General features: G+C 63.1%; 53 protein-coding genes (1 of these 53 running past the window's edge). 27 read left to right on the plus strand and 26 right to left on the minus strand.

Going from position 1 to position 57,671, the window contains the following annotated elements; genetic code table 11:
- From F4Y38_03745 to F4Y38_03770, 6 genes are all read left to right on the plus strand, one after another.
- Positions 1-1,760 (plus strand): ABC transporter ATP-binding protein (locus F4Y38_03745; protein MXY48396.1); only part of this gene is annotated, 1,760 nt, incomplete at its 5' end.
- A 14-nt stretch (positions 1,761-1,774) separates the two neighbouring features.
- A complete protein-coding gene (locus F4Y38_03750; GenBank protein MXY48397.1) occupies positions 1,775-2,323 on the plus strand; it encodes a DUF1854 domain-containing protein in 549 nt (182 codons plus the stop codon).
- Between the two features lie 181 nt (positions 2,324-2,504).
- Positions 2,505-5,813 carry a hypothetical protein gene (locus F4Y38_03755; protein ID MXY48398.1) on the plus strand — a complete coding sequence of 1,103 codons (3,309 nt, stop codon included), beginning with the start codon at positions 2,505-2,507 and terminating at the stop codon, positions 5,811-5,813.
- A 17-nt stretch (positions 5,814-5,830) separates the two neighbouring features.
- Positions 5,831-7,441 carry a glycoside hydrolase family 32 protein gene (locus tag F4Y38_03760; protein ID MXY48399.1) on the plus strand — a complete coding sequence of 537 codons (1,611 nt, stop codon included), beginning with the start codon at positions 5,831-5,833 and terminating at the stop codon, positions 7,439-7,441.
- A gap of 19 nt (positions 7,442-7,460) precedes the next feature.
- The gene (locus F4Y38_03765; GenBank protein ID MXY48400.1) at positions 7,461-8,516 is read left to right on the plus strand and encodes a D-cysteine desulfhydrase family protein; all 1,056 of its coding nucleotides are present in this window, start codon (positions 7,461-7,463) and stop codon (positions 8,514-8,516) included.
- Positions 8,517-8,611: 95 nt separating this feature from the next.
- Positions 8,612-8,737: a hypothetical protein gene (locus F4Y38_03770; protein MXY48401.1), complete on the plus strand. Its 126-nt coding sequence runs from the start codon at positions 8,612-8,614 to the stop codon at positions 8,735-8,737.
- 230 nt (positions 8,738-8,967) lie between these two features.
- On the opposite strand, the gene F4Y38_03775 is transcribed toward F4Y38_03770, so the two are convergent.
- The 4 genes from F4Y38_03775 to F4Y38_03790 form a co-directional block, all read right to left on the minus strand.
- Positions 8,968-9,747 (minus strand): phytanoyl-CoA dioxygenase family protein, encoded by a 780-nt coding sequence (locus F4Y38_03775; protein ID MXY48402.1) that lies wholly within the window; start codon positions 9,745-9,747, stop codon positions 8,968-8,970.
- Positions 9,748-9,841: 94 nt separating this feature from the next.
- Positions 9,842-10,939, minus strand: coding sequence for an aminotransferase class I/II-fold pyridoxal phosphate-dependent enzyme (locus F4Y38_03780; GenBank protein MXY48403.1), 1,098 nt, complete (start codon positions 10,937-10,939; stop codon positions 9,842-9,844).
- A gap of 70 nt (positions 10,940-11,009) precedes the next feature.
- Positions 11,010-12,035: a fructose-bisphosphate aldolase class I gene (locus tag F4Y38_03785; protein MXY48404.1), complete on the minus strand. Its 1,026-nt coding sequence runs from the start codon at positions 12,033-12,035 to the stop codon at positions 11,010-11,012.
- Positions 12,036-12,051: 16 nt separating this feature from the next.
- Positions 12,052-12,291 (minus strand): hypothetical protein, encoded by a 240-nt coding sequence (locus tag F4Y38_03790; protein MXY48405.1) that lies wholly within the window; start codon positions 12,289-12,291, stop codon positions 12,052-12,054.
- Positions 12,292-12,296: 5 nt separating this feature from the next.
- On the opposite strand from F4Y38_03790, the gene F4Y38_03795 reads away from it, so the two are divergent.
- Together F4Y38_03795 and tkt are read left to right on the plus strand one after the other, a co-directional pair.
- The gene (locus F4Y38_03795; GenBank protein ID MXY48406.1) at positions 12,297-13,829 is read left to right on the plus strand and encodes a gluconokinase; all 1,533 of its coding nucleotides are present in this window, start codon (positions 12,297-12,299) and stop codon (positions 13,827-13,829) included.
- Positions 13,830-13,934: 105 nt separating this feature from the next.
- The gene (tkt, locus tag F4Y38_03800) at positions 13,935-16,001 is read left to right on the plus strand and encodes a transketolase (GenBank protein ID MXY48407.1); all 2,067 of its coding nucleotides are present in this window, start codon (positions 13,935-13,937) and stop codon (positions 15,999-16,001) included.
- 72 nt (positions 16,002-16,073) lie between these two features.
- Here tkt and F4Y38_03805 read toward each other — a convergent pair whose 3' ends face one another.
- Entirely contained in the window at positions 16,074-17,078 is a 1,005-nt protein-coding gene (locus tag F4Y38_03805) for a GNAT family N-acetyltransferase (GenBank protein MXY48408.1), read from the minus strand.
- Positions 17,079-17,310: 232 nt separating this feature from the next.
- On the opposite strand from F4Y38_03805, the gene F4Y38_03810 reads away from it, so the two are divergent.
- Both F4Y38_03810 and F4Y38_03815 read left to right on the plus strand, forming a co-directional pair.
- Positions 17,311-18,198: a Fic family protein gene (locus tag F4Y38_03810; GenBank protein ID MXY48409.1), complete on the plus strand. Its 888-nt coding sequence runs from the start codon at positions 17,311-17,313 to the stop codon at positions 18,196-18,198.
- A 42-nt stretch (positions 18,199-18,240) separates the two neighbouring features.
- Positions 18,241-19,539 (plus strand): beta-lactamase family protein, encoded by a 1,299-nt coding sequence (locus F4Y38_03815; GenBank protein MXY48410.1) that lies wholly within the window; start codon positions 18,241-18,243, stop codon positions 19,537-19,539.
- A 7-nt stretch (positions 19,540-19,546) separates the two neighbouring features.
- On the opposite strand, the gene F4Y38_03820 is transcribed toward F4Y38_03815, so the two are convergent.
- From F4Y38_03820 to F4Y38_03835, 4 genes are all read right to left on the minus strand, one after another.
- On the minus strand, positions 19,547-20,686 hold the full coding sequence (locus F4Y38_03820) for an aminopeptidase P family protein (protein MXY48411.1): 1,140 nt from the start codon (positions 20,684-20,686) through the stop codon (positions 19,547-19,549).
- Positions 20,687-20,724: 38 nt separating this feature from the next.
- Positions 20,725-21,576: a 3-hydroxybutyryl-CoA dehydrogenase gene (locus F4Y38_03825; GenBank protein ID MXY48412.1), complete on the minus strand. Its 852-nt coding sequence runs from the start codon at positions 21,574-21,576 to the stop codon at positions 20,725-20,727.
- 77 nt (positions 21,577-21,653) lie between these two features.
- Entirely contained in the window at positions 21,654-23,333 is a 1,680-nt protein-coding gene (gene murD / locus F4Y38_03830) for a UDP-N-acetylmuramoyl-L-alanine--D-glutamate ligase (protein ID MXY48413.1), read from the minus strand.
- A 42-nt stretch (positions 23,334-23,375) separates the two neighbouring features.
- Positions 23,376-24,233, minus strand: coding sequence for a DUF2064 domain-containing protein (locus F4Y38_03835; GenBank protein MXY48414.1), 858 nt, complete (start codon positions 24,231-24,233; stop codon positions 23,376-23,378).
- On the opposite strand from F4Y38_03835, the gene F4Y38_03840 reads away from it, so the two are divergent.
- From F4Y38_03840 to F4Y38_03870, 7 genes are all read left to right on the plus strand, one after another.
- Entirely contained in the window at positions 23,964-25,163 is a 1,200-nt protein-coding gene (locus F4Y38_03840; protein ID MXY48415.1) for a phosphotransferase, read from the plus strand. The two genes, F4Y38_03835 and F4Y38_03840, sit on opposite strands and share 270 nt — an antisense overlap.
- 89 nt (positions 25,164-25,252) lie before the next feature.
- On the plus strand, positions 25,253-28,165 hold the full coding sequence (locus F4Y38_03845; GenBank protein ID MXY48416.1) for a UPF0182 family protein: 2,913 nt from the start codon (positions 25,253-25,255) through the stop codon (positions 28,163-28,165).
- 39 nt (positions 28,166-28,204) lie between these two features.
- The gene (locus F4Y38_03850) at positions 28,205-29,428 is read left to right on the plus strand and encodes an OsmC family protein (protein ID MXY48417.1); all 1,224 of its coding nucleotides are present in this window, start codon (positions 28,205-28,207) and stop codon (positions 29,426-29,428) included.
- 19 nt (positions 29,429-29,447) lie between these two features.
- Positions 29,448-30,164, plus strand: a complete 717-nt coding sequence (locus F4Y38_03855) for a DUF479 domain-containing protein (protein MXY48418.1) — start codon at positions 29,448-29,450, stop codon at positions 30,162-30,164.
- On the plus strand, positions 30,161-31,297 hold the full coding sequence (gene solA / locus F4Y38_03860) for an N-methyl-L-tryptophan oxidase (protein ID MXY48419.1): 1,137 nt from the start codon (positions 30,161-30,163) through the stop codon (positions 31,295-31,297). The genes F4Y38_03855 and solA overlap by 4 nt, the downstream gene beginning before the upstream one ends.
- 111 nt (positions 31,298-31,408) lie before the next feature.
- Positions 31,409-32,200: a phytanoyl-CoA dioxygenase family protein gene (locus F4Y38_03865; GenBank protein ID MXY48420.1), complete on the plus strand. Its 792-nt coding sequence runs from the start codon at positions 31,409-31,411 to the stop codon at positions 32,198-32,200.
- Positions 32,201-32,334: 134 nt separating this feature from the next.
- Complete coding sequence (locus F4Y38_03870; GenBank protein ID MXY48421.1) at positions 32,335-33,123, plus strand: transporter substrate-binding domain-containing protein; 789 nt, start codon at positions 32,335-32,337, stop codon at positions 33,121-33,123.
- A gap of 53 nt (positions 33,124-33,176) precedes the next feature.
- Here the strand turns inward: F4Y38_03870 and F4Y38_03875 are convergent, their stop codons facing one another.
- A complete protein-coding gene (locus F4Y38_03875; protein MXY48422.1) occupies positions 33,177-33,503 on the minus strand; it encodes an XRE family transcriptional regulator in 327 nt (108 codons plus the stop codon).
- A 323-nt stretch (positions 33,504-33,826) separates the two neighbouring features.
- Here F4Y38_03875 and F4Y38_03880 point away from each other — a divergent pair, with 323 nt between their 5' ends.
- Together F4Y38_03880 and F4Y38_03885 are read left to right on the plus strand one after the other, a co-directional pair.
- The gene (locus F4Y38_03880; GenBank protein ID MXY48423.1) at positions 33,827-35,227 is read left to right on the plus strand and encodes a cysteine--tRNA ligase; all 1,401 of its coding nucleotides are present in this window, start codon (positions 33,827-33,829) and stop codon (positions 35,225-35,227) included.
- Positions 35,228-35,241: 14 nt separating this feature from the next.
- On the plus strand, positions 35,242-35,994 hold the full coding sequence (locus F4Y38_03885; protein ID MXY48424.1) for an NAD(P)-dependent oxidoreductase: 753 nt from the start codon (positions 35,242-35,244) through the stop codon (positions 35,992-35,994).
- A 372-nt stretch (positions 35,995-36,366) separates the two neighbouring features.
- Here F4Y38_03885 and F4Y38_03890 read toward each other — a convergent pair whose 3' ends face one another.
- From F4Y38_03890 to F4Y38_03955, 14 genes are all read right to left on the minus strand, one after another.
- Complete coding sequence (locus F4Y38_03890) at positions 36,367-36,831, minus strand: hypothetical protein (GenBank protein MXY48425.1); 465 nt, start codon at positions 36,829-36,831, stop codon at positions 36,367-36,369.
- 100 nt (positions 36,832-36,931) lie between these two features.
- The gene (locus F4Y38_03895) at positions 36,932-37,651 is read right to left on the minus strand and encodes a methyltransferase domain-containing protein (protein ID MXY48426.1); all 720 of its coding nucleotides are present in this window, start codon (positions 37,649-37,651) and stop codon (positions 36,932-36,934) included.
- Positions 37,652-37,763: 112 nt separating this feature from the next.
- The gene (locus F4Y38_03900) at positions 37,764-39,116 is read right to left on the minus strand and encodes a hypothetical protein (GenBank protein ID MXY48427.1); all 1,353 of its coding nucleotides are present in this window, start codon (positions 39,114-39,116) and stop codon (positions 37,764-37,766) included.
- A 12-nt stretch (positions 39,117-39,128) separates the two neighbouring features.
- Positions 39,129-40,238, minus strand: a complete 1,110-nt coding sequence (locus F4Y38_03905; protein ID MXY48428.1) for a hypothetical protein — start codon at positions 40,236-40,238, stop codon at positions 39,129-39,131.
- Between the two features lie 94 nt (positions 40,239-40,332).
- Positions 40,333-40,809 carry a hypothetical protein gene (locus tag F4Y38_03910; protein MXY48429.1) on the minus strand — a complete coding sequence of 159 codons (477 nt, stop codon included), beginning with the start codon at positions 40,807-40,809 and terminating at the stop codon, positions 40,333-40,335.
- Positions 40,796-41,011 carry a hypothetical protein gene (locus F4Y38_03915; protein ID MXY48430.1) on the minus strand — a complete coding sequence of 72 codons (216 nt, stop codon included), beginning with the start codon at positions 41,009-41,011 and terminating at the stop codon, positions 40,796-40,798. Before F4Y38_03915 ends, F4Y38_03910 begins: the two co-directional genes overlap by 14 nt.
- Positions 41,008-41,835: a phosphoadenylyl-sulfate reductase gene (locus tag F4Y38_03920; GenBank protein MXY48431.1), complete on the minus strand. Its 828-nt coding sequence runs from the start codon at positions 41,833-41,835 to the stop codon at positions 41,008-41,010. The genes F4Y38_03915 and F4Y38_03920 overlap by 4 nt, the downstream gene beginning before the upstream one ends.
- A gap of 5 nt (positions 41,836-41,840) precedes the next feature.
- Entirely contained in the window at positions 41,841-43,496 is a 1,656-nt protein-coding gene (locus tag F4Y38_03925) for a nitrite/sulfite reductase (GenBank protein ID MXY48432.1), read from the minus strand.
- Between the two features lie 532 nt (positions 43,497-44,028).
- A complete protein-coding gene (locus F4Y38_03930) occupies positions 44,029-45,441 on the minus strand; it encodes an amino acid permease (protein MXY48433.1) in 1,413 nt (470 codons plus the stop codon).
- Between the two features lie 128 nt (positions 45,442-45,569).
- Entirely contained in the window at positions 45,570-46,466 is an 897-nt protein-coding gene (locus F4Y38_03935) for an amidohydrolase family protein (protein ID MXY48434.1), read from the minus strand.
- A gap of 14 nt (positions 46,467-46,480) precedes the next feature.
- On the minus strand, positions 46,481-46,852 hold the full coding sequence (locus F4Y38_03940; GenBank protein MXY48435.1) for a clan AA aspartic protease: 372 nt from the start codon (positions 46,850-46,852) through the stop codon (positions 46,481-46,483).
- A gap of 33 nt (positions 46,853-46,885) precedes the next feature.
- A complete protein-coding gene (locus tag F4Y38_03945; GenBank protein MXY48436.1) occupies positions 46,886-47,731 on the minus strand; it encodes an amidohydrolase in 846 nt (281 codons plus the stop codon).
- Positions 47,732-47,758: 27 nt separating this feature from the next.
- On the minus strand, positions 47,759-48,520 hold the full coding sequence (locus F4Y38_03950) for a TIM barrel protein (GenBank protein MXY48437.1): 762 nt from the start codon (positions 48,518-48,520) through the stop codon (positions 47,759-47,761).
- A 28-nt stretch (positions 48,521-48,548) separates the two neighbouring features.
- Entirely contained in the window at positions 48,549-49,352 is an 804-nt protein-coding gene (locus F4Y38_03955; GenBank protein MXY48438.1) for a phytanoyl-CoA dioxygenase family protein, read from the minus strand.
- A gap of 248 nt (positions 49,353-49,600) precedes the next feature.
- Here F4Y38_03955 and F4Y38_03960 point away from each other — a divergent pair, with 248 nt between their 5' ends.
- The 4 genes from F4Y38_03960 to F4Y38_03975 all read left to right on the plus strand — a co-directional run bounded on the left by F4Y38_03960 (position 49,601) and on the right by F4Y38_03975 (position 52,302).
- Complete coding sequence (locus tag F4Y38_03960; protein MXY48439.1) at positions 49,601-49,885, plus strand: DUF2442 domain-containing protein; 285 nt, start codon at positions 49,601-49,603, stop codon at positions 49,883-49,885.
- A 304-nt stretch (positions 49,886-50,189) separates the two neighbouring features.
- A complete protein-coding gene (locus F4Y38_03965) occupies positions 50,190-50,504 on the plus strand; it encodes a type II toxin-antitoxin system Phd/YefM family antitoxin (protein ID MXY48440.1) in 315 nt (104 codons plus the stop codon).
- A 3-nt stretch (positions 50,505-50,507) separates the two neighbouring features.
- Entirely contained in the window at positions 50,508-50,927 is a 420-nt protein-coding gene (locus tag F4Y38_03970) for a type II toxin-antitoxin system VapC family toxin (GenBank protein MXY48441.1), read from the plus strand.
- Positions 50,920-52,302, plus strand: coding sequence for a hypothetical protein (locus F4Y38_03975; protein MXY48442.1), 1,383 nt, complete (start codon positions 50,920-50,922; stop codon positions 52,300-52,302). The genes F4Y38_03970 and F4Y38_03975 overlap by 8 nt, the downstream gene beginning before the upstream one ends.
- An 84-nt stretch (positions 52,303-52,386) precedes the next feature.
- Here F4Y38_03975 and F4Y38_03980 read toward each other — a convergent pair whose 3' ends face one another.
- Positions 52,387-53,616 (minus strand): MFS transporter, encoded by a 1,230-nt coding sequence (locus tag F4Y38_03980; protein ID MXY48443.1) that lies wholly within the window; start codon positions 53,614-53,616, stop codon positions 52,387-52,389.
- A 224-nt stretch (positions 53,617-53,840) separates the two neighbouring features.
- Here F4Y38_03980 and F4Y38_03985 point away from each other — a divergent pair, with 224 nt between their 5' ends.
- From F4Y38_03985 to F4Y38_04000, 4 genes are read left to right on the plus strand one after another with little or no spacing between them, the layout of a single operon-like run.
- Positions 53,841-54,701: a hypothetical protein gene (locus tag F4Y38_03985; GenBank protein ID MXY48444.1), complete on the plus strand. Its 861-nt coding sequence runs from the start codon at positions 53,841-53,843 to the stop codon at positions 54,699-54,701.
- A 43-nt stretch (positions 54,702-54,744) separates the two neighbouring features.
- Positions 54,745-55,065, plus strand: coding sequence for an L-rhamnose mutarotase (locus F4Y38_03990; protein ID MXY48445.1), 321 nt, complete (start codon positions 54,745-54,747; stop codon positions 55,063-55,065).
- A gap of 51 nt (positions 55,066-55,116) precedes the next feature.
- The gene (locus tag F4Y38_03995) at positions 55,117-56,175 is read left to right on the plus strand and encodes a hypothetical protein (GenBank protein ID MXY48446.1); all 1,059 of its coding nucleotides are present in this window, start codon (positions 55,117-55,119) and stop codon (positions 56,173-56,175) included.
- Entirely contained in the window at positions 56,172-57,008 is an 837-nt protein-coding gene (locus F4Y38_04000; protein ID MXY48447.1) for a sugar phosphate isomerase/epimerase, read from the plus strand. The genes F4Y38_03995 and F4Y38_04000 overlap by 4 nt, the downstream gene beginning before the upstream one ends.
- Here F4Y38_04000 and F4Y38_04005 read toward each other — a convergent pair.
- Positions 56,972-57,671, minus strand: the 3' portion of a protein-coding gene (locus F4Y38_04005; protein MXY48448.1) for a site-specific DNA-methyltransferase. 71 nt of this gene lie beyond the right edge of the window; only the last 700 of its 771 coding nucleotides appear in the window; its start codon lies off the right edge, out of view — the gene reads right to left on this strand; it ends in the stop codon at positions 56,972-56,974. The genes F4Y38_04000 and F4Y38_04005 overlap by 37 nt on opposite strands.

Below are 57,671 nucleotides of genomic sequence, written 5' to 3' on the forward strand. Positions count from 1 at the left end.
CCCCCCCCCTCACACTCACGAGTTCTTGCCCCCCCCCCCCCCTTTTTTTTACCCCCCCCCCCCCCCCCGCCGGGGGGGGGGGGGGCGGGGCGGCCCCCCCGCCCGCCCCCCCCGCCGGGGACCCGTTCGCGTTCCTCTATCTGCTCGTCGGCGCCTACGCGGTCATCCGCCTGGTATCCTTCGTCCTGGAGATCTTCAAGGACCGGCTTTCCGTCTGGCTCGGCGGCCGCGTGATCGTGTCCGTCCGCGAGGACCTGTACGAGAACCTCTCCCGGCTGAGCATGAAGTTCTACAACAAGCGGCAGGTGGGTTCCCTGATCTCGAGGGTATCCAACGACACGGAAAGCATGATGTGGTTCCTGGTCGATGGCGTGCCCTATATCCTGACCAATCTCCTGCTCCTGGTGGGCATCCTGGTCCTGCTTTTCCTGACCAGCTGGCAACTGACGCTCCTGGTGCTCATCCCCATACCCTTGCTCGTCACCGGCGGGTGGTACTTCTGGATCCGGCTGATCCGGGCTTTCCGGACGAAATACTACCGCTGGGGCAAGCTGGTGGGCATGGCGGGCGAGATGCTCTCCTCGGTACGCGTCGTAAAGACCTTCGTCCAGGAAAAACGGGAGATGCGCCGGTTCAGAAGCAGCAATGAAGGGGTCTTCCGGGGCGATTTCGAGAGCGAGAAGGAAGCGGCCGTCTTCTTCAGCACGGTCAGCATGCTTACGACTTCCGGGCTGATCCTGGTCTGGTATTACGGGGGAACCGCCCGCATCGACGGTACCTTCACCACCGGCTCCCTCATCATGTTCATCGCCTACCTCTGGATGCTGTACGAACCCCTTCGGTGGTTCGGCGAGCTGAACACCTGGTCGAGCCGGGCCATGAGCGGCGCAGAGAAGGTCTTCGAAATCGTCGACACCCCGGCGGAAACCGAGGACCGGGACGACCCGGTCGAGATGAAGGACATGAAGGGCGAGGTGGAGTTCGAAGGCGTGACCTTCGCCTACGAGGCGGGCAAGCCCGTCCTCCACGACATCGGCCTCCACGTGCAGCCCGGCGAGATGATCGGACTGGTGGGCAAGTCCGGATCGGGCAAGACGACGATGACCAACCTGCTGTGCCGGTTCTACGATATCGACGAAGGCAGCCTGATGATCGACGGCGTGCCGATCCGGGACATCGGCCTGAAGGACCTGCGAAGGCAGATCGGCGTCGTGCTGCAGGACTCCTATTTCTTCAGCGGCTCCATCGCGGAGAACATCCGGTACAGCAGTCCGGACGCCTCGTTCGAGCAGATCATGCGGGCGGCCCGGACCGCGAACGCCCACGATTTCATCTGCGCGAAGCCCGACGGTTACGACACGCAGATCGGCGAGAACGGCAAGGAACTTTCGGGGGGAGAAAAGCAGCGGATCGCCATCGCGCGGGCCATCATTCACGACCCCCGCATCCTGGTCCTGGACGAGGCCACCTCGTCGGTGGACACCCACACGGAGAAGCTCATCCAGGAGGCCATCGCCAATCTCGTGAAGGGCCGGACGACCTTCGCCATCGCCCACCGGCTTTCGACCCTGCGGCGGGCGGACCGGCTGGTGGTGCTGGACGCGGGACGGATCGTGGAGACGGGCACCCATGAGGAACTGCTGGACATGAAGGGCCACTTCTACCGCATGGTCGAAACCCAGCGGGCGATCACCGAGGTCATGGCCGTGGGCGGAGGCAAGGCCGACCCGAACCGCGGCGCCAACGGACATACAAACTGAGCGGGGAGATCGAGATGCCGGATGAACCTGGCGTAGAAGCGCCGGACACCTTTGAATTCGAAACGGGGATCGAGAACGCCCCCGTCGAACCCTACAAGGCCCACGAGATCCGGGTCTTCCGGGCGCCGAAGAACACGGTGCGCATGACGGTCCGTGACGAGCGGTCCTACATCCGCGTCCGGCCGGTCAACGCCTCCCCGATGGCCCACTCGGACCGGTACGTGTCGCTCCTGGACATCAAGAACGAAGAAGTGGCCTTCATCAAGGACCTGAACGACCTGGACGAAGATTCCCGCAAGGTCATCGAGGAAGAGCTGGCCCACCGGTACCTGCGGGCGACGATCGAACGGGTGAACTCCATACAGATGGAATACGGCGTCACCTACTGGGACGTCATGACCGACCGGGGCAAGCGCGAGTTCGTCATCCGCGGCCACGAGAATACCCACTGGGCGTCGGATACGCGGCTTTTGCTCACCGACGTCGACGGCAACCGGTTCGAGGTCATCGACTACACGCAGCTGGACGTGCAAAGCGTGCGGCTGATCGAGACCAACGTGTGATCTCATTCGGACCATCCCTCCCTTTCCGCCCTGCCGTAGTATCTGACTTGATTTAATTTTTTAAAATTTATATATTGATCTACGGGAATATCCCGGCCGCCGCCAGTAGCGTCATGTGGCCCGTAAGCGGTTTTGTCCGTTAAATCAGTCCTGTCAATTCCAGAATCCGATTGGGATTCCAGTGAACAGAACGATTTTCAAGCGCCATGCTGTGCCATTCATTGCCGTTGCCTTCGTGCTCACGGCCTTTCTGGCCCTGGCCACCTGCGGCAAAGACAGTCCGACCCGGCCGCCGCCCTCCCAACCGGTGCCGCCCGCTCAACCTCAGCCGCCCGCTCAACCTCAGCCGCCCGTGCAGCCTCAGCCGCCCGTGCAGCCTCAGCCGCCCGTGCAGCCTCAGCCGCCCGCTCAACCGTTGCCTTCGCGCATTACGATCACGCCCACTGTGGTTAATCTGACCGCCCTAGGCGCGACGACGCAGTTGACAGCCTCGGTGTTCGACCAGAACGGCCAGGCGCTGTCCGGCACGGAAGTCGCGTGGTCGAGCAATAACACGGGGGTCGCGACGGTAAGCGGCCAGGGACTGGTCACCGCCGTCGGCAACGGCACGGCGACGATCGCGGCAAGATCCGGAGATATCTCGGCCGAAGCGGTGGTCACGGTCATGGTTATGGAACCCAATCCGGACCGTATGGTACTGGAAGCATTCTACAACGCAACAGACGGTCCAAACTGGACTCGTAATGATAACTGGCTGAGTGCCAAGCCGCTGAACGAATGGTTCGGCGTGAGCACGGATGCCGCAGGACGTGTGACAGACCTGATGTTTTTCCCCAACGGGTTGACGGGATCGATTCCCGCGGAACTCGGTCAACTCGAGCACCTCAGAACACTGTTCATTTTCAGTAACCCGATGACGGGATCGATTCCCGCGGAACTCGGTCAACTTGAGCACCTTGGAGAACTGACACTCTACGGCAACCAGTTGACGGGGTCGATTCCCCCTGAACTCGGTCAACTCGAGCACCTTACGATACTGGACCTTGGCTACAACCAGTTGACGGGGTCGATACCCCCGGAACTCGGTCGACTCGAGCACCTCGAAGAACTAAATCTCAGCCAGAACCGGTTGGCCTCGATTCCCCCTGAACTCGCTCAACTTAGAAATCTCAGAACACTGGACCTTGACAACAACCGGCTGACGGGGTCGATCCCCCCGGAACTGGGACAACTTGAGCGCCTGGAAATCCTGGACCTCAGCTGGAACCGGTTGACCGGGGCACTCCCTCCTGAACTCGGTCGTCTCAAAAACCTGGTGTCCATGGACTTTCAGGTCACCGAGTTGTCAGGGTCAATCCCTCCTGAACTGGGTCAACTCGAGAACCTTGAGAAACTGGAACTCAGCTTAAACTTAATAGCGGGATCGATCCCCCCGGAACTGGGACAACTCAAGAACCTCAGAATTTTGAGTATCATATCCTATTTTGACTATCGATTTACGGGACCGCTGCCTCCCGAACTCGGTCAACTCGAGAACCTGGTCATCCTGGACCTTGACAACAACGATTTGACGGGACCGCTGCCTCCCGAACTCGGTCAACTCGAGAACCTTGAAGCACTGAGGCTCAAACACAACAAGTTGTCCGGATCGATCCCCCCGGAACTCGGCCGTCTCGCAAAACTCACGGAGCTGGATCTTTACTATAACCAGATGGCCGGGACCATACCGCCCGAACTCGGTCAACTCGAAAACCTCATAAGACTGGACCTCAGATCCAACCGGCTGTCGGGGAACATTCCGGAGACCTTTGGCGATCTTGTCAATCTGAGAACGCTTTTCCTTTCGGACAACGCCGACATGGCCGGCTCATTGCCCCTTGCACTCAGCGATTTGAGCCTCGAAAGCCTGTTGCTCAGCGGCACGGACCTGTGCGCGCCGCCTGAACCGGTATTCCGGGAATGGTTGCGGGCGATTCCCGTCAGCCTGGTTGCCCGTTGCGACGCGGGCGCCGGCGGATTGACCGCCTATCTCACACAGGCGACGCAGTCGTTTCAGAATCCCGTACCCCTGGTGGCCGGGGAGGACGCGCTGCTGCGCGTTTTTTTTGCCGGCGACTCGGAAGCGGAAGACACCATGCCGGCCGTGCGGGCCACCTTCTTTCAGGACGGCGCCGAGATCCACGTGGCGAACATACCCGCCCGTCCAGAGACCACGATCCCATCGGCTATAGACGAGGGAGACCTTTCGGCATCGGTTAACGCAAGGGTGCCCGGATCGATTTTGGCGCCCGGATTGGAGATGGTCGTCGAAATCGATCCAGACGGTGACGGCGGACTCCCCGCCGGCATGGCCGGCCGCCTGCCGCTGGAGGGACGAAGGGCCGTGAACGTGCGGGACATGCCTCCCCTGGACCTTACGCTGGTACCCTTGTTGTGGACGGAGAATCCGGACCGTTCGATCCTGTCCCGCACGGAAAGCCTGACCGCCGAATCCGACCTGTTCCGGTTCACCCGGGACCTCCTCCCGGTAGGCGAGTTCACGCTGAACGTACGCGAGCCCCTGTGGACTTCGCTGGATCCTACCAATGCAAACAAAGGCTCTTTCGTGGTGGAAGTTGCGGCAATTCATGCATTGGACGGCGCATCCGGGCACTACATGGGCGTTTTGCGCGAAGAAAGCGGTGGAATTGCCGACAGTCCTGGAAAGATCCTGGTGTCAGGGCTTGATGAAGCCACGATTGCCCATGAATTAGGCCATAACATGACATTGCTGCATGCCCCGTGCGGCGCCGCGTTTCAACTGGATCCTCTTTATCCTTACGGAGACGGGGGCACAGGGTCCTGGGGCTACGATCTTCTTGAAGAGACACTGTTAGACCCCGCCGTCTATGTCGATATCATGAGCTACTGCCTGCCCGATTGGATCAGCGATTACCATTTCAACAAGGCCATGTCCTATCGCCTGTCCGAGTCCGCCGGGTCCGCCCAATCCATGGCCGCGTTTGCCCCCTCCCGGAAGGGACTGCTGCTCTGGGGCGGCGTGACCGACGACGGCGAGCTCTATCTCGAACCGGCCTTCGCGGTTGACGCGCCGCCTTCCGAGCTCCGGCTGGACGGTCCCTACCGGATCACAGGAGAGGACCTGGACGGCGGCGTCCTGTTCAGCTTCTCGCTGGGTATGGCCGAGCTCGTGTGCGAGGAGTACGGTGGCCGTTCATTCGCATTCGTACTCCCGATGCGTCTGGACGTTGCCTATCGCATGGCGCGCATCACCCTCTCCGGTCCCGAGGGCGTCGCGACGCTGGAAGGCCAGGACGAATCCGGCGCCGTACTCCTGACAGACCGTTACACCGGCCAGGCGAGAGGCATCCTGAGGGATTGGCTGGAACCGGGCGCGTCGGCAGCGGCTGTTCGCCGAATCTTGCCGGAACCGGGGCTGGACGTCGCCACCAGCCATGGCGTTCCGCGGCCGGCCGACTGGGACAGGTAGCCTGGTTCGCGTAGCAAATGCAAGTCTCGGCTGTATCGGAAGCGTCATCCGGCTTGATCTTCCATGCAGTTGCCTGCATTTTTTTATTTACTGCTTCAGGCCATCCGGCCTACCAACCGTCGCCGGGCGAAGCGGACGTTCCGATCCGCTTGCCGCCCGCTCGTAGACATAGCCCTGGAAAAGTCGCGATGACCAACGACACCCTCTACCGCGAGTCTCTCCGCCCCCAATTCCACTTCACGGCGAAGAAACACTGGATCAACGATCCCAACGGACTGGTGTATTACGACGGAGAGTACCACCTCTACTTCCAGCATACGCCGGGCAGCATGGTGCACGGCCGGACGACCTGGGGACACGCGGTCAGCACGGACCTGGTGCACTGGCGGCAGCTCCACACCGCCGCGCTGGACGTGGACGAAACTGGATGGATGTGGTCGGGGTCCGCGGCGGTGGATCATCATGACACCGGCGGGTTCCGGGACGGAGACGCGCCGCCGCTCATCGCCTTCTACACGGCGGGCGGAGAAAGGATGTTCCCCGGTAAACGGTGTATACAATGTATAGCCTTCAGCAACGACCGCGGCCGTTCCTGGACGAAATACACGGGCAATCCGGTCGTAGGACACATCCGGGCGGAAAACCGGGATCCCAAGGTGGTCTGGCACGCCCCGACCAGGCAATGGATCATGACCCTGTTCATGGACGATAACGACTATGCCCTGTTCTCGTCTCCGAACCTCAGGTCGTGGAAGCACCTGCAGGACCTGACCCTGCCCGGCGTGTCTGAATGTCCCGATTTTTTCGAACTGCCGGTAGACGGTGATCCTTCGAATACGCGGTGGGTATTCTGGGGTGCAAGCGGGGGCTACCTGCTCGGACGTTTCGATGGGAATGCGTACGAGCCCGAGACGGAAGTCCTGCAGGCGGAACTCGGCGCCAACGGATACGCCGCCCAGACCTGGAGCGACATCCCCGCGGAGGACGGCCGATGCATCCAGATCTCCTGGATGCGGAACGGACGGTATCCGGCCATGCCCTTCAACCAGCAGATGACCTTTCCCGTGGAACTGACGCTCAGGACGCTGCCGGAAGGAATCAGGCTATGCAGGGAACCGGTCGGAGAGATCGAACTGCTCCACGAGAAGACGCACATCTGGCCCACGGGAGATCTGGCGGACAAGGCGGCCGCTCAGTTTCATCCGCGGTTCGAATCGGGCGCGATCAGCAGCTACGCGGTCACGGACCTGCGCGAGGCCGAAAGACGGCTCGTCCTGGCAGACGGGGGCGACCTCTTCGACGTTCGCATGGAGATCGAGGTTGACGAGGGGAAGGGGTTTGCCATTGAAGTGCGGGGCCACGACATCGAATACGACGCGGCCATGCAATCCCTGTCCTGTTTCGGAAGAAGCGCGGACCTCCGTTCGCTTAGCGGGCGGGTGAAGCTCCAGCTCCTGGTCGACCGCACCTCCCTGGAGATCTTCGGCAACCACGGCGAGCTGTCCATGTCCTCCTGCTTCCTGCCTGCCGCCGCAAACCACAGCCTGGCGCTTCGAGCGGATGACGGCGGTGTGCGCATTGTCGCACTGACCGTACACGAACTCAGGTCTGCCTGGGATGTCGGGTAAATCCAAGGCAATTCTTAACATGACCAGCCCGCCGACCAATGCCATCGAGAAGTTTCCCCGGGTCCGCCTCGGCCACGCGCCTACGCCGCTGGACGCCGCACCGCGCCTCGGTACGACCATCGGCATAGAGTTGTGGATCAAGCGCGAAGACTGCACCGGGCTGGCGATGGGCGGCAACAAGGTCCGCCAGCTCGAATTCCCCCTGGGCGAGGCGCAGTCCCGGGATGCCGACACCCTGTTGATCACCAGCGCGGTACAGTCGAACTACGTCCGCGTGGCCGCCGCCGCCGGACGCCAACTCGGCATGGAAACCCACATCCAGTTGGAAGAGCGCGTGCCGGACATGGACGCCCTCTACCGTTCATCAGGCAACGTGCTGCTCGACCGGCTTTTCGGCGCGACGCTCCACTCCTTCCCGGTCGGTGACGACGAACCCGCGGCGGACGCGTCGCTGGACCTGCTTGCCCAATCGCTCGCCGAGGAAGGCCGCAGGCCCTACGTGATCCACCTCGCCCCCGCCCATCCGCCGCTCGGAGCGCTCGGATACGTGATCGCGGCCGGGGAAACCCTGGCCCAGGCCCGGGACCTCGGCCTGGAGTTCGACGCCGTGGTCTGCCCCACGGGAAGCGCCCTGACCCACGCGGGGCTCCTGGTGGGCTTTCGGGCGCTGGGCAAGGCGGTGCCGGTGTACGGCATCTGCGTGCGGCGCGACGCCGGCGGCCAGGTGGCGCGTGTGAGCAAGGTGGCGGAGGATCTCGCCGGGATGATCGAACGGCCGGAGGTGTTCGACGCGGGCGACGTCATGGCGTTTGACGGCGTTCTGGCGCCCGGCTATGGCAGGCTCAATGACACCGTGCGCGAGGCGATCGCCCTGGCGGCCAGGCAGGAGGGGTTGCTCCTCGACCCGGTCTACACCGGCAAGACGATGGCGGGGCTGATCGAACACGTGCGATCGGGCGTAATCCCGGCCGGCAGCCGCGTGCTGTTCGTCCATACGGGTGGACTGCCGGCCCTGTTTGCCTACGGAGACCGCCTGGGCCCGTGGTTGTCGGATGTGCCTTGGGCGGAAGGATAGGATTTCCAACTCAAGTTTCCGGTCTTATTTTAACTGCGTTTCAGCCGTATATACAGTAACCAGGAAGGTTAAACTTCAATCTGATCCGCGAGAACATGGACGAACTGGGTTGGAACGTGACCGAGACGGCCACTCGGCTCGGTTGCGAGCGAGGGACACTGTCGCGCCTTTCACTGAATGCGGTTACAGGCGAGCTACGAACTTGCGCAGGCGCGCCGTGATCGAGCATCTGCCCAACGGCGCGCGGGTGCGATACACATATGATTGATGCTTTGCTTGTGTTATATTCGTCGGTCCGAAGATTTATGACTGCACGTTTTCAGCTTTTTTCTATATGAATGTATAATCCCGGCAGGTTTGAAAACAGCACGTCCCCCCGATTTTACGCTTCGTAACGACTTCTCGACCACCTCGCTGGTCATGTTGGACAGACTAGCGGCGTTATACCGACTCATCCGAACGCCTCGGCGAACTTCCGCGAACGCGTGTTGAGCAGGCTGTAGAAGCCGCGCACTTCCGGGTCGGGGTGGTCGCGCCAGAGACCGGTGGGTATGGTGGTGTACTGGCTGAGGACGGGTCCGTCGCGATGGCCGTAGTAGACCTGGACGGTCTTGCGTTCGTGGGGGGTCTTACGTACGGTGGCGGCGTGTACCACGGACAGGTTGAAGAGGATGACCGTGCCGGCCGGACCGTGGAGGTGGACCACACCGCGCTTTTCGACCTGTGCCTCGATGTCCAGTATGGGGCCGTCGGTGGGTTCCGGCGAAATGGAAAAGCAGTGGGTTTCCTCGCTCACGTCGGACAGGTAGAGCATCATCTGGAGGTAGCCGCAGCGGTGGGGCCGGTCGGTCATGTGGCTCCGGTCCCGGTGCCATACCTCCACCGGGTCGCCCGCGTGCGGCGCCATGTGGCGCAAGCAGGCCTCCGCGAGGCAACCGGGTCCTTCGAAGATAGTCTCGATCGGGTCGATGAGCACGGGGTGGCGGATCAGCCCGTCGAATTCCGGGGAGGATATGAGCGGCTCGCAGTTCACGCTCTGATGGCCGTCGAAGGCGATGGGCCGCCAGAAATACCCCGTCTCCGACCGGTCACGGTCATACAGTTCGACGAAGCGGCCGACCTCTTCCGGGGTAAAGGGCTGTCCGAGACTTACGTAACCGTTTTGCTCGAAGAATTCGAGATCGACCACCGTTGGAGCGACCTCCCCCGCCTGCCACATCCCGCCCGCCACATCCCGCCTGCCACGTCCCGCCTGCCTCGGTTCGCCCGCTCCGACCCATCTTTCTCGGTCTGCGATCTTCGGCGCACCCGCCCTGGTCCGCAGCTTACGCTCCGTTCATGACGTCCCGGAACATCTCCGAGAAGACGGCCCGGTCTCCTGGCGTGCCCACCGTGACCCGGACGAGGCGGTCCAGTCCCGGCACGGCGGGTTTTCTCAGGAACACGCCCTGTTCGATGAGGGCGTTCATCACGGCGCCGGCTCGTTCGCCCGTACCGAAATCGAAGGCGACGAAATTGGTCTGGGAAGGTAGCGAGGATATCCCCGCGTCCGCGGCCAGTTCACGGTAGTCTTCCCTTCCCGCTTCCACGGCTTTCACCACGCTCGCCACGAATTCCGGGTCGCGCAGGGAGGCCAGCGCGCCGGCCTGCGCCACAAGGCTCACGCCGAAATGCAGGCGGACTTTGTCGAAGGTCCGGATGACGTCCCGGTGGGCGATGGCGAAACCGACCCGGGCGCCGGCCATTCCGTGGGCTTTGGAGAAAGTGCGCACTCGGATCAGCCGGGGGTCGTCCACGTCGATGGGGAGAATAGTGTCCGGCGGCACGAAGTCGAGGTAGGCCTCGTCGAGAATGAAGAGGCAATCCGGCGGCAGGCGATCCAGTAGATCGGAGATGGCGTTGCTGCCGTAGTAAGAACCTGTCGGGTTGTCCGGATTGGACAGGTAGAGGATGGAGGCCTTCTGTTTCGCGGCCAGGTCCGTCAGCGCCGTCAAATCGTTGCGGTCGTTGCGGTAGGGCACCGTTTCCAGCCTGCCGCCGAAACCGTCGACGTGATAGACGAAGGTGGGGTAGCAACCGAGGGATGCGGCGACCGCGTCGCCCGGGTCCATGTACATGCGGACGATCAGCCCCAGCAGGTCGTCGATCCCGGCGCCGAGGGTCACGTTCCCGATGTCCACGCCGTGCATCGCGGCCAGTTCGGCCCGCAGCTCATAGCCTTCCGGGTCGCAGTACCAGGCGACGCCTCGCGCGGCTTCGCTCATGGCCGCCTCGGCCCGGGGCGATACGCCGAAGGCACTTTCGTTGGCGCCGATGCGCACCCGGAACGGTTTCCCCTGCTGCCGTTCGATGGTCTCGGGACCCACGAAGGGGGTCACGGAAGGCAGGTTCTCGACGATTTCGGAGTAAGGGGGTCTGGACATCGGATCCGGCGCGGTCAGGTTGGCCATGCCGGCCAGGTTATGCCATGCTGGCCGGGCTATGCTTGTCGGGTTATGCCGCGGTTTCCATGTCGGCGCTGTACGTGCCGGTCCGGGCGGCGCTGTTGCACATGGCACGGTGGTAAAAGGCTTCTTGCCCCGCCTGGAATCTGGCGGGATCTCCACCCCATGCCCGCAACGGGGCCGCCTGCAAGGCGCGGCCGTAGGAGAAACTGAGTTCCCACGGAAGCTCGCCGAACATGCGGTTCATGGCGTTCAGATGCGCCGTGGCGGTCTCGGAGGACTGCCCGCCCGAAAGGAAGGCGACGCCGGGTACCTCACGCGGGACGTTGCGCAGGAAGTTGTTCACCGTGCGGCGCGCGACATCGTCCACGGAAGCCTGCTCAGGACATTCCGATCCCGATATGACCATACTGGGTTTCAGGACGATCCCATCCAGCTTCACCCCCTGCACGGCCAGGGCCTCGAACACTTGCCGCAGCGTAACGCCGGTAACCTCGTCGCACCGATAGATGTTATGGTCGCCGTCCATCAGCACTTCGGGTTCGACGATCGGTACGATGCCGCATTCCTGGCACAGGGCGGCGTAGCGCGCGAGGGCGTGGGCGTTGGCGTCAATACAGACGTCTGTGGGAATGCCTTTCCCGACGGTAATGACCGCCCGCCACTTGGCGAATTGGGCGCCCAGCTTCCTGTACCTCTTCAGGCGAGCCCGCAGGCCGTCGAGCCCCTCGGTGACTTTCTCCCCCGGGAAACCGGCCAGGTCATGAATGCCGGTATCCACTTTGATCCCCGGAATCACGCCTTTGTCGGACAACAGTTTGGGAAACGGCGTTTCGGCCTCGTCCGGGGCCTTCTGGCGCAGGGTCTCTTCGTAGAGGATGACGCCGCTTATGAACGCCTCCATGCCTTCGGTGGTGAACAGCATGTGCCGGTAGGCGCGGCGGTTCTCCTTCGTCGATGGCAGTCCGATGGCATTGAACCGTTGCCTTATGGTGCCGCTGCTTTCGTCCGCGGCCAGGATCCCCTTGTCCGGGGCGACCATGGCACGGGCGACATCATTCAATTTGGAAGACATCTTCTGCGACAACTCCTCACAGGATTGTTACCGGTATTACCGGATTTTCAATTGTTTCGTAGACCGTTAGAAATAACGCGCCCGAAGCCCGCCTGTCAATCCTTTCTTGGCCGGTTGCTTTTGGCTTGAAACGCGGTTCGTCCATCGATATAATACCGCCTGAAGCCTTTTCCGCTCCCCAATCCGCGTCCGATGACCACGGCAGGTCCGCACGGCGCCAGGACGCGGCATCGTCATCGATCCGGATGTCAGGCATCGTCCATGCCCCGCGACACGATTGAGCCGCCCCGCGACACGATTGAGCCGCCCCGCGACACGATTGAGCCGCCCCGCGTTCTGGCCATCGACATCGGCACGTCGTCCGTGCGGGCGATCCTCTTCGACCGTGCGGCCCGCATCGCATCCCCCGCCTTTCAAAAAACCTACGACATGGAGACCACCCCGGACGGCGGTGTCCATATCGACGCGGACCGCCTGGCGGCGGTTGTGGCTTCGGTACTCGACGACTTCTGCGCCTGGGGCGGGCATCCCGCGGGTGGCCGTCCCGCCATCGACGGAGTGGCCATGACCACGTTCTGGCACAACGTCGTGGGCGTGGAGGGAGACCGCGCCGTGACCCCGCTGATCAGCTGGGCCGACACGCGGCCGGGGACGGTCATCGCCGAACTGGCTGAGCGTCTCGACGCCGCCTCCGCCCACGGACGCACCGGTTGCGTGCTCCACGCATCCTATCTCCCCGCCAAGATATGCTGGTTCGCCCGGAACGATCCCGATACGTTCGCCAGGGTGGAACGCTGGATGTCTATCGGCGAATACCTCTTCCTCAGGTTGTTCGGCGCGCCGGCCTGCAGCGTGTCCATGGCTTCCGGTACCGGATTGTTCAACGCCCACCGATGCGACTGGGACGACGAGACGCTGGCCGCGTTGCCGCTGGAACGGGACCAGCTGACGCCCTTAAGCGACGTGGACGAGCCGGTACGGGGTCTGACGGGTGAATACGCTTCCCGCTGGCCCGTCCTGGCTGGAGCGTCCTGGTATCCCGCCATCGGCGACGGCGCCTGCAACAACATCGGCAGCGGTTGCGTGGACGAGGACCGCATCGCCCTGATGGTGGGCACATCCGGCGCCATGCGGATCATGCGGCGTGCCGCGGAGTTCTCGATCCCGGAGGGCCTGTGGTGTTACCGGTCGGACCGCCGCAGGATCCTCATGGGCGGCGCCCTGAGCAATGGCGGGAACGTCTACGGTTGGATGCACGACACGCTGCGCCTGGCCGGCGAACAGCGGGTCGAACGGGACCTGGGCGGGATGGCGCCGGACAGCCATGGCCTTACGGTGCTGCCCTTCTGGGCGGGCGAACGCAGTCCGGGCTGGCACGACGCCGCCCGGGCGGCCATTACCGGCATGACGCTGCACACCACGCCGCTGGACGTCATGCGGGCCAGCCTGGAGGCCACGGCTTACTGTTTCGCGAATATCCATGACCGGTTGCGGTCCATCTGGGGAGATACCGGCGAGATCGTCGCATCGGGGGCCGGCCTGCTGCAGTCGCCCGTCTGGATGCAGATGCTGGCCGATGTACTGGAACGGCCTATCACCGCCTCGAACGTGACCGAGGCCTCGAGCCGCGGCGCCGCGCTGCTGGCGCTGGAGGCCTGCGGCGCGCTGGAAGACCTGGCCGCCGCGCCGGCCCCCCTGGGCAAGACCTATGAACCGGATCGGGCGAACCGGGACCGCTACCGGGAAGCGATGAAACGGCAGCAGGATCTGTACGATATGATGATGGACAGTTGAAGGGCCGGGTTGTATCTTAGCGGGCGTTTGACCCTGGCGAACTTAAATTTAACGAACCGCACGAACGAACGGCGTAATCGAACCGAACCGAAAAGGACGCGAACCGTGTCAGAACACGATCTCGAGCAACGATGCATCAACACCATCCGCCTGCTGGCCGTCGACGCCGTCCAGCAGGCCAACAGCGGCCACCCGGGCCTTCCCATGGAAGCCGCGCCCATCGCCTACGTGCTGTGGACGCGCCTCATGCGGTACAACCCGAAGAACCCCGACTGGCCGAACCGCGACCGCTTCGTGCTCTCCGGCGGGCACGGGTCCATGCTGCTCTACGCCATGCTGCACCTCACCGGCTACGACCTTCCCCTCGATGAGATCAGGAACTTCCGGCAATGGGAAAGCCAGACGCCCGGCCATCCCGAATACGGCGATACGCCCGGCGTGGAGACCACCACGGGACCGCTCGGACAGGGCATCGCGAACGCCGTGGGCATGGCCATGGCCGAGGCCCACCTGGCGGCCCGGTACAACCGCCCCGGCCACGAGATCGTCGACCACTACACCTATGTCATCGCCAGCGACGGGGACATGATGGAGGGCGTCGCCTCAGAGGCCTGTTCCCTGGCGGGGCACCTCGGCCTGGGCAAGCTGATCGTCCTCTACCTGGACAACAGCATCACGATCGACGGCGGCACGGACCTGGCCTTCTCGGAGAACACGGGCCTGCGGTTCGATGCCTACGGTTGGCACGTGCAGCGGGTCCTGGACGGCAACGACCTCGCCCGGGTCGAAGCCGCGGTCGAAATGGCGCGGAACGAGACGGACCGTCCCTCGGTCATCCTGTGCCGAACGGTCATCGGCTACGGCAGCCCCAACAAGGCCGGCACGTCCAAGGCCCACGGCGAGCCTCTCGGCGAAGAGGAAGTCGAACTGACCAAGCAAAACCTCGGGTGGCCGTTGAAACCTAAGTTCCTCGTCCCGGAGGACGTGCGCGCCAGGTTCCAGCAGATGGTCCCCTACGGCAAGGGATGGGAACTGGCCTGGCGTCAGGCCGTCGATGCCTACACGGCCGCCTTTCCCGAACTGGCGGAGACCTGGAAGCAGGCGATGGACGGGGAACTGGCGGCCGGCTGGGACGAAAACCTTCCGACCTTTTCGCCCGACCAGGGGGACATGGCCACGCGGCAGGCGTCCGGTGTGACCATCAACGCGCTGTCCCAGCGCATCCCGGGCCTGCTGGGCGGTTCGGCGGACCTGGCCGGGTCCAACAACACCATGGTGGAAGCCGAATCGAACTACGCCGCCGGAAACTTCGCGGGCCGCAACCTGCACTTCGGCGTGCGCGAACACGCCATGGCTTCCGCGCTGAACGGGATGACGCTCCACGGGGGCCTGCGCCCCTACGCCGGCACGTTCCTCGTGTTCTCGGACTACATGCGGCCAGCCATCCGCCTCGCGGCCCTCATGGGCATCGCGCCGGTCTACGTCTTCACCCACGACAGCGTGGGACTGGGCGAAGACGGTCCGACCCACCAGCCCATCGAGCACTACATGGCGCTGCGGGCCATCCCCAACCTGACCTTGATCCGACCCGCCGACGCCGCCGAAACGGAGGAAGCCTGGGTGGCGGCGCTAAGGCGCACGGACGGCCCCGTCGCCCTGGCCTTGACCCGGCAGAAACTGCCCGTGCTGGACCGGGAAGGAAACGGCGCGGCATCGGGCACGGCACCCGCCGAGGGGTTGGCGTCGGGCTCGGGTCTCGCGCCCGCCGACGGCCTGCACCGGGGCGCCTACGTCCTCGCCGATGCCGACGGAACGCCGGACGTGATCCTCATCGCTTCCGGTTCGGAGGTCCACCTGGCGCTCGCGGCCCGGGAAGCGCTGGCGGGTGAAGGGGTGGCCGCGCGCGTGGTCAGCATGCCGAGCTGGGAACTGTTCGAAGCGCAGACCGATGCGTACCGGGAGTCCGTGCTTCCCGCGTCGGTCACCGCGCGCCTGGCCGTGGAACCCGGCGTCACGCTGGGCTGGGAACGGTACGTGGGCCCGGGGGGCGACGTCATCGGACTGGAACGATTCGGCGCCTCGGCGCCTTACCAGGACGTGTTCGAGCACTTGGGCTTCACGGCAGAAAACATCGCTGGCAGGGCGAAGGCGCTGGTTGAGGTCCGCGGGTGACCGGAAAGCGTCGCACCCGGCCGCCAGTCGAACCCGGCCGCGCCGTGTACCTTCGAGCCGGTTCTAGTATGATCAGAACCCGACCTCCTTGAACACCTCCAGCGGAATCTCCCGCTCCAGGTCTTTGAAGTACTGGTAGTTGGTGTCTACGACCCGGTATCCCATGTTGGTGTACAGGAGAATGGGGCGGGGGCTGCCCGTGTTCGCCTGGGTGGTGGCGTGCCGGTATCCGAGTTGGCGCATCTCCCTGAGCAGCACTTCCATCATGTACCGCCCGAACCCCTTGCCCTGTTCCCCCTTGCTCACCCGTCCTCCCACCGGACTGCCTTCGATGAAAAACCAGGGGATGTAGAAGGTTTCCTGCGCCAGGGCCGACCGGCAGAAATCCCCCAGCGACTGGGCGAATCCCTGCCCGATGCACTGATCTCCCCGGAGGAGCTGGAACTCCATGTTGGGCAGCCTGCCGCGCCCGGGCTGGACGTCGAACCGCGTAGTCACGCCTGGATCCGGCAGTACCGGATCGGGTACCGAGAAATCCGGGAGTTCGAGGAGGATGATCCCCCGCGTAATCCGGTAGTCGTTCATGCAAAGCAGGGCGCCCACATGGCCCATACGGTCGGATTGGAACGCGTGGCAGAAACGGTAGAACCGGTAGCCGAAATAGCTGAAGGCCCGTATCTGGCCGACACCCAAGTCTCGCAAGCGTGCCTCCGCCGCTTCCAGCAGCGCTTGGCCCGCCGGCCTCGCCCCGGCCCGGTAGTGGAAGAACCGGATGAGACCGATGCGGTCCTCCAGCAGCTCCTCGATCGGATGGAGTCCGACGCGGTCGTGCTCCTCGCCCCTGCGGCAGACGGCCACGTGGGCGAACCCCGCGACGGTGCCGTCGTCGCCTTCCACCACCAGGATCGACTCGTCCGACAGGTCTTCGTAGGGCCTGTCCTTCTCTTCGTGCCACCGGACACCGGTCCGGAATTCATCCTCGGTGACGGGATAGCAGTACGGCGTACCGGAGAATTGCTCGTTGTAGAAGTCCGTCAGGACGGACGCCTGGTCGAGTTCGAGGGTTCTGATTTTCATGGTGGTTGGGTCCCAGGGTGATGGTCGTGTACCAATGGCCGTGTTCCGATGGCTGTACTTGTCGGGGCACTTGACTGATACGAATTTGGATGCATGGATACGGACCTGCTTGAGGGTTCTTGGTCGGTTTTCGATTCACGTTGTTTTTGTATAATAGCGTGAATGACGTGCATAAATACCAGTTAATTCACGCTGATTTGACAATAACGCGTGAATGAATTAACTTACTCCCATGACAACCAAACCCATGAGAAACCGCATCCATTCCTTGAAACATGAATACGATTCCTTACGTAAAGGCAAGGATGCGCTCTTGACCATGATCGACGAGGTGGAGATTGCCGAGAGCGTGTACAACTCGAACGCCATCGAGAATTCGACGCTGTCTCTCGAGGAAACGGAGCGGATCCTGATGGAACAAATCCTCTCCCGCAATGTATCCATTCGTGAAGTCTACGAGGCGAAAAACCTTGCACGGGTCATGGAATACAAGCGAATCAGGTCGAAGGATACTGAACTGAGCGAAACCTTGATGCTGCAGTTCCACCAGATGCTGATGGGCGGAATCGACGATACCATCGCCGGACGATTCCGACAGCGGGGAGAATACGTACGAGTAGGGACGCATATCGCACCGGCGCCCGAGCACGTGGAACGCATGATGGAAAACCTCCTGATCGATTACGTCAGCGATCTGGAATCTTATTTTCTGGACAAGATCGCGGTTTTTCACTTGGGTTTCGAATACATCCATCCATTCTGTGATGGAAACGGCAGACTGGGGCGGGTCATGATGAACTACCAGCTCCTGCAACTCGGTCTGCCCCGTATCATCATACGCAATTCGGAGAAGGAGAGGTACTACCAGGCGTTCAGGGAATATGAGGACGACGCCTCGACCAGGACCATGGAGAATATCGTATTTCTCGGGCTTATGGAGTCGTTACACAAACGTCTGAGTTACTTGAGAAGCGAGGAAATAATCCGGCTTTCGGATTACATCAGCCAGAACCGCCTGTCGGCGCCGGCATTGACAAACGCCGCCCGGCGGCAAACCATTCCCGCGTTCCGCGAAAAGGGAGTTTGGAAGATCGGAAGAGACTACGAACATCGGGAATAGACAGACCGTATCGACACTACAACCCCAAGAAGGAACCGAATCATGTTGTCAACATTGTCAATATATCACATCCGCCTTCTACTAATTCTGCTCGCGGCATCGCTCCTCTGCGCGTCCGTCGCGCCGCGGGTTTTCGCCCAAACCTTTATCCCGGCCAACCCGGAAGAGGCCGGCGTTTCTTCCGAACGGCTGGCGCGCATCGACGCGGCGCTTGAAGCCTATGTCGAGGAAGAACGGCTGCCGGGCGCCGCGCTCGTGATCGGACGGCGCGGGCACGTGGTCTATGCAAAGGCCTTCGGCTACCGGGACCGCGAGGCGGGGGAACCGCTCGAGATCACGGACCTGTTCCGGATCGCCTCGCAGACCAAGGCGGTCATCTCGGTGGGCGTGATGATCCTCCAGGAGCAGGGGCGCCTGCTGATCGACCAGGACCTGGGTGACTTCATCCCGGAATTCGACAGCACGACCGTCGCCGTTGCAACCGAGGACGGGGGCTATGAAGTAGTCCCCGCCGATCGCAAGATCACCGTGCGCGGCCTGCTCACCCACACGGCCGGTATTGGGTACGGGTGGGGCCCCGGCGCCAGGGCCTGGGAGGAGGCCGGCATCGTGGGCTGGTATTTCGCGGACCGCGACGAACCGATTTCCGATACCGTCGAGCGCATGGCAGATCTGCCCATGGCTGGCCAGCCGGGAGAGGCGTACGTATATGGCTACGCCACGGATATCCTGGGCGTGGTGATCGAGCGGGCCTCCGGCCTGCCGCTGGACGAATTCCTGCGGGTCGAGATCCTCGAGCCGCTGGGCATGGTGGATACGTATTTCTATGTGCCGCCGGAGGAAGCCGACCGGCTCACTGTCGTGTATTCGGTGACGGATGAAAAGGGGATGGAGCGCGCGCCCGATCCGGGCCACATGGTCGGACAGGGCATGTATCTCGAAGGTCCGCGCAAGAGCTTCTCGGGCGGTGCGGGACTCGTCTCCACGCCGGGAGATTACGCCCGCTTCCTCGAGGCGCTACGTCGCGGTGGCACGCTGGACGGGGCGCGCATCCTGTCGCCCAAGACCGTGGAGCTCATGACCGTCGATCATGTCCACGACGCGTGGCAGGGCAACGGCGGCGGGTTCGGCCTGGGGTTCGGCATCACGAAGGAGATCGGCTGGAGCGGCCTGCCCGGTTCTCCGGGCGCCTACAACTGGGGAGGTGCCTATCACTCCACGTACTGGGTCGATCCGGCGGAGGAACTGGTGGTTTCCTACATGACGCAGGTCATCCCCGCCCAGGGTCTCGACGACCACCAGCGCATCCGGGCGCTCGTCTACCAGGCGCTGGTGAACTGAGGCGGCGTCACAACTCGAACACCTTCTCCAGGCACGTCAGGTTGTCGCATCCGCTTTCGGTCACGACCACATTGTCTTCGATCCGAACACCACCGCCTAGATCGGGGTAGTACAGGCCCGGTTCGACGGTTACGACGTGGCCGGCAACGAGGACCTGCGACACCTTTGATATGCGGGGCGGTTCGTGAATTTCAAGGCCGAAGCCGTGACCCGTGCCGTGGAAGAAGCCCTGCATGCGCCCGTTCTTCGCGCCCGTCTCGTAGCCCCTGCCTTCGAACAGCCGTTCCACTTCCCCGTGGATATCGCGCCCGTCCGCCCCGGCCCGGACCCGCGAGAGCGCGATTTCCTGTCCTTCCAGCACTGTATCGTACAGCCTTAGGAACGTGTCGGACACCGGCCCCTTCGCCACGGTGCGGGTGATGTCCGCGTAGTACCCGGTCTTCATGGACTTGGGAAACAGGTCGAAGATGATGGGCTCGCCGGCGCGCAGGGGGCCGGAACCCCCGTTGTGGGGATCGCAGCCCTGGACGCCCCCGGCGATGATCGTGTGCTGGGCGATGCAGTCCCGTTCCAGCAGGTAGACGTGGATGCGCTTCCGGATGTATTCGGAAGTCAGCGGTCCCTCCGGCCCGTGGAGCAGGCCGTCCTTCACAGTGGCCTCGGCAAGCAGACCGAATGCCATGCGCAGGGCTTCTTCGGTGTGGCGGGAGGCATCCGAGATGGCCGCGACCTCGTCGTCGGTCTTCACAGGGCGCTGGTCCCAGAAGGGATCCGCCTTCGACGCCACCTCGAATCCCCGATCCCGAAGTTTGTCGGCGTAACCCAGGGGGAAGCCGTTCGGTACGCTGACGTGCTTCACTTCCCGTTCCCGGAGCAGTTCGACCACGGCGTCCACGAGTCCAGGATCGGCGTTGCCGCCGACCTTCGCGCGGTCCGTATAGTCCGTGAGCGATACAACTTCATCGACCTTCGACTGTGCCCGCGCGCGGTCTATCTCCAGGTCGCTCATCATGATGGTCTTCCGGCCGCCCACCTGCAGGAAGGTGAAGGGGTCCGGCACGAACATCCCCGCGGCATACAGCATGTCGGCGTCGCGCTCGCTGTCCGCAATGAGCAGGACGGCCTCGTTAACGGGTGAAGCGGTCATTCAGTTGCCTTTCGTTGTGAATCAGTACTGCCTTCGCGTCAATCGTACGTGTAGAAACCCTGGCCAGCCTTGCGTCCGTTTATTCCGGCGGCGACCATCTGCCGCAGCAGGGGCGGGGCGGCGTAGCGGTCGGTGCGGAAGGCGTCGTGGAGCACTTCCGCGATGTAGAGCGTGGTGTCCAGGCCGATGAAATCGAGCAGCTTGAGCGGACCGAGGGGATGGCTGCACCCCAGGACCATGCCCGCGTCGATGTCCTCTTTCGTGGCCACGCCCGATTCGACCAGGCGTACCGCGTCCAGCAGGTAGGGAATGAGGAGGTAGTTGACGATGAAGCCCGGCGTGTCCTTGACCTGGATCACCTGCTTGCCCAGCGATTCGCCGAACTGCCGGGCCGTATCCACGGTCTCCGCGCTGGTCTGCAGTCCGACGATCATTTCGATGAGTCCCATGACCGGCACGGGATTGAAAAAATGGAGACCGAGCACCTGCTCCGGCCGGTCTGTCGCCGCGGCCAGTTCGGTGATGGAAATGGAGGAGGTGTTGCTGGCCAGGATGGCGCCGGGCGGCGCGATGCCGTCTAAGGTGCGGAAGACCTCCTGCTTGGTTCCCAGGTTCTCGGTCACCGCTTCGATCACCAGGTCGCATTCGGCAAGATCGGCGAATTCCGTCGTGCCGGTGATGCGCCCGAGCACGGCCGCTTTTCCCTCGTCCGTCATCCGCCCCCTGGACACGTTTCGCGACAGGAGACCGTCGATTCGCCCGATGCCGCCGCTCACCAGTTCGTCGGATGCCTCGCGGACGATCGTCCGGTAACCCGCCTGGGCGCACACCTGCGTGATGCCCGATCCCATCAATCCACATCCGATGACGCCCACGGTCTTAATGGCCATGCCGGATCCTCCAGGTGCTGCCTTCAGGTTATTCGGTGCTACGCGTTCCCGGCCGCGTCCCACGAGCGCCCGGCTACTTACTTCAGCGCAGCCACGGCTTCCTTGAACTGCTGGCCGCGTTCCTCGAAATTGGTGAACATGTCGTAACTGGCACAAGCGGGCGACAGCACTACCACGTCGCCGGGCCGCGCAAGTTCGGCACTTTTCCGCACGGCGTCATCGAGCGTTTCGGCACGGGCGATGACAGGCGGTTTTACGACGTCCGGATTCGTGCCGGCCGAATCATCCACGGTTGAATTCGCGCTGGCCGAATCCGCCACAACCGAATCAGCAACGGTCGATTTCATGTCGGCCGCATCGCCGCCGGCCAAATACACATCGGTCAGATCAGCACCGGCTTTCCCGATCGCGGTCTCAATCGTGTCCGCCGTTGCGCCGATCAGGACGACCGCCCGGGCGCGCCGAACGGTTTCCTTGGCCATGTCGTCGAAGGCCGTCCCCTTGTCGTACCCGCCCGCGATCAGGACAACCGGCGCGTCGAAAGCCCGGAGCGCCGTGACCGTCGACGCCGGCGTGGTGCAGGCCGAATCGTTGTAGTAACCCACGCCATCGATAACGGCGACCTCTTCCAGTCGGTGCTCCACGCCGCGGAACGCCTCGACCGTCGACCGGATGACCGATGGCGGGATCCCGCCCAGGCACGCGGCCGTCACCGCGGCCAGCAGGTTGGCCAGGTTATGCGGACCCGGCAGCCGGAGGGCGTCCGCGGGACACAAGACGCGTTCGCCTGCACCGCCTGCCTTCGATGCGCCGCGCGCCCCGGAACCGTCCCTCGCGCCGGCACCGTCGCGGAAGACCACCTGACCGTCACGCACGTAGCATCCGGTCTCGACGGGGCCTTCCATGCTGAACCAGGCGACCCGTCCCGGGCAGAACGACGCCCATTTGCGCAGCCGCTCATCATCGGCGTTCAGGACGACCATGTCCTCCGGCGACTGGTAGTGCACGATGTGCCGCTTGGCCTGCTCGTAGGCGTCGAAGGTCCCGTGCCAGTCCAGGTGATTGGGCGACAGGTTCGTCACCACGGCGAGCCCGGGGCTTCGCCGGATCCAGGCCAATCGGTGCAGTTGAAAACTGGACAGTTCAAGTATCACGGGACTGCCGACGGGCGGCGCGTCAGCAGTGCCGGCTGCTCCGCCAGGACCACCGTCCGGCACCTCCCCGGATTCGGCCACCTCGCCGTGGCCGCCGAACGCCCCGCCAGGACCTGCGACTTCGCCACATTCCCCTTCAAGCTCGTTGAGCACGGCCCGGCCGATGTTCCCGCCCACCAGCGTTTCCGGGTCGACGGCCTGGTGCAGCGCCCCGACAAGCCGGGTCGTGGTGGTCTTGCCGTTGCTGCCCGTGATGCCGATGACCGGCCGGCGGCAGGTCTCGAAGACCAGGTTCATCTCGGTGGTCAGCGGAACGCCCTGGTCTCGCGCCAGTTGGAGAAAGGGACTGTCGTCCCGGACGGCGGGCCCGACCACCACGAGGTCCGCGTCGGTGATGTCCTCCTCCCGGTGCTCCCCGAGCACGTAGCGGACCGGCCATGGATCCAGTGCGTCGATGGATTTCCGGAGCGCTTCCGCGGGCAGCAGGTCGGTGACGGTAACGTCCGCTCCCCGCGCGGCGAAATACCGTGCGGACGCGACGCCGCCGGAGAGCAAGCCGAGCCCCAGCACGGTAACCCGTTTGCCTTTGAAATCCCTTGACACCCGAAGCCCGCCCGGTTTAATATACGGCGTTGATTCGCGGGTTCAATCCGCGAAGTCCAGTCGTTCGTCGAGCGCCGTCAGAAAGGTATTTGTTTCCGGTGCGTCGACGGTTTCAGGACCGCGCATCAACTGCACCAAGTCTTCGATCGTATCGATGTCCAGCAGGCGGAATTCGTCGAGCACCTCGTGGGTGATCCGGCGCCGCCGAAGCAGGGCGACGGTCTCCTCGAGTTCCGATCCCGAACTCCAGCGCGAGATATCGAATATGCGGTGCGGCTTGCGCATGCCGATAAGATTGTACGCGCCGTCCTGGGCCGGGACAAGCACAATATCGTGGGATGAGAGGGACTCGCGGGCTCGATCGATGACCGTTTCCTCCAGCCGGGGCATGTCGCTCCCGGAGATCAGCACGTACGGGTATCTACCGAGCAGATCCTCGAACAGGCCGAGCATCATCTCACCTAAATTCGAGCCGGAAACTGCGTGGTACGGGACGTCCGGCCCGGTAATGGATCGAAAGGCGTCCGCGTATTCGGGCTGGGACGTGGCCAGCAGGACGTCGTAGTCCCGTCCCCGGTGCGCCGCGAACCGGTCCACCAGGAACGCGCGGTACATCCCGGCCGCCAGGCGATGGGCTTCGTCCGGACCGAGCACCGCGCCCGATCGGTCGCGCATGTCCTTGAGGCCGGCATAACCGTTCTCCGCCGTGCCATGGACCAGCCGGGTTTTGACGTTACGGGGTTCGGGATACTTGGCGAGCAGGACGAGTGCGGTGGGCGGATACGGAATCATTGGCCGGTAGGCATGGCTCGGCGCGATGGGAATCGCGCTCGCGATGAAGCCACTTTGGTCATGAACATCGATAAAGATAATGTAGCGGAGTACGTTCACACAAGACATCTATTGGCCCCGCCGCCGGAGGGTTCCTGCACGGTGGAAGAACTGGGCGGCGGGTTTCTGAATACCGTGCTGCGGGTCTCCGCCGCCGACCGTTCGGTCGTGGTGAAACAGGCCCTGGACGCGTTGCGGCTGTTCCCGGACCTCAAAGTCACCACCGACCGGATCGTCTACGAGACGCGGGCCCTCCGGGTATTGAACGGGCTGTTCCCCGAGGGGACCGTTCCGGCCGTCCTGCACTTCGACGACGCGCATCGCATCCTGGTCATGTCGGACCTTGGAAAGCGCCCGTCCCTGGAAACCGAGTTGGAGCGGGGACGCGTCGATCCTGCCGTGGCGGTGCAACTTGGCGGGTTCCTGGCGACCCTGCACCGGCAGACCTGGGACGACAGAGAACTGCGTGAGCGATTCGACAACGAGGCCATGCAGGGCCTGAGGTACAAGTACTGTTTCTACTTCGTCGAAGATCCGGAGCTGAACCGCATCGCGCGCCGGCTGGCCGAAACGTTCACGGAGACGAAGCAGGCGCTGCTCCACGGCGACTTCTGGACGGCCAGCGTGATCGCCGCGGAGAAACGGGTCCGTACCTTCGACCTGGAATTCGTCAACTACGGGCACCCGGCCCAGGACGCCGGTTTCATCATGGCTCACTACCTGCTGCACGCATACAACAATCCACGGGTCGCGGACGCCGTCTTCGACGCCGTTGAACGCCTTTGGAGCACCTACGCGGAGGGCATGGGCGACCTGTTGCCTGCAGCAACGGAAACGACGGCCCTTCGGCAGGCCGGTCTCGAGATGCTGTTCCGCATCGACGGGATCAACCAGGTCCGATACATCACCGACGACGGGGTCAAGGCCCGCATTCGCCAGGCAGCCCGACCCATGATGCTGAATGACGGAATATCGGTGGCGGGATTACGTCACGTCTGACCTGCAAGTACGGCACATTCAGCCTGCGGGTTCAAGAACCGACTTGAAGTAGATTCAGAAGGCAACACACGGGTGTTGAAAGCCACACCATTTCGGGGGCGCGCCGATTGCTCGGACCGTCCTCAACTCAACGGGCAAGGAGCGATATCTTGGGCAGATTCAGATCATTACTCTTCATAGCGGCCGCAGTCGTAATCGGTCTGTGGATCCTCAGCGGATTCTGGGCCAACATCTTCGTCGAGGCGCTCTGGTTCGGCCAACTGGGCTTCGACGACGTGTTCTGGACGACGATCGGCGCCAAGTTCTTCACGGGACTGGTCTTCGGACTGGTCGCGGTAGTGGGCCTCGGGGCGAACGTCTACCTGGCGAGGTACTTCTCCACGCGCCTCACCGAGCTGCACCTGTTCAACGAGGAAATGTCGGAACTCGAACAGCTTTTCTCCAACTCCAGGCTGATCGAGGTCGTGACGATCATCGGCATCCTGGTCATTGCCGCCATCATGGGCCTGATCGGCCTGGCCAACTGGGACGGCATGCTCCGGTTCTTCAACCAGGAGGCCTTCGGCGCCACCGATCCCATATTCAATCTCGACATCGGGTTCTTCGTCTTCTCGCTGCCGATCTGGCATTTCGTCCGGTTCTGGCTGCTGCTCCTCGTCGTGGCCTCGGCCATCGCGGTCACCCTCTACTATCTTTATCGCGGCGCCGTCACCATCGAAGAGCGCGGCATACAGATCCGGTCGTACGCCCGCAACCACATCTGCGTCCTGGGCGCCATCGTCTTCCTGCTCATGGCCTGGGGCTACCGGCTCGACATGTACCGCCTGCTGTTTTCCGAATCGGGATTCGCCTTCGGCGCGGGGTATACCGATCTGCACGCCCGGATGCACGCGCTGTGGATCCTTCTCTTCGTGGCCATTGCCTGTGCCGGCCTGTTCCTGATGACGCTCCGCTCCCAGCGCCGCAATCTGCCGTTCATCGCCATCGGCGGCATGATCGTCTCGTCCCTGGTCGTCGGTTCGGTATATCCCGGACTCGTTCAGTACTTCCTGGTGGCACCGAATGAGTACGACCGGGAGGCGCCTTACATCCAGCACAGCATTGACTACACGCTGCAGGGGTACGGGCTGGACAGCGTCGACGAGGTGCCCTTCCAGATCCAGGAGAACCTGTCGGCCGGGGATATACAGACCAACATCACGACTATCAACAACCTGAAGATCCAGGACAAGCGTCCGCTGCGCCGGACCTACCAGCAGCTCCAGGAGATCCGGACCTACTACGATTTCTCGAACGTGGACGAGGACCGGTATATCATCGACGGGGAGTACCGCCAAGTCATGCTGGCCGCCCGGGAGTTGTCCTACGCCCAGCTTCCTTCGCCCACCTGGCAGAACCGGCATCTCTTCTACACCCACGGTTACGGGCTGTGCCTGAGTCCGGTGAACACCGCCACGCCCGAGGGACTTCCGGACCTCTTCGTCAAGGACATTCCACCCGTTTCCGTCAGCGACGACCTCACTATACGGCGTCCGGAACTGTATTTCGGCGAGAACATGGACGCCTACGCGGTCGTGAAGACCACGCAGGAGGAGTTCGACTATCCGGAGGGCGATGAGAACAAGTTCAGCCGGTACCAGGACGACGGCGGGGTGGAGCTCAGCTCCTATTTCCGCCGCCTGGCCTTCGCCCGGTATTTCAGCGAGGTCAATTTCGTCATCAGTCCGCTCATCACCGACGAGAGCCAGGTCATGTTCTACCGTCAGTTGCAGAGCAGGATGGAGAACATCGCGCCCTTCCTGGACTACGACCACGATCCCTACCTGGTCATCGCCGACGGCAAGCTGTACTGGATGATCGACGCCTACACTACGACGGGTTCCTATCCTTATTCGCAACGTTTCAGCGGCCTGTTGCAGATGCCGGACCAGGGCGACCTGGGCACCGGGCCGCAATCGGACATTCCCGGGCTGAACCAGCCGCCGCAGCGCAGGTTCGTACAGAACCAGCCCACGCTGCAGAACATCAACTACATCCGCAACTCGGTGAAGGTGGTCATCGACGCCTATTCGGGTGAGACCGATTTCTACCTCGTGGACGAAGAGGACCCGATGGTGCTGACGTACCAGAAGATCTTCCCGACGCTGTTCAGGCCGCTGAGCGAGATGCCGCAGACGCTGCGCGACCACATCCGCTATCCCCGCGACCTCTTCGCCATCCAAGCGGCCATGTACCGCATCTACCACATGCGCAATCCCCAGGTGTTCTACAACAAGGAAGACATGTGGGCGGTGCCCCAACAGGTGTACGCGGAACAGGAACAGCAGGTGTACCCGTACTACGCCGTGATGAAGACGGCCCTGATGGAGAAGGAGGAAATGCTCCTCCTGCTGCCCTTCACGCCGGCCAACAAGGAGAACATGATCGGCTGGATGGCCGCCCACTGCGACGCGCCGCTCTACGGCCGCATCAAGGTCTACAACTTCCCGAAGCAGGAACTGGTCTACGGCCCCATGCAGATCGAGGCCAGGATCACCCAGGACGCCGACATCGCGAAGGAGCTCACCCTCTGGAACCAGGAGGGCTCCCAGGTGATCCGCGGCGACATCATCGTCGTGCCGATCCAGGAATCGCTGCTCTACATCGAGCCGTTGTACCTGCGGCAGCGGTCCACCCGGGGCGGCCTGCCCGAACTCAAGCGCGTGATCGTCGCCTATGGCAACCGCATCGCCATGCGGGAGACCCTCGACCAGGCCCTGGCGTCCATATTCGCCTTCGACGAGGGCACGCTGGCCCGGCAGACCACGACGATCGTCGACGGCCGGGAGGTCATCGAGACGCGCCGTGCCACGCTGAACGAACTGGCTGAACGGGCGGTATCCCATTTCGACGACGCGCAGAACTACCTGCAGACCGGCGACTGGTCCGGTTACGGGGCTTCGCTGCAGCAACTGGAGAATGTCCTTCGCCGTCTGTCCGACGAAACAGGCCAGCTGGAGTAGGAACGGGTCGGACGCGGACCAGGCAGACCGGGGACAGCCATGCCCGTTCAGACGCTCAGCTTTCCCAATGACCACGGCGACCAGCTTGCCGCGCGGCTCAGCCTGCCGCCCGACGGCAGGCCGGTCGCCTACGCCCTCTTCGCCCACTGTTTCACCTGCAACCGGAACCTGAACGCCGTACGGCGCATCAGCCAGGAGATGTCCGACCACGGCATGGCCGTGCTGCAGTTCGACTTCACCGGGCTGGGCGACAGCGAAGGGGACTTTTCCGATACCGGCTTCGCGTCCAACGTGGACGACCTGGTCGCCGCGGCGAGGTATCTCGCGTCCCACCACGAGGCGCCCAGGGTCCTGATCGGGCACTCCCTCGGCGGCGCGGCCGTGCTCAAGGCGGCGGGGTCCATTCCTTCCTGCAAGGCGGTCGTGACCATCGGCGCGCCGGCCGATCCGAAGCATGTGGCCCACCTGATCGGGGACGCCAGGGAGACCATCGAACAGTCCGGCCAGGCGACCGTCACGCTCGCCGGCCGTTCCTTCCTGATCAAGAAGCAGTTCCTGGAAGACCTGGAAGAGACGCGGATGGAAGAGACGATCCGTGGGTTGCGCCGCGCCCTGCTGGTGTGCCACTCTCCCATTGACCAGACAGTCGGGATCGAGAACGCCGCCCGGATCTTCCAGGCCGCCATGCATCCCAAGAGCTTCCTCTCCCTCGACAAGGCGGATCACCTGCTGTCCAACGAGGCCGATGCCTTCTACGTGGGCCGCGCCGCCGCGGCGTGGGCGACGCGGTACCTGGACGTGCCCGCCGCGGCGGACGGCGATCCCGATGCAGCGGGCAGCCAGGTGGTGGTGCGCACGGGCCGGGAACACTACTATACCGAGGTCGTGGCCTCGGGCCACCACCTGACCGTGGACGAACCCGAATCGGTAGGGGGAACGGACCGCGGCGGGACGCCCTACGACCTGCTGCTCGGGGCGCTGGGTTCCTGCACGTCCATCACCCTGCGGATGTACGCCGACCGGAAATCCTGGCCGCTGGAGGAGATCGTCGTCCGGCTCACTCACGCGAAGGTCCACGCCAGCCAGTGCGAAACCTGCGAGACCACCGAGGGGAAGGTGGACCGCATCGAGCGCGACATTGAACTGATCGGCGACCTGACCGGTGAACAGCAGGCGCGCCTGCTCGAAATCGCCAACCGCTGTCCCGTGCACAGGACGCTCCATTCGGAGATCCTGGTGGAGACCCGGCTCTTCGAACCGTAAGCTCACGGCTTTACGACCCATGAACTACCTCGCCCATCTGTATTTCGCCGAAGACACGCCTGAGTCCTGCGTGGGGAACCTGATGGCGGATTTCGTCCGGGGACCCGTGGACCGGCAACCGTACAACGGGGCCGTCATGCGGGGCATGCGAAGCCACGTGGCCGTGGACCGCTATACCGACGGTCACGACGTGGTCCGCGAGAGCAAGGCGCTGATCAGTCCCTCCCGCCGCCGGTTCGCCGGGATCATCGTCGACATCTGCTACGACCATTACCTGGCCCGGCACTGGACCGATTTCTCGGACGAGCCGCTTCCCGCGTTCATCAAGCGGACCTACGGGTTCCTCAGCGCTTACCGGGGCGACATGCCGCCGGTACTGTCGCGGGTGATCCGGCACATGGTGAGGTACGACTGGCTGCACGGCTACCGGGAAATCACAGGGATCGGCCGGGCGCTGGACGGCCTGTCCATGCGCCTCCGGCGTCCCAACACGCTGGCGGGTTCCGTGGAGGAACTCGAGGCCAACTACGACGAAATGGAAGGGCAGTTCCTGCGGTTCTTCCCGGACCTGGTCCGGCACATGGAGACCGGATCTGGCCAGTCTCGTGAGGGGACGCGGCCGGGACCAGCCGGCACGATCCATGAGGAAAAACAGCCCAAACCGACCGGCGCCACCCACGAAGAAGCGCGGCTGAAACCTGCCGGCACGACCCATGAGGAGGCGGCGGAACGATGAAGAACCACTACGACGTCATCGTGGTGGGCCTGGGCGCCATGGGCTCGGCGACGTGCTACCACCTCGCCGGCCGGGGCGCGAAGGTCCTCGGACTGGAACGCTTCGACCTGCCCCACGCCCAGGGCAGTTCCCACGGGTATTCCCGCCACACGAAGACGGCGGTGTACGTGGACACGCCTTTCGAACCCTTCATTGAGCGGTCCTTCGAGCTCTGGCGGCTGCTCGAGGGCGAGACCGGCCAGCAGATCCTGGTGACGACCGGCTACCTGCGCATGGCCAACACGGGCTCGTGGGACCATTTGCGGGACAAGGTCCGCCACGAGGTCCTGACCGCCGACGAAGTGGCCTACCGGTATCCTCAGTTCACGCTCGAGTCCGACTACCACGGTCTGTACGATCCGGTCGGCGGACTCCTGCGTCCGGAACTGGGCATCGCGAGCCACCTCATCCAGGCGCTGAGGCGCGGCGCCAAGATCCACGGCCGGGAAGCCGTGACCGGTTGGAAGGAGACCGCCCATGGCGTGGAGGTCGAGACCGAACACGCCCGCTACGGCGCGGACCAGGTCGTCTTTACCGGCGGTTCCTGGACCGACAGGCTGATCGCCGGCCTGGGCATCACCCTGACAGTCTCCCGGCAGCCCCTGGCCTGGGTGTGGCCCGCGCGGAACGCCGCGTCCTTCGACGTGGGCGCGCTGCCGATCTGGCAGATCCCAGCGCCCGAATGCGACGGCGAATACTATGGTTTCCCCATGATGCCGGACCATCCGGGGTTCAAGCTGGCGCTGCACACTTTCGGGGAGACGTCCGATCCCGAGCATTTGGACCGCGATGCCCGACCGAAAGACGAGGAGGAGGTACGGGCGTGCCTGCGGCGGTACATCCCGGACGCGAACGGTCCGCTCACGGCCATGCGGATCTGCATGTACACCCGCACGGCGGACGAACTACCCGTACTCGACCGGCATCCGGCACACCACCGCGTGACCGTGGGCTGCGGCTTCAGCGGGAGCGGGTTCAAGTTCTCCTGCGCCTTCGGCGAATGGCTGGCCGAAACGGCGCTGGGGCAGCCCAACACGATCGCCAATAAGGCTTTCCGGTTTGAACGGTTGCTTGGGGCTGCAGATTCGGCGTAAATTGGAAAGCGACCAGGCCCGGAATCCCAACGTAACCCGGAACGGGCCGTGAATGGCCATGCGACCTGAATCACATCCAGGCCCCTCTCCCGACCAACAGGAGCGACCAAAATGAATACCCGGATCACCGAAGACCAGTGGGCGGTATTCGAACGACAGGGCTACCTTCGTCTCGGCAGCGTGATGGAACCGGGCGAGCTCGAGCGGCTCCAGGAGCGCATCGACGACATCATGCTGGGCCGGGCCGACATCGACTACGGCCGGGTCATGATGCAGCTCGACCGCGACCCGGAGCGCGGGGGCGACCGGCCCGGACCGCAAAGCAGGGGGCACAAGGGGGCCACGCTCTGCTACCGGAAGATCCAGGACCTGGAACTCGATCCGGCATACCTGTCCTTCATGCAGAAGCCGATCTTCGAGGCGATCTGCGAGCGGATCTACGGTGCCGATACGCCGGTAGCCTGCTTCCGCGCCATGTTCATGAACAAGCCCAGCGGCGAAGGGACGCCCCTCGTCTGGCACCAGGACCGGTGGACCGACCTGGACCGCGACCCCCTCGTCACGCTCTGGACGGCGCTCGATCCTGCCGTGGAAGCGAACGGCTGCGTGAAGATCATCCCCGGTTCGCACCGCCGGCTCATCAATCCGAGCCACGGGTCGGGTTTCCTGACGGAAGAGCAGGCGGAGGCCGCGGTGGCCGAGAACGAACCCATCAACATGGAAGTGGCCTGCGGCGAAACCGTGCTCATGCACAACTGGATGCTGCACAGTTCCGGGACGAACCGCACGAATACGGCGCGGCGCGCCTTCAGCATTTGCTTCATGGACGCGGCGACGCGGTCACGGACCGGGCACACGTTCCCCGTCATCTTCGGCGAGGGGGCGCTGAGTCCCGCGCTATGATCTGTCGACAACGACAATACCGCCGGCGGAATCCGCCACAGAGGAACACCGGCTAATAACCTACACATTCCAGGGGATCCCTCTACATGACATTCAAAAGCAAGCGAGTCCAGGCCGCTGTCTGTTCGGTGCTCATGGCCGCGTTTATCGTTTCAGGCTGCGGCTCCGCATCGGAAACCGCGCGAACCAGTCTGCTCGACCAGATCAAGCAGCGGGGCACCATCCGTGTCGGTGTATCGACCTTCGTGCCCTGGGCGATGCGCAACAAGCAGGGGGAACTGGTCGGTTTCGAGGTCGACGTGGCCAGCCGCCTGGCGGCCGACGCCGGCCTGGAGATCGAGTTCATCCCCACGGCCTGGGACGGGATCATCCCCGGACTCCTCGCCGGGAAGTTCGACGTGATCATCGCCGGCATGTCAATCACCCCGGCTCGCAACCTGAGCGTGAATTTCACCCGGCCCTATTCCCATTCGGAGCTCCTGCTGGCCGCCAGCAGCGATGAGGCGGGCCATCTCGTCGGCAAGGAGGACTACGATCGCGCCGACGTGACCATCGCGGTACGCCGCGGCTCGACCTCGGTCCAGGCGGCGCGGAAGAACTTTCCCCAGGCGACCATCCAGCAGTTCGACGACGACATTCTCGCCTTCCAGGAGGTCCTGAACGGCAACGCCGAAGCCGTCATCGCCTCATCGCCCAAACCGGAACACGAGGTGCTGCGCAACAGCGACCGGCTGTTCATTCCCTTCGACGAACCCCTGGACCGCGGCGCCGAGGCCATCGCGATCCGGCAGGGAGAAACGGACGCCCTGAATTTCTTCGACAACTGGATTCTGCTGCGGACCGAGGACGGATGGCTGAAGGAACGGCGGGACTACTGGTTCAAGACGCTGGACTGGGAGGACGATGTGGCGGCGGACCAGTAGGCGCCGCTACGTCGAGATTGGCGCATTGGTCGAGATTGGCGCGTTGAAGGTTTTTATGTTCCGACACTGAGTCTTCCAGGTCGGCCGGTGTCTGATTCGCGGATGACGATTTTGACATCGCGTCCAAGGGTGGTCAGAAGGCGCAGAAGCCGATCTATGGAGTACTCCCGGAAGTCCCCTCTCATCAGTCGCGACACGTCGGGTTGAGACAAGCCGAGCAACTTCGCCGCCTCGACCTGCTTCAGTCTACGTTGGCGAATGATCCTGTCGATCCGCGTCACCAACTCCGCTTTAAGCAAGTGCGTTTCGGCATCCGGCAAGCCAAGATCAGCAAAGACATTACCACTACCGCGTTCGATCTTCACACTTTGAGATTTCATCGGTTTTGGTCTCCTACATAATTTGCCCGATAATGTCGCGCTGCGGTCTGTAATCTGCTGGAGCCCACCCATTCAATCGGTTTGAGTATCGGTTCGTTCATAGGAATATAGTGAAACCCCCATAATTAGACAATCATTTTTTGTGTTCTGATTGACTCAGACTGATTTTTGGCTAAATCCTCGTAGAAATTGCATTGAAATGAAAATCGCACCCGATGATGATGCCTAACGCACCCAATTCCCGCTTGACATAGCCCGCCCTCCTGCGTATCTGGTACAGACTCAAAATGACCGTGTAGCGCATTCCGCCGGAGCCACGTTTCATGCCCCTCGTCCTGTACGACACCTACACCCGCAGCCTGCGTGAATTCGAACCGCTTTCCCCGGACGAGGTGGGGCTCTACGCCTGCGGCCCCACGGTCTACGATTTCCCCCACATCGGCAACATGCGTACCTACGTGTTCGGCGACCTGCTGCGCCGCGCGCTGGTTTTCAACGGGTACAAGGTCCGCCACGTGATGAACATTACGGACGTGGGCCACCTGACGTCCGACGCGGACACCGGCGAGGACAAGATGGAAGAGGGCGCGCGCCGCGCCGGCAAGACGGCCTGGGAGATCGCCGAGTTCTACACCGGGATCTTCAAGGAGGACATGCGGCGGCTCAACATCCTCGAACCGGATACGTGGTGCCGGGCGACTGACCATATTGAGGAGCAGATCCGGGAGATTCAGTGCATTGAAGCCAAGGGATTCACGTACCGCACGTCCGACGGGATCTATTTCGACACGTCGAAGCAGCCTGATTACGGGTATCTCGCCCGCCTGGACGTGGAGGGGCTGGAGGCGGGCGCCCGGGTCGACATGGCGGAGAAGCGCAGCATCACCGACTTCGCGTTGTGGAAGTTCAGCCCCCCGGATGAGCAGCGGCAGATGGAATGGGACAGTCCCTGGGGCGTCGGGTTCCCGGGATGGCACATCGAGTGCTCGGCCATGTCCGCCAAGTTTCTCGGCCCCTATTTTGATATCCACCTGGGCGGCGAAGACCACATCTCGGTGCACCACGCCAACGAGATCGCCCAGACCGAGGCCTGTCACGGCACGCGCCTGGCCAACTTCTGGATGCACGGCTACTTCCTGCAACTGGGAGACGCCAAGATGGCGAAGTCCTCGGGCGGGTTCCTGCGGGTGCAAACACTGATCGACCGGGGGTACGACTCCCTCGTCTACCGGCTGTTCTGCCTCAGCGCGAGTTACCGGTCCAAGCTCAACTTCAAATGGGAGAGCATCGAAGGCGCCGCGCGGCAGCTGAACCGATTGCGGCTGGCCGTCCATGGCTGGGGCGAGGCCGCCGCTGAGGCCGATGAGACCTACATGCAGCGTTTTACCGAAGTCGTGAACAGCGACCTGAACATGCCCCGCGCCATGTCCGTCACCTGGGACCTGGTCCGCAGCGATCTGCCGGACGGCCTGAAGAAGGCCACGATCATGCGGTTCGACGAAATACTGGGGCTGAGCCTGGCCGAGTGGGCACCGGAAGCAGCGACGGTGCCGGACCACATCAAGGACCTTGCCGAGGATCGGCGCCAGGCCCGCGCGGAAAAGCGGTACGCCGACGCCGACGCGCTACGCGATCAGATCATCACCGCCGGTTTCGATATCAAGGACACGCCGAAAGGACCGGAAATCACCCCCAGGGCCGTCGCGACCGAGGCGGCGAACTGACAAGACCCTCTGCCATGAACCTGCTGCTGGTCGGCGGTTCCGGTCTCGTCGGGACGGCCATCACGCCCTACCTCCAGCCACACCACAACCTGCGGGTGCTGGACCTCAACGCTCCCCAGCACGACGATGTCGAGTACGTGGAAGGATCCATCGCCGACCCGGAAGCGGTGCGTCGCGCCCTGGACGGCATGGACGGATTCATCACCATGGCGATGAAGGGCGGGCAGGGCGGACACGACCGGCACCACACCCTGGAGCAGGTGATCGACAACTACACGGTCAATTGCCTGGGCCATCACGTGCTGCTGCTGACCGCCTTCGAGATGAGGATCACGCGGGGTATCTACACCGGCACCATGAGCGTCCACAACCGGCACCGGACCTGGTACCCCTCCGAGGAGGAGGTGCCCCGGGACGGCCCCAACGTCTACGGCCTGACCAAGGGCTTGACGGAGGAGATCTGCCGGTACTTCGCCCGCGAGTACGACATGAGCCTGCTCGTCTATCGCATCACCGGACCCTGCAACCGGGCCATGTTCATCGACCGGATCAAGAACCCGCCCGGCGGGCCGAAGCTCTACTACACCGACGAGGAGGACATGGCCGAGGCCTACCTGGCCGGCTTGAGGTTCCTTGATCAGACCGGCAACGGCCGCTGCGAGGTGTTTTTCATTTCCGGAGATGAAGACTGCGAGGAGATGAACATGGCGAAGGCCCGCGAACTCCTGGGCTGGGAGCCGTCCGCGCGGAAGAAGCTGGGGATTTGAGGGGATCTGGATGTGGAATTACATTGCCAAGTAAACCGACTGTGTCAAAAACATTGCCAGAGCGGGATTAATCAGTGGATGGTATTGGGTCGGTAAGCTTTGGGTCGACGTTCTATATGTAATAGCAGACCTTGGTGTTGGCCATTCTTGCTTTTAATCAGTTTATAGAACAGGCGGTAGGCACTAATCGTTACAATGTAAACACCTTTTTCGGATTTGTGCTTTCTGGGCTTGTGCTTTACCTTGGCAGTCCTATTAACAATTCCCGCAATTGCTTCGGCCACTTCCTCTTGTACTTGCTCAGACAGTTTTTTGGGTCACGTCTAAACCGCGTCGTGGCCTTGAAGTACGCAGGCAATGCAAAAGGCACATTCATTCATCATCTTTCAGAAGTGAAAGTAGATCTTGCCTGCTTTTGATTTTCCTGGCCATGACCGGGCTTGCCAAGCCATCATGAATGCCTATTTTCTCCCGCAATTCCTGATACTTTTTTGCATAACCTGAACAGAAAGTTGATACTTGATTGTAAGCACCTTCTGGCAGTTTGTCATTTTCCGGAAGGTTGTCCAATTTCTGCATTAGTGAAATTGTTATCTCTTCCATCTCTTCCAAGCCGCATGTTACGGTTTCATCTGGATCGAATTCTTCATCAGCTGGACACTGCAAAAGTGATTGCTCGATATTTATCACAGTTCTGGCTAAAAACGTGTCATAGTATTTCACCAAGCAGTGAACAACTTCGGCTACATCAACCTGGACTTTGTCGCTCTGGTCGTTTTCTGCAAGTGCATTGCTTATAGATGTACCTGTATCTTTTATCCTGTCCAGTTCAGCCATTGCGGGTTCTACAAACATTGTGGTATGTAACATGTGCTGTGCTCTCAAGTAAGGCTTTACCTGTAAACGGGAATACTTAAATCAGTTACACCATTATTGGCTAATTGTCAAGTACTTGGTGGTCCACTTCGCCCCGTCTCGCCGACACGCACGCCATCTTCCCCCGTTGCAGACCACACCTGAAATCGACCAATCCCAGGCTGGAAAGCAGGTACTCGTGCGTCTCAACGGGCAATCTCCGGGGTCGCTCGGGATCGTCTTTCTCGAAAGGAACCACGAAATCCGCGTTGACCAGGATCCCGCCGGGTGCAAGGAGTTCGTGCGCCTGCCGGTAGATAGCTTCGAGGGCGCCGACGCCGCCGAGGTCGTGGAGGGTCTGAAGGGTGAAGATCGCGTCGAAGGGGCCGAGCCCTCGGGTCCAGGCGTCGCCCTTCAGGTCAGCTTGAATTATGCGCGCGTCTTGGTAGCCGGATTCCTCGAGCAGTCCGTCCACGTGTAGGACCAGCGTCGGCTCGATTTCAATCCCCGTGTATAAAATGGTACCGGGCGGCTTCATTCCGGGACCGTCGGCTAATCCATCAACCACAGCGTGGGCGAGTCCTCCAGCACCAATCCCCAGTTCCAGCAGGCGGATCGTTGCGTGATGATCACTCCCGGGCGATTTCGCCTGGTGACGTTCCTGTTCGCGCCACTCGCCCCGCCACTCGACAAGCGTCCGCACTACGCAGCCCGCCATCGCCGCCCGCTCGGGCCAGCGCCGATCCAGGTCCTCCGTCCACGCGTCGATGTAGTCCGGCCCCGTGAAATCCGACAGCGCCATGAGAGTGATTCCTTAGACGTTTCCTGGCGGCCAGGTCGGTCCGCGTCGGCTTGCGCGCGAGGCCCGCTTAGTGATCGATCAGCGACTGCTTCCGCCGCGCCACGCTTTTCGATTAGTCCGTCCGCGTCGGCTTGCGCGTGTGACTGAAGGAATCGAGCCGGGGGGTATCGGGCGGCCAATATACCGCTTCGTTGGACTCCTGCCAGGGGTTGCCGCACATGTTGGTGAGGATGTGCCACTCGGCCGCGCCGATATCCGGATCGGGATGGAAGAGGAACCGCTTCAGCCCGGCTTCCCTTGAGGCGTTCAGGATACCGGCCAGGTCCCGGGCCGGCATGGCGTCGCCCGCGTGCGGCGCGCGGCCCGTGGAGACCCAGCAGATGCACTTGTCCGTATCGCCGATGGCCTCCAGGGCGCGGCGGGTCTCCCCGTACACGATGGTGGAGAAGAACTCATCGGGAAACCCCATTTCCATGTCCATCAGGGTGCGCACGCCCGGCAGGTCGATGCCGAAGAGCAGTTTCACCACGTCGAAGGCGTCTTCCTCGGTAAGCGACGGGTTCCATTTCCCCAGCCGCTGCACCCAGCGGGAGACCGTCCCGTACATGCCGTCGAAGCCCCGGTGCCAGTAGTAGTGCTTGGGGAAGATGAAGTCGAACCAGGACGCCATGGCGTGGTAGTCCTGGCAGGTCAGCGAGGAGAAGGCCGCCGTGCGGGGAATGCCGCCGAGTTCCACCCTGCGGTTGAGCTTGCCGACCTGTTCGGCTATGGCGGCCATGTGTCCCAGGGCCGTTTCCCGGCGGGCGCGGAGCCAGTACAGGGCGTCCTCGTTGATGTCGAAGAGCTGCATGCCGGCGAGCATGCCGCCCGGCGCGCGGTACCGCACCTCGGCCGGTGTGAGTTGGTGGAACCGGTCCCACAGGTGCTCGATGCCGCGCTGCAAACGGTCCATGTCGTACCCCAGGGCGGCGAAGCGCGTGTCCTCGCCGGGACGTATCTCGAAGAGCTCTCCCCCGTGGTGGAAGGCCAGCTCGTAGTGTTGCTCCCCCGGTCCGTCGATGAGGAACCCGTGGGCCTGGGGCAGGGCGTTCATGGCGTCCTGGACCGTCGCGGCGTGGCCGATCACGCCGTATGGGTCTTCCTCCACGGGACGCTGTCCCCCGCCCAGGCCCGCGCCGAAGGTGATGATGTGCCAGCCCCTTTCCCTGGCGTCGTCGAGCATGGCGGCGAAAAGGCGTTCCTTTTCGGGATCGCGCGTTCCCTCCGCGGGCGGATCGACACCGAAGGAACGGTACACGGCGGGATCGCTCTCTAAAACAGGCATCCTCGTGCCGTCGTCCCGTTCGAAGTGGAGATAGCCCACCACGATGCCGGTGACGCCCCCGTCCTGCCACGCGTCGAAGATCCGCTTGTAGTCGGAGATGTACCGATCGAGGGGGTTGTGGACGAAGATCCAGGCTTCCATTTCGTTCTCCTTTTACGAGGTCAAAAGCCGGCACAGATGGGGGATGAACAGCCGGTTGTCGGCCGCGACATAGATCAGCTCGCCCCCCATGCGGCTGAAACTCTTGCCCATGCGGTTGTAGTAGGCCGGGTCGTCCATGGGCGGCTCCCCGGCGTTCCAGTCCCAGTTCTCCGCCGTGAGGTCGTTCACCGCGATGAGGGGCCGCACGGGTCCGAGCCCGTCCTGCCGCCGCAGGTTGTTGGCGATCGAGACGGACTTTTCGAAGACCTGGGGCGCCATGATCGAGGAGCCGACGGACAGGAACACGCCGCCGTCGATGCGGGAGACGCCCTCGGCGAAGATCTGGAAATCGATCATCCCGCCCCGACCGTAGGCGGCGCCGCCGGCCAGGGGATGGGTATAGACGATGTCGTACCCGATACCGGGATGCACGGTGAGCGGCACGCCCAGACGACAGGCATTCCCGGTCAGTGAATGTTGCTTGTAGGGATGTTCGACGGCGTGGCGGCCCGGTGCGATTCCGTGGCGCACGATCGTCTGCAGGAGGTCGGCGCGGGCGGGCATGGCCTCGTCGTCTGCGGGATCGGCGGACCAGTCCGCGAGGGCCTGCCGAAGTTCGGCCGGGTCGGGAATGCGGTACCCGTCCTCCACGATCATCCGCCCCACCGACTCCCCGTAACCCAGGCCGTCCGCCGTGCCGGCCAGTACCGCCAGCGCCGTATGCCGGCCGGTCTCGTCCCACGTGCCGAAACGTCCCCGGGCGACATGGCCGCGCACGTCCTCCTCGGACCTTCCGTGGAAGGCGTATTCCCAGTCGTGGATCACGCCCGCGCCGTTGGTGGCCAGGTGGGTGATCCAGCCCGCTTCCATCATGCGCGTGACCACGGGACCAAGCCCGTTCTTCACGAGGTGCGCGCCGTAGGCCAGCATGACGGAAGCGCCCCTGGAACGGGCTGCGCGCATGCGGCCCGCTATCGTCTGGATCTGGCCTGCCTGGCGGGATGTAGCCGGGGGCAGCGGACTATCGGGATCGACGCGTATGTCGTCGATATGATGCTTGCTTTCCCGGTCCGCCAGCGGTTCAACATGCACCCTGCGGCCATCGATGCGCGGGTAGCCCATGGGCGTCCGTTCCGGAGGTGTGATGCATGGAGGAGAGGATCGATCGCCTGCCTGAAGGCTAATATACGTCCGGGCCCGGTCACGCCAACTTTTTTCAGATACCGATTTCGACGCCCTTGACCGACACGCCCTGGCGGGTGATCTCGAGGTCGACCCGGCACGCTTCCGTGTCGATGAGGAGCCGGTAGGCGCCCGGCGTACCCGGGGCGAAGGAAACGGTGTCGAGGACCTGGCCCTTTAGGGCGGCCAGGGCCTCGTTGGTCTCCGCGACGGCCTGCTTGACGGCCGCTCCCCGAGGCGTGCCGTTGAACAGCCGGAGGAACCGCTTCTCGGCTACGGCGCTCTGGCGCCGACGCACGCGGCCGGACTGCAGGGTGAGTTCGAGGATGTTCTCGAGGCTGGGGACGTTTTCCGGGGAAACCTGTCCCGTTTCGATGTCCCGCCGCAGGGCGAGGTAGGGGATCCTGGCATCCTCGTCCGGCAGGGACGCGGTGAATCCGTCCAGCTCTTCCAGCAGCAGTTCCCGGTCCTGTTCGTCCAATCTCGGGACGCCGCCGTCACGTCCGGGCATTGCTGTCCCCTTCGACCGATCCGCCGCACACCACGGATCGCGTGCACCGTCCATCCCGTTCCACGGGTCGCGGTGACGCCAAGGTGTCGCTTGCGGAAAACCCCGTGGCCAGGAAGGATTCCTCGGCCCCGCCGAGCCGCCAGGCGGATTCACGGACGATCCTGCGCAACAGGCGCAGGTAGAGGATGGCCGCACCACTCATTTTTCCGCCTCCTCGGCCACCAGCGCTTCCATCTCGTGCTCGAAACCGCCGGTCTCCACTGGGCAGTGCATGCCGCATTCCTTGGGCGCGTTCTTTTCCCACCACCAGCGTCCCGCGCGCGAATCTTCGCCGGGCTTCGTGACCCGCGTGCACGGCATGCAGCCGATGCTGGTATAGCCCTGCTCGTAGAGGGGATGTTTCGGGACGTCATAGAGCTCGATGTAGTCCCAGACCTCTTCCTGGGTCCAGTCCGCCAGGGGGCTGATCTTCGCCAGTCCGCCGTGGTCGTGATCGATCTCGATCTTGCGGATGTTCGCCCGGCTGGCCCACTGGTCGCGCCGCAGCCCGGTGAACCATCCGTCCAGGCCCTCCAGGGCGCGCCGGATCGGTTCGACCTTGCGCACGTTGCAGCACTTGAAACGCGATTCCACGGACTTGTAGAACAGGTTCACGCCGTGGGCGCCCACCATGTTCTCCACCTGGAGCAGGTCGGGGAAATACACCTGGATGTCGATGTCGTAGTGGTCCCGGACCTGGTCGATGAAGTCGTAGGTCTCCTGGTGCAGCCGGCCCGTGTCCACCGTGAACACGTGGATGTTCGGATCGATCTGCCAGGCCATGTCCAGCAGGACCATCCCCTCCGCCTGAAAGCTCGTACACAGTCCGGCGCGCCGGCCCCAGCGGTCCAGGGCCCATTCGATCACGGTCTCGGGGGATTCCCCGTCGAACTCGATGGCCAGTTGTCCGGCTTCGAACTCGTCCAGGAAGTCGCGGCCGGGGTGGTCGATGTGTTCCAGGTGGTCCGGGCGGTCCGGGCGGTCCATGGTGCTCATTCCTCTCCTGTGGCAATCGCGGCGAGTTCGATTCCGGCGGCTATCGCGGTCAACTCGTCGTCGCTGTGGCGGTGAAAGAACTTCTGTATGGTCTCGTCGTCCGTTTTCTGGTCCAGGTAAGCGCCGAACAGCCGTTCGGTATAGACATGGACGGACTCCGCGGGCACGCGCCGAAGCACGGGCTGGCCGATGGCGGCCTGTCCGCTCAGGCCGCCGCGGAGGAACAGGTCGTATCCCCGCAGCCGCTCGCCGCCCTCGCCCCGCTCGCGGAGCGTCGTGGCCTGAAACCCGATATCGCCGATCCAGTGGTGGGCGCACGCGTGGGGACAGCCGTCCAGGTTCAGCCGCAGGCCCTTCGCCCGGTCGCCGAAGACACGCTCCATGTGTTCCACGATCTCCGCCATCTTGGTCTTGGTCTCCCCGACCGAATAGTTGCAGAAGGGCTCGCCCGTGCACGCGATGCTGGTTCCCCGCAGGTCGTTGACCTCCATGGGAAAGCCGATGCCGGCCACCGCGCCGGTAACGGATTCCAGCCGGTCTCGGGGAATGTCCGTGAGGATGACGTTCTGGCGGCGGGTCAGCCGGAATTCACCCCCGTATTCGTCGGCCAGGTCGGCCAGCTGGATCATCTGCGTGCCGGTGCAAAGTCCCAGGAACACGGGAAAACCGGCGTAGTACAGTCCTTCCTGCACCTGTTCGTGTATGCCCGTGTGGTCGTGCTCCACCTCGGGCGGCGCGGGTGCCTCGCCATCGTCCAGACGGTATCCCAGGCGGGCTTCCACGCGCTCGCGGTAGGTTTCGACGCCCAGGTCGTCGACCATGAATTTCATCCGGGCCTTCACGCGGGACATGCGGTACTTGAGGTCTTCCTTCCACACATCGATGATGGCGCGAAGGACCGGGATTACGTCGTCCACAGGCACGAAAACGCCCAGGTCGCTCGACAGCCGCGGCCAGGTGGACAGGCCGCCGCCGATCCGGATTGCGAACCCGGGGCGGCCCTCCCGGACGAGGCCCATCAGGCTGATGCAGTTGATCTCCGGCGCGTTGCACTGGTGGGAGCAGCAGGAGATGGTGATCTTGTGCTTCCGTGGCAGGTCGCAGTAATCGGGGTTCCCGTAGAAGAAATCGGCGACTGCCTCGATGACCGGACGGGCGTTGAAGAGTTCGTCGGCGGCCAGACCCGCCACGGGGCAGCCCGTGATGTTGCGCACAGTGTCGCCGCATCCGCCGCTCGTGGACAGCCCCGCGTCATTCAGCGTTTCGAAGATCCGGGGCAGGTCGTTCAGTTTCATGCCGTGGAGCTGGATGTTCTGGCGCGTGGTCAGCTCGCCGTAGTCGCCGCCGAAGTCCTGGGAGACCCGGCCGATGGTGCGCAGCTTGTGTGGCGTGAGCCGTCCGCCCGGCAGCTTGACCCGCATCATGAAGTGGCCCACCTTGGGCTTGTCGTGATACAGCCCGTACCACTGCAGGCGCACCACGTCCTCCTCCGATATCTCCTCGTAGCCCCGGTCGATCAGTTCCGGCAGGTCGTTGATGACCTCCATGGGCGCCTTTTCGTGCTTGAGCCGTTCCACGTAGTTGCGCTTCCGGACCAGGTCCCAGGTGGGTTCCGGTTGTTCGCGCCGAGGTCTGCGGACCGCTTTTGCCATTTTGTTCCCGTTCGAGGTGCGTCTGCCAGGTACGTCTGGCCACGATTTGTTGAAAACGAACTCCCAGTATACCGGGGTCGGAATGGGGCGTCAATAGAAAAAATTACAAACTTGATCAAAATGGTAAATATTAGCGATTCGGCATGGCGCTAGTATTTGGTTTACGAGATCCGGGCTGCCAAATCACACTGATACGATTAGAGGGTCAAAACTACGCTATAGCGGGGCGGGAACTGTCCTGGGCTGAAGGACCTTAAGTAGGGCACACTAGGTGAAAGGAGGGATTATCGATGACCGAATATCTGAATCATGAAGGCAGGATAAGCCGGCTCGAGGGGATTATCGAGCAGATCGACAAGCGATTGGGAACGATTGAAAGGGTGGGCTTTTCAATTCTTGCGACTATCACGGCGCTGTTGGCTGGTGTTGCTACGATTCTGGTTAAACTGTGGTCCTAGTGAGTGATGGACCGGAAGGTCGCCGGGACCGGGATCCACGCTTGTTGCCGAAATCAACGGCCTTCATGCGATCCTTAAGACGATCCTTCACCCGATTCCTCATCCGATTCTTCGATCCGTTGCTTTCGCATCCACAGCCAGTAGGCCGGGATGCCCAACGAGGTGATGGTCAGCCCGATCAGGGTATTTCCGGGGTCGCTGACGACGATGGACACGAAGAAGATCACGCCGATGAGCACGAAGATCGCGGGCGTGACGGGATACCCGAGCGTGCGGTAAGGCCTGGGCACGTCGGGCCGGGTGCGCCGGAAGATGAACACGCTGAAGGTGGTCGTGATGTAGAAGAGCCACAGGGAGCCGGTCCGCGCCGCGATGATGGCGCCCCAGTCGCCCAGGAAGATGATATTTAGGATGCCCACAACGGCCAGGAACACGACGGCGTTGGCCGGCGTTCGGTAGTGCGGGTGGACGCGCGCGACCCATGAGAAGAACATCTTCTCGCGGGCCATGGCGAAGAAGACGCGCGGTCCGGTCAGCATGCCGGCGTTCACGGTGCCGAAGGTGGAGATCATGGCGGTCGCGGCGATGAAAGCCGCCCCGATCGGTCCGACGAGTGCTTGCATGGTCTCGGATGCGACCCGTTCGCTCTCGGCGACGCCCGTGTTGGAAAGCACCAGCAGATAAGCGCTGTTCACGAGCAGGTAGACGACGGTGGTGATGGCGAGACCCAGTATGATGGAAAAGGGCACCCAGCGTCTCGGATTCTTGATCTCCTCCGCCACGTAGGTCGATCCGTCCCAACCGTCGTAGGCGCCGAAGGACGCCATCATGCCGAGGCTGACCAGGCTGAGGAAACCGATGGTGAGCGTGGAATCGGAAGGCCAGACCGGCTGGAAATTACTCGTGTCGGGCGTGATCCCGAAGGCCAGGGCGACCATGAGGAGCAACCCGCCCACCTTGAGAAAGGAAGACAGGTTCTGGACGAGACCACCGAACCGCACGCCCAGGTAATTGATGAAGGCCAGGATGATCAGGGCGATGATCGCCACGCCCCGCATGGCCCAGTCCGGGTATGGACTGTACTGGCTGACGAAATAACCCAGGTAGGTGGAGAATACGATGGAGATGGCCGCCAGGTCGCAGGGACGTATGACCAGGAGCGAGGTCCACCCGAAGAGGAAAGCCCACAGTCGCCCGTAGGCTTCTTTCAGGAATACGTACACGCCGCCTGAACGCGGCATGAGGCCGCCCAGTTCGGCGAAAGTCACCGCGCCGCAGAAGGCCATGAAGGCGCAGATGACCCAGACCAGGAGGTTCCAGCCGGAAGTACCCACGTATCCGGCCACGATGGCGGGTCCCGCGAAGATGCCGGAACCGATGATCCCACCGATAATCACGGTCGTCGCCGTGACCGGTCCCAGGTCCCGCTTGAGTTCGGTCTCTTCCCCGAAGGAATCGGATCGAGCGTCCCTCTGAGCATCGCTCATGGCTGCCTCGAACGGGATTTCCCGGATGAATTGTTAAGGGGTGTTGTGCTTAATGTGGTCTTTTTTTCGGTGCGTGTAAATGATTAATCGCGCGAAACGGCGTTCAGATCATTACGGCGCGCCGGGGTTCAGCGCCCTTCCGCGATGCCCAGCCCGATGATCCGGTCGGCGTTGCGCCAGAGGATTTTCTCGCACACTTCGGGGGTGATGTGCCCCTCGTCCCGTCGGGCGCGGAGCCACTCGATATGCTGGAAATCGAGTTCGGCGTCCGTGTGATCGAGCCCGAGCAACAGCCGGTCCTGGAATTCGTCCAGGAACACGTAGGTGAAGGCCGGGTCGCGGGTCAGGGCATTGAATCCGGAGCCCGCCGACAGGTCGCCGCACAGGTTGGGATAGGTCCTGAACAGCCGGACCAGGGTTCCGCCGGGCGCGATTGGCGTCTTGGCGTAACCTTCCTTCCGGTCGGCCGTGAGATCGCCGCTGATCTCGCTCCAGAAGGAGGCGCTGTGGCCGAAGAAGCGCAGGTTCGGAAACCGTTGGAGGGCCTTCTCGAACCGTGGAAAACCCAGTTCGTCGATCAGTCCGTACGTAACGACCTCCGGCGGCGAGGTGTGAAAGGTCACGGGCAGGCCCAGGTCCTCGCACGCGGCGAAAAGATTCCATAGCCGGGGATCATCCCAGTACACCCGGCTGGTCAACTCCCCCACGCCCCTGGCGCCGCGGGCCACGTACTGATCCAGCACGTCGCGGAACGCGTCCACGCTGTCCAGGTCGTAACGGCGCACGTCGAAATCGCAGAAGGGGATGAACCGCCCGGGGTAGAGCCGGCAGATGTCGAAGACCTCGCCCATGCTCTGGGGTTCCCCGATCACCTCGGCGGACGTGAGCGGCAGGATCACTGCCTTGTCGATCCCCTTCTCGTCCATGCGCCGGACCTGCTCCTCGGCCGACATCATGGGCAGGCCGTTGTTGCGTTTCTTCAGCACCGGCCAGCGGAAGACGTGAGCGTGAATGTCGATGACCATGATGAACCTTTTACTTATGCTACGGTCTTCAGTCGGACGGATGGAAGTTTCTTCAGACGTTGGTTGACCGGATCCACTTCAATCCCCGCGGATAACAGCGCGGTAGCACCGAGCTGCGGTTCGGTGCCCGGTTCGCCGAAGAGCACGGTCCCGCCTACGTGCTCACCCATCACTTCGAGCGTAGCCACGGTGACATCCACCGAAATCTCGCTGCCGTCCTCCAGCGTGTAAACGCGTGTCGTCCTTGGCTTCAGGCCAATACTCTCGAGATACGGCCGAGGGACAAGGGTGTCGGTGGCACCTGTGTCCACCAGGAACAGTCCCTCCCAGTACTTCCGCGCATCCGCAGGATTGGTGACCCTGACCCTGGCATGGATCGCACCCAACTCGTGTCTCCTTCCGGGAAAGCCCGTACTAAGTCACCCCAGCCCCCACACCTCCGCCGCCGTACCCCCCAGCAACCGGTCTTTCTCCGCACTCGTAAGGAAGTCGTAACCCTCCAGGACCAGCAGCAGCTCGTCGGCCAGCGAAAGCCAGTTGTGCTTCACCCGGTGATGTCCCGGGTACCCGGTGCCCCACATGGCCCGTTCCACCCCGAAGGCATCCAGAAGCGCGCGGATGAAAGGGTGCATGTCGCGGAAGGGGAAGGGCTCCTGCGACCGCCCCTTCACGTCCGAGATCTTCACGAAAATCCGGTCGTGCCGGGCCAGGTCGAGAATGGGCTGGAAGACCTCCATCCCGGTTTCAGGATCGGGATATCCCATGTGGTCGATGATCAGCGTCATGTCCGGATGGCGCCGGGCGATCTCGTCGACCTGGGGCGCATCCCCGGGCCTCATGTGGAACTGGATCACCGCGTCCCGTGCGGCGAGTTTCTCCCACATGGTCCGGTTGTCTTCTTTCACGAGAATCTGCTCGTCCGGATAGTAGAAGGGGTGGAAACGGAAACCGACCAGCCCCCGGTCCTCCATCCAGTACCGGACCTGCTCGGCGTTCCCTTCGGTATCCTGCGGGTCGATCAGGCCGTGCCCCACGAACCGGTCCGGAAACCGGGCCACGGAATCGGACATGTAGCCGTTGTCCCATGTCGACCACGACGTCTGCACCAGCACGCTTACGTCCACGCCGTTGGCGTCCATGTCTTCGATCAACTCGTCGGCCGTACCGGGCTCGTCCGGCTCCGCCGTCCACGTCGGTGCGGTGGGCCCCACCGGGTACCGGGGCGGATCGATCTCCCAGACATGTACGTGAGTATCGACGATCATGTGGTGGTCCTTATCCTTTAAGGTGTATCACACACTACACGTATCGTAGGCCGCCTGCATCGCGGCCAGCGGGTCGCCCAGGGGCACGAACTCGTGGCCGACGTACCCCGCGTAACCGGTCTCGCCGATGGCGCGCATGACGGGCGGGTAGTAGATCTCCTGGGTCTCGTCGAGGTCGTTCCGGCCGGGGTTGCCCGCCGTGTGGAAGTGGCCGATGTGCGCGATGTTGACCCGGATGGTGCGGATCAGGTCGCCTTCCATGATCTGCATGTGGTAGATGTCGTAGAGCAGCTTGACCCGCGGCGAACCGACCCCCTCGCAGACGGACACGCCCCAGTCCGTGTAGTCGCACTGGTAGTCCGGGTGGTTCACCTTGCTGTTGAGCAGTTCCATGCACAGGGTTACGCCCTTCTCCTCTGCGGCCTTCACGACGCGCAGCAGGCCCTCGATGCAGTTGTCGCGGCCTTCGTCGTCGGACTTGCCCGCCCGGTTGCCCGAGAAGCAGATCAGGCCGGGTATTTCGTAAGCGACGGCCTGGTCCATGTTGGCCAACAGTTCGTCCTCGATACGGTCGTGATTCTCCCGCTTGTTCAACCCGTCGGGCAGGGAAGCGTGGCCCACGACGATGGCGATGTCCATGCCCGCGTCGCGCACCTGGTTCCAGTGCTCCTCCGGCAGCATCTCGACGGACGCGTAGCCCATACGCGCCGCTTCCCGGATAAGCGATTCCGGGGTTAGCCCGCCCCGGTTGAAACAGCCGAAACAGATGGACTGCCTGATGGTGCTCATTAATGGCTCCTTCAGATGTGGCGCGCCGTCACCCGTACGCGCCGTGCTCCAGGAACCCGAACAGGCGTTTCTGGCGGGGATCGGCATCACGGTATACGTGCTCGGGCATGGTGTAGTCGATGAAGGGGAAGTACTTGTGGCCGATGACGCGCCGCGCGTAGGTGATCTGGGTGATGTACCGCGTGCGGTCGCTCCGGTTCGGCCCGCCCCGGTGCCAGACCTGGTTGTTGAACATGGTGACGCTGCCCGCCGGGCCGAGGTTGTAGTGGATCCGGTCCTCCCACTCGGTACCCTCCAGCGAATCGGGACAGGGACGGCCGAGGAGGTGGGAACCCGGGATGACTTCCGTACCGCCGTGTTCGGGTTCTGTGACGTCGGTGAGATAGTAGTTGCAGGTGAAGAAGAGGACCGGCAATCGGATGTTCTGCGGAGGGTCTCCATCCGTCACCAGGAAATGGGGCGCGTCGTCCTGGTGCCACCGGAAGGACCCGCCGGGACGCGTCTTAAAGGAGTTGTTGTGGATGACGTGGCAGTTCTCGGCCACCAGCGCCTCGGCGAAGCTGACGATGGGCTCGAGGTCGAAGAGGCGGCGGTTCGTCTCGCTGAACTCGAACATGCGGTGGCACAGCGCCATGTGCTCGCTGACCGAATTCAGTCCGTTGGGGTTCTCCCGCAAGCCGTAGTCCAGGTCCCCGCGCAGGGCATCGCACCAGTCGGGCGGCAGCACGTTCTCCAGGAAAAGGAATCCCTGGCGGTTGAACGTATCGACCCAGTCCTGGATCTGCGCCGGTCCGGCGACTTTGCCACCCAGGGGGATTGTGCCGGTGGTCATGCCGTTTCCGTTACTTCGATCGAATTTGAGAAATGTGTTTTAGGAGATATGGTTCTCGTGTACCGGATATAACCGTGCACATGAAAACCGAATTAAACCGCGCTGATGGGAATGTGCAAGGGATTAAGTCCTTGGGTGGTCGGGGCTAGCCAACTCACAGGAAGATGATTGATTGGGACAGCCAGGTAGCGCATTCTTACGTAGTGCCCCGGTCCATGAACACTGGGGCTTTAAGAAGGAGGGTAACTATGATTCGTCCAACCGGGGTGAAAGCCCTTGATGGACACCGTCTCTGGCTCGAGTACTCCGATGGGTCCGCCGGAGAGGTCGATCTTTCCCATCTAGCGGGTATCGGGGTGTTTATCGCTTGGAATGATCATGGACGCTTCGAGGAGGTCCATATAGCCCCGCACGGAGCAATTGCCTGGGACGATGCCCTTGAACTTTGCCCTGATGCACTGTACTTGGCGCTTTCCGGCAAGTCTGTCGAAGAAGCCATGCCCGGTGTGCAAACGCTGACTGAGAATGCCTGAACTCTGCCAGCCGTCTGACCCCGCCCGGTAAGATTGCTCCGCTGGAGTAAACAGGACCAAAAACACCACATCGAATACGGCAACACCTCCTGTAGATAATCAACACCCTCCTACATATCCAAATCGTCAAGTACGCAAGCTGTCTTCGCGGCTGTTGCAATTACGGCCCTGGTCTGCGACTTCAGGTATAGTCCGCTTAGACAGGTTTTTCTTGACTTTCTTAAAATAACTAGTTATCTGACTAGTTATAATATCGTTCTTCAGTCCAAATGGGAACGTCGATCATCGATCAGGTCACTTTGTCATGGGCAGGGAATGGCAGGTCCAGGAAGCGAAGGCGAAGTTCAGCGAACTCCTCGAAACGAGCCGGGAGGAGGGTCCTCAGGTCGTGACCAAGCGGGGCGTGAAAACGGCCGTCCTGGTTTCCATCGAAACGTGGGAACGGATGGCGCGGTCGACCCGGCTCGGCCTAAAGGACCTGCTGCTGTCGCCGGAAGCGCGCACCGAGTCCCTGACGCCACTGCGGGAACGGCGTCGAACGCGCGGGACGGCAGACCCGTCAGGACCGGCAAACCCGGCAGACCCAGCAAACCCGCCAGGACCGGCAAACCCGGAATGACCCATGTATCTACTGGATACCGAAGTCGTATCGGAGCTTCGCAGGAGCCAGCCGCACAAGGATGCGCTGGCGTGGTTTTCGGACGTGGCCCCGGACCAGGTCTACCTTTCCGCCGTGACCGTGGGCGAGATTCAGACGGGCATCGAGTTCGCCCGGGCAAAGGATGCTTCCCGGGCGGCGGAACTGGAGTCCTGGATGGGCAAACTGATGGATTCCCAACGTGTCCTTCCCATGGATACGGCGGTCTTCCGCGTGTGGGGAAGGCTTCTGTACCGCCGGTGGGACGTCCGCATGACCGACGCCATGATCGCCGCGACGGCCGTGGTGCACCGGCTGACCGTGGTCACCGGGGATCCAGAATCCTATGACCGGCTCGGCGTAGAAACGCTGAATCCATACGAGAAGGTAAACGGTAATGTATGACGTAGACGCCATCGCCGCCTACGACCGGGAGAACGTGGCGGACATCAAGGCCCGCCAGGGCCGGATCAACGAGGACGGGCGCGCGGCCGGGCTGAAGATCACGGACGTGCGCACCTGGCGCGTGCTGATGCCGTGGCGGGGCACGAAGCGATGGGACGGGTCCGCGGAAGGGTTCTCATTCGCCGAATTCGAAACAGACCAGGGCCTGGTGGGCGTAGCCGAAGGTTTGTCCAGCGAGGCCGACGCGCTGCGTTCCCGGGTCCTGGGAAAAAACCCCTTCGAACCGGAGGTCCGCGGGTTGATGGGCCTGGCCTACTGGGACCTGGCCGGCAAGATCGCCGGAAAGCCCCTCTACCGGTACCTTCGCGAGGTCTTCGAACTGGATACTCCGGTGGTCACGAAGATCCCCATCGCGGCCTACACCTGGTGCCGCTTCCCCGACGTGAACGGCGAGCACGAGGTGACCTTCGACACCTATCCGCGGCACGTGAAAGCGCTCATGGAGGACGAGACCTTCCGGATCATCAAGCTGTCCATGTGCGACTTCGAGCCCCATCGTTACGTCGAGCTCATCCACAACATCCGCGATGAGGTGGGCTTCGACGTGGACATCCGCGTCGATCCCCACGCGTCGTGGAGCGAGAGCGAAGCCCTGCGGTTCATGCAGGGGGTGGAGGACTGCCGGATCGAATGGATCGAGGAACCCGTCGGCGGCCGGTTCGAGAACATCTTCCGCGCCGGCCACCGCCTGCGGCTCATGAGCAGCATCCCCATTTCCTCCCATGTCTGGCTGCCGCCCCTCCGCCGGGACGCGGCGCCCCGCCCCTACGGCGCTCATGTTTCGGGCCGCTACGGCGACGAGACCCTGGACCAGCCGCTGGACCTCGACGCCATACGCCGCCACGTGGCCGCCGACGTGACCGCGCCGGACGCCTACGCGGGGCCGCTGGCCCTCAAGCGGTACTACGACACCGCCCGGTTCATGGGCATGGAACTGGGCATGCACAGCGCCTACGAACTGGGTCCGGGCACGGCCATTCGCCTCCACGTCGCCGCCTTCGCCTTCCCCTACACCATTCCCTACCACATCGTACACGGGAATGGGACCATGCCCATGTCGCTTCACGGCCTGGACGCCCACTACAACCAGTGGGTGGGTGACGTCATCAAGGGCGGCAAGATGCCCTACGAGGACGGTTGCCTCCGCGTTCCCGAAGGACCCGGCCTGGGGGTGGAACTCGATCACGACCTGCTCGACGAATACCGGTGGACGGAAGAGAAGCAGGATCTGCACACCCGCCACATCGAGGCAATCCGGGCGAACCATCTCGACCGGCTGGGCTGGCGCAAGGACCGGCTGGGCTGGCTGCGGTAGACGAGCCGCGCTACCAGGCCGACCGCGCCGCCGTGCCGACCGCCAGCCTTCCACGCGCCACCAGCCTTCCACGCGGCCGTCCCCTCAGTCCTTCCGCAACCCGCCAACTCTCCACAGTACGCTGACTACCCCCAGGCTGGCGATCCCGCCGCAAACCGTGAGGGCCAGGGGCGCGCCCGCGACCGCGGCCAGTCCGCCGACGAGCAGGCGGCCGGGCGGACCGCCGCCGATGGCGAGGACAAGGAGGCCCATGACCCGGGGCCGCATGGCGTCGCTGGACGTGCGGAGGACGATGGAGGACTGCATGATACCGAACCCGGTCTGCCCGACGCCCACCAGGATCAACATGATGAGCGAAAGCGGGAAGGACGTCGACAGGGCGAAGACCAGCGTGGCCAGGGCGTTCACAAGGGAACTGATGGTGAAGACCATGCCGTCGCGGTAGTGTTGACCCAGCCGGTCGATTAGGGCGATGCCGAGGATGGAGCCGATGCCGGTGCCCGCGCCGAGGATGCCCAGTTCCAGGGGGCCGAGGAAGAGGACGTCCCGGACGAAGACGGGCAGCAGGACCTGGTAGGAGAAGGCGAAGGCGTTCATGATGAAAGTGATGATCAGCACGCCCGAGATCCTGGGATGCCGGCGGGAATACCGGTAGCCGAGGAGCAGGTCCTTCATGGGACCGAGCCGGCCCTTCTTCCGGCCCTTCCGGTCCGTAGCGGCGGAGAGCCGGACGATCACGACGATCTGGACGACCTGCAGGAGGAAGAGGGCCAGGAAGCCGCCCTTCGTCCCGGCGAACTCGAGCAGGACGCCGCTCATGAGCGGCCCGATCAGCCGGGAGATGTTCTGGGGCACCGTCTCCAGCACCATGGCGTCTGTCGTCCGGTCCTTGCCCACCAGGTCCGGGATAAGCGCCCGGCGGCAGGACCAGTCGTAGGCGCTGCCCAGGCCGATCAGGACGGAGCCGATGACGACGTGCCAGAAGGCCAGGTGGCCGAGCAGGGCGAGGACCCAGAAGAGGCCGATGACGATGCAGTTGATGAACTGGGCGTTGACGATCAGCCGGCGGTAGCTCACGTACCGGACCACCGTGCTGAAGAAGGGGCCGAAGAGCATGAACGGCGCCATGCGGCAGAAGCTGACCAGCGCCACCATGCCGGCCGAGTCGGTCATTTCCAGCACGACCCAGCCGACGATCAGTTCGTCCATCCAGCGCGTCTGCCACCAGATGCTGCTGGATATCCAGAGGTTACGGAAGTCGGGTATGGAAAGCAGGCGGGCCGCTTTCCAGCGTGAGCCGAGCCGGACGAACATGGACGCCCTGTGGAAAATCCTGTTGACGGGCAGGTGGGACCATCTATATTCCGATTTATCTGAACGATCGGCACCACCGATAACCGGATCTCCTCGTCGTCTGCCGACAATCCGGTCCGCGGTGATTCTGGGACAAGAAAGCCTTTCTATCGGCCACAGTCAAGCGTTCCGCATACCCTTTCGAACGCCGTGATCACGCCTGCTCGAAATATGGGAGTGCCGTCATGAGCGACGGGCTTCGCATCCTGTCCATCGGTGCGCATCCGGCCGACATATTCGACCAGTCGGGCGGCGCCATGGCCCATCACACCGCCCGCGGGGACTGGGTGGGATGCGTCGTGCTGACTCACGGCGCCCGCGTGCACGACAAGGTCATCAGCGACGACATGTTCCACGCGGATGAGGTGCCGGACGGGGACACCCTGAAGCGGATGATGGCGGAACGGTCCGACGTAAAGGCGGAAGAGGTGAAATCGGCGTGCCGCGCCCTCGGCGTGGAGGACGTCTATTTCATGGGCGTGGATGATGCCGTGCTTCTGCCGGACCGGCCGATCGTGCGCCAGCTCGCCAGCCTGTTGCGGGAACTGAAGCCGGATATCATCCTCACGCATTTTCCCGACGAGGGCGGCGGCACCTGGAACCCCCACGCCGTGGCCGGACGGATCGTCATGCTCGCCATGGGGCTGGCCGGCTCCGTCGACCCGGGCGACCGGCGTCCTCCCCACCAGGTGGCCCAGGTGTTCTACTGGGGCTGCGGCGGGGCGAGTCTTCCCAGGAACGTCTGGGACGCCCGCGGCGGGTACTACAACGACGTCTTCATCGACATCACGGACGTGGTCGACAAGAAACTGGCCGCGCTGGACGCCCTGGTGAGCCAGGGCTACGGCGGCGCATACGCGCGCAAGCGCATCGAGACGTCCGACGGGGCCTTCGGAAGCGCGGGCCACGTCGCCTACGCCGAGGGGTTCATTACGCTCAATGCCGAAACCCACTACTACTTCCCCGTCTCGTCCTACGCCCTCGAACGGGCCCGCCGATCGGACCACGAGAACATCGAGAAAGTCAGTTACAAGTACGAAGCGTGAAAGTACAGGTCAGCCACAAATACGAAGCGCGAAGGAGATTGCCATGCAGCGGGTCGGGTTCATTTTGAAAGTCAAGGAAGACATGATCGAAGGCTACAAGAAGCACCACCGGGAGGTCTGGCCCGAGATGCTGGAGGCGTTGCAAGACGCGGGCTGGCGCAACTACTCGCTGTTCATGCGCGAGGACGGGCTGCTCTTCGGATACTGCGAGACCCCGGATTTCGAGAAGGCGCTGGCCAGGATGGCGGAGACGGACGTCAACGCGCGCTGGCAGGAGTTCATGGCACCCTATTTCGAGAACCTCGGCGGTAAGCACGCCGACGAGAATATGGTGCCGCTGGAGCAGGTTTTCTACCTGGAATGACAGGTAAAGCGCGCCCCCTGCGCGCAGGGTAACAAGGGTAAACAAGACCACTTGGACACCACCACCCTCGATACGCCCGTCCTGACGCAAGACGAAAAGCGGTTGATCCGGGACATCACCGATTCGCTGAAGGAATGCAGGAATCCCGACGCCGCGCACCTCGACCAGGCGATCTGCGAGTCCATCGCCCGGTTGAGCGACCTGGCCAGGGTCATGAACGCCTATCCCTCCCTGCTGGAGAGCCAGTCCCTCGGCCAGCAGCGGCGGGATGCCGCTTCCCTCATCGAGGCGCTGTCCAACGCCACGCTCTTCACCGTCGACATGCTGCTTCCCATGCGGGCCGCGGTCGGGCAGGTGTACGTCATGGCGCGGCTGAACCTGTTCCGTCTCCTGCACCAGGTGGTCCAGGAGGCGCTGGGCGGCCGGGACGAATTCACGGCCGTGGAAGACGCCATCGGCGCCCGGATTAGCCAGAGCATCCACAACAAGGTGATCGAATCGCTGCTGATCGCCATCGTCTGCGACGACAGCCTCGGCCGCGCGGTCCGCATCAAGGCGGCCACCGCCCTGACCCACCTTTGGGAGGACCGGTTCTCCCGGCGGATCGAAGCCTTCCTGCCCGTCCTCGAAACCACCTGGGAAGCCCGGCGGCAGACGACCGTTCAGCTGGGCACCCTCATGGGGGTTTCCGAGGTATTCGCCCTGATGCGCGCGGGCGGCGACATCCGGTTCCTCGACTATTTCTCCAGGAAGACCTGTCCGCCGGAGGAACTGCAGGCCTTTCGAGAATTCCTCTTCAGCGTGTCCACCGAGGAACTCGAATCCCTGGGCGACAAACTGAAAGAGGGGCAACACAGGGCGTCGTATCCGGGCGTCGACACCACCCTGTCCCTGTCGCCCACCTATCTCTACGACCATACGGCCACCGACTTCGTCACCCAGCTCTACCTGTTCTTCGTCAAGCGCCACCTCGAAGCCCACGCGCGGCGGATCCGAAACCTACCCGGTCCCAAGCGTACGGCCGAAGAATACGTCATGGTCTATTTCCTGGAACAGTCCTGCACGATGGACAGCGACCGGGTCGACGGCAGAAAGGACGATACGCAGTGATCAAACTCGGTTGCATGTCCTTGAGTTACGGCCACGCCATTTCCGAAGGCCGCATGGACCTGTTCGAATTCATCGACCACGTCCGTGAAATGGGACTCGACGGGATCGACATCCATACCCGGGCGCTGGAATCGGAAGATGACGCGTACCTGCGGGACGTGCGCATGCGGTGCCTGCAGCGGGGGCTTGCCATCTCCTACCTGGGCATCAGCAACAACTTCGGGAAGCCGCCCGGGGAGATCGCCGCCGAAATACAGATGGTCAAGCACTGGATCGACGTGGCCGCGCGGCTGAACGTGCCCCTGGTCCGGATCTTCGCGGCCTGGGACCGGGAGGACACGCCCGCGCGCGTCACCTGGTCCCGGATGATCTACGGCATCTCCGAGGTGGTGGATCACGGAGCCGCCCGGGGCGTGGCCGTGGGGCTTCACAACCACAATCACGGCTGCGTGACCCGCACCGGCGACGACGTCGTGCGCATCCTGAACCAGGTGGATCGCCCCACGTTCACCCATATCCTCGACACGGGCCAGTACGCCGGGTCGCCGGGCGCTTCGGGCAGCAGGGGCAACCCGGACCCCGCCTACGATTTCTACGGCAGCATGGAGAAGAGCGCGCCGTACGCGGCGCACGTCCGGGCGAAGTTCTACCGCATCCAGTCCGGCGAGGAAGAGTGGCTGGACTATCCCCGCATACTGGGGATCCTGAAGCAGGTCGGTTTCAATGGCTGGATGTCGGTCGTCTACGAAGGGCAGGACGTCGAAGCCGAGGAGATCGCGGTACCCAAGGCCGTCGCCTACCTGCGGCGCCTTCTCGCCGAAAACGGCATGTGAGGCTTAGAAAGCAGCGAGGTGATGTGCAGGCAGGAATCGGGGTTCAGTTCCACCGAGATGCTGCGGCGCCCCAGCGCGCGCGCGGCCAGGGCGATCGTGCCCTGCCCGGCAAAGGGGTCCAGGACCGTCTCGCCCGCGTATGACCAGAGGCGGACCAGGCGCCTGTAGGGATGTTCCAGGTTATCGTCGGGCGTCCAGACGGCCTGGCGGCCCGCCCGCCATGCTGAAGCGGGTACTCCGCTTTCTTCCACGACGCCAGGCGCCGGCGCTTCGGACTCGCCGGGCTTCCGGTAGGCCAGGATGGTCTCGGCGTGCACCTTGGGCCGGCATCCGAGCGGAACGCGGGCATCCGCCGGTTCCTCCCGCACCGCCTTCCCCGGTTCGAACCAGTACCACGTGGCTTCGTACTGAAATCCCGCCTCCTGGAGACCGCGGTGCGTATCCGCCGCGAGGGCGACCGGTTCATTCCGCCAAAGCAGGTCGGCGATCCATACGATCATCGCCCTACCGGGCATAAGGCACCGGTGGCACTGCGCCCACACCTCGGAGAGCGAGGCCAGGAAGTCCGGATAGGTCTGGCCGAAACCGATCTGGTCCGGGTGGCCGTAGTCGCCGCTCTCCCACCAGGGCGGACAGGTCAGGACCAGGCCGGCGCACCCGTCG

The organism is Gemmatimonadota bacterium (assembly GCA_009838645.1).
Taxonomy (GTDB): Bacteria; JAAXHH01; JAAXHH01; order JAAXHH01; family JAAXHH01; genus JAAXHH01.

Coding starts and splice junctions, on each gene's coding strand:
- F4Y38_03750 (MXY48397.1), top strand. CDS start 1,775: ATGCCGGATGAACCTGGCGTAGAAGCGCCGGACACCTTTGAATTCGAA.
- F4Y38_03760 (MXY48399.1), top strand. CDS start 5,831: ATGCAAGTCTCGGCTGTATCGGAAGCGTCATCCGGCTTGATCTTCCAT.
- F4Y38_03765 (MXY48400.1), top strand. CDS start 7,461: ATGACCAGCCCGCCGACCAATGCCATCGAGAAGTTTCCCCGGGTCCGC.
- F4Y38_03770 (MXY48401.1), top strand. CDS start 8,612: ATGGACGAACTGGGTTGGAACGTGACCGAGACGGCCACTCGGCTCGGT.
- F4Y38_03780 (MXY48403.1), bottom strand. CDS start 10,939: ATGTCCAGACCCCCTTACTCCGAAATCGTCGAGAACCTGCCTTCCGTG.
- F4Y38_03785 (MXY48404.1), bottom strand. CDS start 12,035: ATGTCTTCCAAATTGAATGATGTCGCCCGTGCCATGGTCGCCCCGGAC.
- F4Y38_03790 (MXY48405.1), bottom strand. CDS start 12,291: ATGCCTGACATCCGGATCGATGACGATGCCGCGTCCTGGCGCCGTGCG.
- F4Y38_03795 (MXY48406.1), top strand. CDS start 12,297: ATGCCCCGCGACACGATTGAGCCGCCCCGCGACACGATTGAGCCGCCC.
- F4Y38_03805 (MXY48408.1), bottom strand. CDS start 17,078: ATGAAAATCAGAACCCTCGAACTCGACCAGGCGTCCGTCCTGACGGAC.
- F4Y38_03810 (MXY48409.1), top strand. CDS start 17,311: ATGACAACCAAACCCATGAGAAACCGCATCCATTCCTTGAAACATGAA.
- F4Y38_03815 (MXY48410.1), top strand. CDS start 18,241: ATGTTGTCAACATTGTCAATATATCACATCCGCCTTCTACTAATTCTG.
- F4Y38_03820 (MXY48411.1), bottom strand. CDS start 20,686: ATGACCGCTTCACCCGTTAACGAGGCCGTCCTGCTCATTGCGGACAGC.
- F4Y38_03825 (MXY48412.1), bottom strand. CDS start 21,576: ATGGCCATTAAGACCGTGGGCGTCATCGGATGTGGATTGATGGGATCG.
- F4Y38_03840 (MXY48415.1), top strand. CDS start 23,964: ATGGGCTTCGTCCGGACCGAGCACCGCGCCCGATCGGTCGCGCATGTC.
- F4Y38_03835 (MXY48414.1), bottom strand. CDS start 24,233: ATGTCTTGTGTGAACGTACTCCGCTACATTATCTTTATCGATGTTCAT.
- F4Y38_03850 (MXY48417.1), top strand. CDS start 28,205: ATGCCCGTTCAGACGCTCAGCTTTCCCAATGACCACGGCGACCAGCTT.
- F4Y38_03855 (MXY48418.1), top strand. CDS start 29,448: ATGAACTACCTCGCCCATCTGTATTTCGCCGAAGACACGCCTGAGTCC.
- solA (MXY48419.1), top strand. CDS start 30,161: ATGAAGAACCACTACGACGTCATCGTGGTGGGCCTGGGCGCCATGGGC.
- F4Y38_03865 (MXY48420.1), top strand. CDS start 31,409: ATGAATACCCGGATCACCGAAGACCAGTGGGCGGTATTCGAACGACAG.
- F4Y38_03870 (MXY48421.1), top strand. CDS start 32,335: ATGGCCGCGTTTATCGTTTCAGGCTGCGGCTCCGCATCGGAAACCGCG.
- F4Y38_03875 (MXY48422.1), bottom strand. CDS start 33,503: ATGAAATCTCAAAGTGTGAAGATCGAACGCGGTAGTGGTAATGTCTTT.
- F4Y38_03880 (MXY48423.1), top strand. CDS start 33,827: ATGCCCCTCGTCCTGTACGACACCTACACCCGCAGCCTGCGTGAATTC.
- F4Y38_03885 (MXY48424.1), top strand. CDS start 35,242: ATGAACCTGCTGCTGGTCGGCGGTTCCGGTCTCGTCGGGACGGCCATC.
- F4Y38_03890 (MXY48425.1), bottom strand. CDS start 36,831: ATGGCTGAACTGGACAGGATAAAAGATACAGGTACATCTATAAGCAAT.
- F4Y38_03895 (MXY48426.1), bottom strand. CDS start 37,651: ATGGCGCTGTCGGATTTCACGGGGCCGGACTACATCGACGCGTGGACG.
- F4Y38_03900 (MXY48427.1), bottom strand. CDS start 39,116: ATGGAAGCCTGGATCTTCGTCCACAACCCCCTCGATCGGTACATCTCC.
- F4Y38_03905 (MXY48428.1), bottom strand. CDS start 40,238: ATGGGCTACCCGCGCATCGATGGCCGCAGGGTGCATGTTGAACCGCTG.
- F4Y38_03910 (MXY48429.1), bottom strand. CDS start 40,809: ATGCCCGGACGTGACGGCGGCGTCCCGAGATTGGACGAACAGGACCGG.
- F4Y38_03915 (MXY48430.1), bottom strand. CDS start 41,011: ATGAGTGGTGCGGCCATCCTCTACCTGCGCCTGTTGCGCAGGATCGTC.
- F4Y38_03920 (MXY48431.1), bottom strand. CDS start 41,835: ATGGACCGCCCGGACCGCCCGGACCACCTGGAACACATCGACCACCCC.
- F4Y38_03925 (MXY48432.1), bottom strand. CDS start 43,496: ATGGCAAAAGCGGTCCGCAGACCTCGGCGCGAACAACCGGAACCCACC.
- F4Y38_03930 (MXY48433.1), bottom strand. CDS start 45,441: ATGAGCGATGCTCAGAGGGACGCTCGATCCGATTCCTTCGGGGAAGAG.
- F4Y38_03935 (MXY48434.1), bottom strand. CDS start 46,466: ATGGTCATCGACATTCACGCTCACGTCTTCCGCTGGCCGGTGCTGAAG.
- F4Y38_03945 (MXY48436.1), bottom strand. CDS start 47,731: ATGATCGTCGATACTCACGTACATGTCTGGGAGATCGATCCGCCCCGG.
- F4Y38_03950 (MXY48437.1), bottom strand. CDS start 48,520: ATGAGCACCATCAGGCAGTCCATCTGTTTCGGCTGTTTCAACCGGGGC.
- F4Y38_03955 (MXY48438.1), bottom strand. CDS start 49,352: ATGACCACCGGCACAATCCCCCTGGGTGGCAAAGTCGCCGGACCGGCG.
- F4Y38_03960 (MXY48439.1), top strand. CDS start 49,601: ATGATTCGTCCAACCGGGGTGAAAGCCCTTGATGGACACCGTCTCTGG.
- F4Y38_03965 (MXY48440.1), top strand. CDS start 50,190: ATGGGCAGGGAATGGCAGGTCCAGGAAGCGAAGGCGAAGTTCAGCGAA.
- F4Y38_03970 (MXY48441.1), top strand. CDS start 50,508: ATGTATCTACTGGATACCGAAGTCGTATCGGAGCTTCGCAGGAGCCAG.
- F4Y38_03975 (MXY48442.1), top strand. CDS start 50,920: ATGTATGACGTAGACGCCATCGCCGCCTACGACCGGGAGAACGTGGCG.
- F4Y38_03980 (MXY48443.1), bottom strand. CDS start 53,616: ATGTTCGTCCGGCTCGGCTCACGCTGGAAAGCGGCCCGCCTGCTTTCC.
- F4Y38_03985 (MXY48444.1), top strand. CDS start 53,841: ATGAGCGACGGGCTTCGCATCCTGTCCATCGGTGCGCATCCGGCCGAC.
- F4Y38_03990 (MXY48445.1), top strand. CDS start 54,745: ATGCAGCGGGTCGGGTTCATTTTGAAAGTCAAGGAAGACATGATCGAA.